The organism is uncultured Brachyspira sp., assembly GCF_944390845.1.
GTDB lineage: Bacteria > Spirochaetota > Brachyspiria > Brachyspirales > Brachyspiraceae > Brachyspira > Brachyspira pulli.
In genome coordinates, this window is sequence record NZ_CALXRM010000020.1 from 1 (window position 1) to 49,803 (window position 49,803).

The 49,803-nt window shown below is 27.4% G+C and carries 41 protein-coding genes, 2 tRNA genes and 1 pseudogene; 23 read left to right on the plus strand and 21 right to left on the minus strand.

Going from position 1 to position 49,803, the window contains the following annotated elements:
- The first annotated feature begins 157 nt into the window (after positions 1–157).
- The 5 genes from Q0K52_RS05745 to Q0K52_RS05765 all read left to right on the plus strand — a co-directional run bounded on the left by Q0K52_RS05745 (position 158) and on the right by Q0K52_RS05765 (position 4,900).
- Positions 158–1,138 (plus strand): WESB_1763 family membrane protein, encoded by a 981-nt coding sequence (locus Q0K52_RS05745; RefSeq protein WP_297297401.1) that lies wholly within the window; start codon positions 158–160, stop codon positions 1,136–1,138.
- A gap of 45 nt (positions 1,139–1,183) precedes the next feature.
- Positions 1,184–1,633 (plus strand): tRNA (adenosine(37)-N6)-threonylcarbamoyltransferase complex ATPase subunit type 1 TsaE, encoded by a 450-nt coding sequence (tsaE, locus tag Q0K52_RS05750; protein ID WP_297297403.1) that lies wholly within the window; start codon positions 1,184–1,186, stop codon positions 1,631–1,633.
- A complete protein-coding gene (locus Q0K52_RS05755; protein ID WP_297297405.1) occupies positions 1,630–2,658 on the plus strand; it encodes a hypothetical protein in 1,029 nt (342 codons plus the stop codon). Before tsaE ends, Q0K52_RS05755 begins: the two co-directional genes overlap by 4 nt.
- A 12-nt stretch (positions 2,659–2,670) precedes the next feature.
- Positions 2,671–4,065, plus strand: a complete 1,395-nt coding sequence (mnmE, locus tag Q0K52_RS05760) for a tRNA uridine-5-carboxymethylaminomethyl(34) synthesis GTPase MnmE (RefSeq protein ID WP_297297408.1) — start codon at positions 2,671–2,673, stop codon at positions 4,063–4,065.
- A 112-nt stretch (positions 4,066–4,177) separates the two neighbouring features.
- The gene (locus Q0K52_RS05765; RefSeq protein WP_297297410.1) at positions 4,178–4,900 is read left to right on the plus strand and encodes a hypothetical protein; all 723 of its coding nucleotides are present in this window, start codon (positions 4,178–4,180) and stop codon (positions 4,898–4,900) included.
- A 12-nt stretch (positions 4,901–4,912) separates the two neighbouring features.
- Here the strand turns inward: Q0K52_RS05765 and Q0K52_RS05770 are convergent, their stop codons facing one another.
- Positions 4,913–6,115: a cyclic nucleotide-binding domain-containing protein gene (locus Q0K52_RS05770; protein ID WP_297297412.1), complete on the minus strand. Its 1,203-nt coding sequence runs from the start codon at positions 6,113–6,115 to the stop codon at positions 4,913–4,915.
- Positions 6,116–6,333: 218 nt separating this feature from the next.
- Positions 6,334–7,626 carry an adenylosuccinate lyase gene (gene purB / locus Q0K52_RS05775; RefSeq protein ID WP_297297414.1) on the minus strand — a complete coding sequence of 431 codons (1,293 nt, stop codon included), beginning with the start codon at positions 7,624–7,626 and terminating at the stop codon, positions 6,334–6,336.
- Between the two features lie 260 nt (positions 7,627–7,886).
- On the opposite strand from purB, the gene Q0K52_RS05780 reads away from it, so the two are divergent.
- A complete protein-coding gene (locus Q0K52_RS05780; protein ID WP_297297416.1) occupies positions 7,887–8,930 on the plus strand; it encodes a low specificity L-threonine aldolase in 1,044 nt (347 codons plus the stop codon).
- Positions 8,931–8,988: 58 nt separating this feature from the next.
- Here the strand turns inward: Q0K52_RS05780 and Q0K52_RS05785 are convergent, their stop codons facing one another.
- The 4 genes from Q0K52_RS05785 to Q0K52_RS05800 form a co-directional block, all read right to left on the minus strand.
- Entirely contained in the window at positions 8,989–10,797 is a 1,809-nt protein-coding gene (locus Q0K52_RS05785) for a methyl-accepting chemotaxis protein (protein WP_297297418.1), read from the minus strand.
- 129 nt (positions 10,798–10,926) lie between these two features.
- Positions 10,927–11,823, minus strand: coding sequence for a class I SAM-dependent methyltransferase (locus Q0K52_RS05790; protein WP_297297420.1), 897 nt, complete (start codon positions 11,821–11,823; stop codon positions 10,927–10,929).
- Positions 11,824–11,834: 11 nt separating this feature from the next.
- On the minus strand, positions 11,835–13,322 hold the full coding sequence (gene nusA, locus Q0K52_RS05795) for a transcription termination factor NusA (protein ID WP_297297422.1): 1,488 nt from the start codon (positions 13,320–13,322) through the stop codon (positions 11,835–11,837).
- 39 nt (positions 13,323–13,361) lie between these two features.
- A complete protein-coding gene (locus tag Q0K52_RS05800; protein ID WP_297297424.1) occupies positions 13,362–13,937 on the minus strand; it encodes a ribosome assembly cofactor RimP in 576 nt (191 codons plus the stop codon).
- 257 nt (positions 13,938–14,194) lie between these two features.
- Here Q0K52_RS05800 and Q0K52_RS05805 point away from each other — a divergent pair, with 257 nt between their 5' ends.
- From Q0K52_RS05805 to Q0K52_RS05815, 3 genes are read left to right on the plus strand one after another with little or no spacing between them, the layout of a single operon-like run.
- Positions 14,195–15,721 (plus strand): phospholipase D-like domain-containing protein, encoded by a 1,527-nt coding sequence (locus Q0K52_RS05805; RefSeq protein WP_297297426.1) that lies wholly within the window; start codon positions 14,195–14,197, stop codon positions 15,719–15,721.
- 33 nt (positions 15,722–15,754) lie between these two features.
- Positions 15,755–16,717: a hypothetical protein gene (locus Q0K52_RS05810; RefSeq protein ID WP_297297429.1), complete on the plus strand. Its 963-nt coding sequence runs from the start codon at positions 15,755–15,757 to the stop codon at positions 16,715–16,717.
- The gene (locus Q0K52_RS05815; RefSeq protein ID WP_297297431.1) at positions 16,707–17,507 is read left to right on the plus strand and encodes a carbon-nitrogen hydrolase family protein; all 801 of its coding nucleotides are present in this window, start codon (positions 16,707–16,709) and stop codon (positions 17,505–17,507) included. The genes Q0K52_RS05810 and Q0K52_RS05815 overlap by 11 nt, the downstream gene beginning before the upstream one ends.
- A gap of 61 nt (positions 17,508–17,568) precedes the next feature.
- Here the strand turns inward: Q0K52_RS05815 and Q0K52_RS05820 are convergent, their stop codons facing one another.
- Positions 17,569–19,422, minus strand: a complete 1,854-nt coding sequence (locus Q0K52_RS05820) for a methyl-accepting chemotaxis protein (protein WP_297297433.1) — start codon at positions 19,420–19,422, stop codon at positions 17,569–17,571.
- 248 nt (positions 19,423–19,670) lie between these two features.
- Between Q0K52_RS05820 and Q0K52_RS05825 the strand changes: the two genes are divergently transcribed.
- From Q0K52_RS05825 to Q0K52_RS05835, 3 genes are all read left to right on the plus strand, one after another.
- Entirely contained in the window at positions 19,671–20,954 is a 1,284-nt protein-coding gene (locus Q0K52_RS05825) for a galactokinase family protein (RefSeq protein ID WP_297297435.1), read from the plus strand.
- A 903-nt stretch (positions 20,955–21,857) separates the two neighbouring features.
- A complete protein-coding gene (locus tag Q0K52_RS05830) occupies positions 21,858–22,421 on the plus strand; it encodes a GNAT family N-acetyltransferase (protein WP_297297437.1) in 564 nt (187 codons plus the stop codon).
- A gap of 262 nt (positions 22,422–22,683) precedes the next feature.
- Entirely contained in the window at positions 22,684–25,056 is a 2,373-nt protein-coding gene (locus Q0K52_RS05835; RefSeq protein WP_297297439.1) for a glycoside hydrolase family 3 C-terminal domain-containing protein, read from the plus strand.
- Positions 25,057–25,220: 164 nt separating this feature from the next.
- On the opposite strand, the gene groL is transcribed toward Q0K52_RS05835, so the two are convergent.
- The 6 genes from groL to Q0K52_RS05865 form a co-directional block, all read right to left on the minus strand.
- Positions 25,221–26,852, minus strand: coding sequence for a chaperonin GroEL (gene groL / locus Q0K52_RS05840; protein WP_297297441.1), 1,632 nt, complete (start codon positions 26,850–26,852; stop codon positions 25,221–25,223).
- Positions 26,853–27,109: 257 nt separating this feature from the next.
- A complete protein-coding gene (gene rpsU, locus Q0K52_RS05845) occupies positions 27,110–27,319 on the minus strand; it encodes a 30S ribosomal protein S21 (protein ID WP_008724792.1) in 210 nt (69 codons plus the stop codon).
- Positions 27,320–27,348: 29 nt separating this feature from the next.
- A tRNA-Met gene (locus Q0K52_RS05850) sits at positions 27,349–27,422 on the minus strand.
- A gap of 30 nt (positions 27,423–27,452) precedes the next feature.
- Positions 27,453–27,525: transfer RNA gene (locus Q0K52_RS05855), tRNA-Met, on the minus strand.
- A 51-nt stretch (positions 27,526–27,576) separates the two neighbouring features.
- A complete protein-coding gene (locus Q0K52_RS05860; protein WP_297297443.1) occupies positions 27,577–28,512 on the minus strand; it encodes a hypothetical protein in 936 nt (311 codons plus the stop codon).
- A 56-nt stretch (positions 28,513–28,568) separates the two neighbouring features.
- Positions 28,569–29,459 (minus strand): hypothetical protein, encoded by an 891-nt coding sequence (locus Q0K52_RS05865; protein ID WP_297297446.1) that lies wholly within the window; start codon positions 29,457–29,459, stop codon positions 28,569–28,571.
- 134 nt (positions 29,460–29,593) lie between these two features.
- Between Q0K52_RS05865 and Q0K52_RS05870 the strand changes: the two genes are divergently transcribed.
- The gene (locus Q0K52_RS05870; RefSeq protein WP_297297448.1) at positions 29,594–30,826 is read left to right on the plus strand and encodes a peptidase U32 family protein; all 1,233 of its coding nucleotides are present in this window, start codon (positions 29,594–29,596) and stop codon (positions 30,824–30,826) included.
- Positions 30,827–30,930: 104 nt separating this feature from the next.
- On the opposite strand, the gene Q0K52_RS05875 is transcribed toward Q0K52_RS05870, so the two are convergent.
- From Q0K52_RS05875 to Q0K52_RS05885, 3 genes are read right to left on the minus strand one after another with little or no spacing between them, the layout of a single operon-like run.
- Positions 30,931–32,421, minus strand: coding sequence for a trehalase family glycosidase (locus Q0K52_RS05875; protein ID WP_297297450.1), 1,491 nt, complete (start codon positions 32,419–32,421; stop codon positions 30,931–30,933).
- On the minus strand, positions 32,390–32,860 hold the full coding sequence (locus tag Q0K52_RS05880) for a hypothetical protein (protein WP_367270975.1): 471 nt from the start codon (positions 32,858–32,860) through the stop codon (positions 32,390–32,392). Before Q0K52_RS05880 ends, Q0K52_RS05875 begins: the two co-directional genes overlap by 32 nt.
- 39 nt (positions 32,861–32,899) lie before the next feature.
- Entirely contained in the window at positions 32,900–33,127 is a 228-nt protein-coding gene (locus tag Q0K52_RS05885) for a hypothetical protein (RefSeq protein ID WP_297297454.1), read from the minus strand.
- Between the two features lie 141 nt (positions 33,128–33,268).
- Between Q0K52_RS05885 and ruvX the strand changes: the two genes are divergently transcribed.
- Together ruvX and Q0K52_RS05895 are read left to right on the plus strand one after the other, a co-directional pair.
- Positions 33,269–33,694 (plus strand): Holliday junction resolvase RuvX, encoded by a 426-nt coding sequence (ruvX, locus tag Q0K52_RS05890; protein WP_297297456.1) that lies wholly within the window; start codon positions 33,269–33,271, stop codon positions 33,692–33,694.
- 103 nt (positions 33,695–33,797) lie between these two features.
- Positions 33,798–34,724 carry a DUF4340 domain-containing protein gene (locus Q0K52_RS05895; protein WP_297297459.1) on the plus strand — a complete coding sequence of 309 codons (927 nt, stop codon included), beginning with the start codon at positions 33,798–33,800 and terminating at the stop codon, positions 34,722–34,724.
- An 82-nt stretch (positions 34,725–34,806) separates the two neighbouring features.
- On the opposite strand, the gene lptB is transcribed toward Q0K52_RS05895, so the two are convergent.
- The 4 genes from lptB to Q0K52_RS05915 all read right to left on the minus strand — a co-directional run bounded on the left by lptB (position 34,807) and on the right by Q0K52_RS05915 (position 39,123).
- Positions 34,807–35,643 (minus strand): LPS export ABC transporter ATP-binding protein, encoded by an 837-nt coding sequence (gene lptB / locus Q0K52_RS05900; protein ID WP_297297461.1) that lies wholly within the window; start codon positions 35,641–35,643, stop codon positions 34,807–34,809.
- Between the two features lie 33 nt (positions 35,644–35,676).
- Positions 35,677–36,219 carry a ferritin gene (locus Q0K52_RS05905; protein WP_297297463.1) on the minus strand — a complete coding sequence of 181 codons (543 nt, stop codon included), beginning with the start codon at positions 36,217–36,219 and terminating at the stop codon, positions 35,677–35,679.
- Between the two features lie 201 nt (positions 36,220–36,420).
- Positions 36,421–36,936, minus strand: coding sequence for a ferritin (locus tag Q0K52_RS05910; RefSeq protein ID WP_297297465.1), 516 nt, complete (start codon positions 36,934–36,936; stop codon positions 36,421–36,423).
- 252 nt (positions 36,937–37,188) lie between these two features.
- On the minus strand, positions 37,189–39,123 hold the full coding sequence (locus Q0K52_RS05915; RefSeq protein WP_297297467.1) for a methyl-accepting chemotaxis protein: 1,935 nt from the start codon (positions 39,121–39,123) through the stop codon (positions 37,189–37,191).
- A 278-nt stretch (positions 39,124–39,401) separates the two neighbouring features.
- On the opposite strand from Q0K52_RS05915, the gene ilvD reads away from it, so the two are divergent.
- The 6 genes from ilvD to tsaD all read left to right on the plus strand — a co-directional run bounded on the left by ilvD (position 39,402) and on the right by tsaD (position 45,694).
- Entirely contained in the window at positions 39,402–41,084 is a 1,683-nt protein-coding gene (gene ilvD / locus Q0K52_RS05920) for a dihydroxy-acid dehydratase (protein ID WP_297297469.1), read from the plus strand.
- Between the two features lie 603 nt (positions 41,085–41,687).
- Positions 41,688–42,026: a hypothetical protein gene (locus tag Q0K52_RS05925; RefSeq protein ID WP_297297471.1), complete on the plus strand. Its 339-nt coding sequence runs from the start codon at positions 41,688–41,690 to the stop codon at positions 42,024–42,026.
- Entirely contained in the window at positions 41,998–42,228 is a 231-nt protein-coding gene (locus tag Q0K52_RS05930) for a hypothetical protein (RefSeq protein WP_297297472.1), read from the plus strand. Before Q0K52_RS05925 ends, Q0K52_RS05930 begins: the two co-directional genes overlap by 29 nt.
- A gap of 134 nt (positions 42,229–42,362) precedes the next feature.
- Complete coding sequence (locus Q0K52_RS05935) at positions 42,363–43,451, plus strand: iron-containing alcohol dehydrogenase family protein (protein WP_297297474.1); 1,089 nt, start codon at positions 42,363–42,365, stop codon at positions 43,449–43,451.
- A gap of 30 nt (positions 43,452–43,481) precedes the next feature.
- On the plus strand, positions 43,482–44,420 hold the full coding sequence (locus Q0K52_RS05940) for a bile acid:sodium symporter family protein (RefSeq protein WP_297297476.1): 939 nt from the start codon (positions 43,482–43,484) through the stop codon (positions 44,418–44,420).
- A gap of 251 nt (positions 44,421–44,671) precedes the next feature.
- Positions 44,672–45,694: a tRNA (adenosine(37)-N6)-threonylcarbamoyltransferase complex transferase subunit TsaD gene (gene tsaD, locus Q0K52_RS05945; RefSeq protein WP_297297478.1), complete on the plus strand. Its 1,023-nt coding sequence runs from the start codon at positions 44,672–44,674 to the stop codon at positions 45,692–45,694.
- 474 nt (positions 45,695–46,168) lie between these two features.
- On the opposite strand, the gene Q0K52_RS05950 is transcribed toward tsaD, so the two are convergent.
- A complete protein-coding gene (locus Q0K52_RS05950; RefSeq protein WP_297297480.1) occupies positions 46,169–47,668 on the minus strand; it encodes a hypothetical protein in 1,500 nt (499 codons plus the stop codon).
- Positions 47,669–47,971: 303 nt separating this feature from the next.
- On the opposite strand from Q0K52_RS05950, the gene Q0K52_RS05955 reads away from it, so the two are divergent.
- Both Q0K52_RS05955 and Q0K52_RS05960 read left to right on the plus strand, forming a co-directional pair.
- Positions 47,972–48,778, plus strand: coding sequence for an MATE family efflux transporter (locus Q0K52_RS05955; RefSeq protein WP_297297482.1), 807 nt, complete (start codon positions 47,972–47,974; stop codon positions 48,776–48,778).
- Between the two features lie 15 nt (positions 48,779–48,793).
- Positions 48,794–49,339, plus strand: a pseudogene (locus tag Q0K52_RS05960) (MATE family efflux transporter); the annotation flags it as partial.
- Positions 49,340–49,803 lie beyond the last annotated feature (464 nt).

The window sequence follows — 49,803 nt, forward strand, 5'->3', positions numbered from 1 at the left end:
TTCTAGTAATTTAAATTATAAGGAATACCTTCTTTTTTTAAACTAAAAGTGTGCAATATCTATGGCTCTTAAACAAACTATATTTTTTAATGTTCTTGCAATTTTTTAATAATAGTATTATTATATACTGTACTATACAATAATCGGATAATAGTTAATGACTAACACAAATAAAAATACATCTTTTGTTATTGCATACAGTTTTTGGTCTTATATATTAATTGCTATTGTATTATTTAACTATATCCTGTTTAGAAGTATAGTGGTTGATAATAATTCTTTTCTATATCTAGTAACATTTATATTTGATTATATAGTACTAATAACATTCTTTCTATTAGTCTTTTATCAATTTTATAATGCTATATTTAATTCAAATATATTATTGTCTTTTATGGGTATATTATTTCTAATATTTGGAACTCTCAAATTATATGTTATGGAAATAAATATACATAATATAATTGAATTCTTATTCTTTGCAGCAACATTAATATTAACTATAAAAATTTTATTTCCTATAATAAAATCAAAAGATACAATAGAATTAGAAAGAGGAATATATGTATTTATATTATTATCATTATTAGCTTCAAATATAAATTATATTATAATATCAGCTAATAAATTAATAGATTCCGACATCTTTCATTATATATCAACACATATTTCTACTTATACAAGCAAATTATCAGCATTTTCTTTTTTAATATTAATAATAGCTTATATATTAATATTCATAAAAGAAATCATTATGAAAAACATTAATAAAGCATTTGTATTTGTAATACTTGCTATTATATTATCAATATTAAGTATATTCCTATTTGGAGCAAATTTTTTATTAATCATAATATCATTCTTTAATGCCTTAGGAATTGTAATGTATTTACCATTCACAATATATATGGTAGTGATGATAATGTTCTTTATAACTTTGTTTTCATCATTTATTACATCAATAGTATCAAAAAACTATTATCCTAAATTAATAATATTCACATTATTAATATTAGCTGGTCTTGATATGAGTAATTTTTCATTAAGATTAATATCAATATTTGCAATTTTAGAAATGTCAAATATACAAAACTCTAAAAAAGAAGATATTTCATATTTGACAAATAATGACCTATGATATATTATTTTCTAAACTAATTATAAAATAAAAAATTAATAAACTATGAAAAAAGAAATATTAAAAGAAGAAGAAAATATAAATATTGACAATATAGAAACTATTGCTTCATTTTTCAAAAGCATATTAAAAAACGGCGACATAGTAATTATGGAAGGAAATTTAGGATTCGGAAAAACAACATTCGTTAGAATCTTATCAAGATTATTAGAGAGTGAAGATATAGTTAGCAGTCCTTCTTTCACATTGATAAATGAATATGATATTATACTTAACGGAAAAGAAAGTATATTAAGACATGTTGATTTATATAGACTAGACAGTAAAGAAGAACTTGATGATATAGGATTTAAAGATAAAATCAGAGAAAATGGAATAACTATTATAGAATGGGGAAATAAATTCAAAGACTATTTTGAACCTCCATACTATTTATTTGAAATAGAAATGAAAGAAAAAAACAGCAGATTATATAGGATAAGTTTAATTTCATGAAAAAATTCATATTACTATTTTTTATATTAATATTTATTTCCTGTTCAAAACCAATAGATAAAAACACTATAATATCATCAAAAACAAGTGTGTCTTCTGTGAATATAATAATAGGAAATATTGTAGAATATGAAGTACGTATAGTATCAAAAAATAATATAGATTACAATTATGAAGATGTTTCATTTGACGAAAGAAACAGTAAATCAAGAATAGTATCCGTTGAAAATAAAACTAGAACTATAGGTGATTATAAAGAAAGAACAATAAAATACCAAATAGGTTTCTATGATGTAGGACAATTTGTTATATATCCATTCAAAATCTCTTACAATTATAACAATGAATATAAAGAGCTTTACGGAGAAGAAATCAATATATTAGTAAATTCATTCTCAGACGGAGAAACATTGCCTCCTATGAAAAACACTATGGGAATACCAATGCCTAAATATGTATGGATATTTGCTGTATTAATAGCCTTTGCTGTTATAGGATTAATAATATTGATATTCTCTATAGTAAAATATATAGAAAAGAAATTCAATGAAAAAATAAATATCAAAGAAGATACTGAAGCATTAAATGCATTAAAAGTTATGGATTGTAATGCTTATTATAATGAAAATAAATATGCTGAATACTATTTTGAATTAACATTTATATTTAAAAGATATCTCACAAAAAGATTCAGATTCAATATAGAAGATATGACAACAACTGAAATAAATGAACTATTTAATAATAATAACTTCAATGAAAATGAATATATAATAAAAATGTTTGAAGAATCAGATTATGTAAAATTTGCAAAACAAGTACCTGAACTTAATAAAATGCAGGCAGATTATAATTTCTGTGTTGATTATATAATCAATAACGGAAACTTGCAAACAGCATTAAAATTGGAAGAAAAAGAAAATAAAAAAATATACAAAGAAGAAAGAAAGAGATTAAAAAGAGAATTAAAAGAACATAAAAAGAATCAGAAAAAAATCGGACAATTAGAAGAAAATAACAATTAAGAGTTTATATATATGAATGAATATGATATAAAAGATACTATTGTAGCATTATCAACACCCTACTCAAAAAGTGCATTAGCATTAATAAGAATGTCTGGAAGCAAAGCATTAGAAATAGCATCAAAAATATGCTTCTATGCTCATAATGAAAATAAAAACATTAAAAACTTTGAACATAGAAAAAGTTATTATACTTTAATAAAAGATGAAAATAACACCCCTATAGATGAACTTATAGTACTTACAACATTATCTCCGAATTCATTTACATCAGAAGACACTGTAGAATTTATTTCACATGGAAGCATTGTAGTAATAGATTCTTTAATTAACCTTCTAATAAGAAACGGAGCAAGAGCGGCTAATAAGGGAGAGTTCACATACAGAGCATATATCAATGGAAGAATTGGTATAAGCGAAGCAGAAGCTATACATGATTTAATAGATTCTAATAATAAACTTATGGCAGAAGCCAGCATATATAAAATGAGAGGAAGGCTCACAAGAGAAATTGACAGATTAAGAGATAGTATAAAAAATTCTCTAATGCTTGTTTATGGTGAATTAGATTTCCCTGAAGATGATACAGAAAGTTTCTCTTATGACAAATTAATAGAAAATTTCTTACAAATAAAAAAAGACATAGAAAATATATTATCAAATTCCAAAAGAGTAGAAAATCTTATTAATGGTATAAAAGTAGCTATACTTGGAAGGGTTAATGCTGGAAAGAGCAGCATATTCAATATGATATTAGACAGAGAAAGAGCAATAGTTTCAAATATAGCAGGAACTACAAGAGATTTTTTAAGCGAAAATATTTATATAGATAATATACCATTTTATTTAATGGATACTGCTGGATTTCACAAAGAAGCTGATAATGATATAGAACTTGAAGGGATTGAAAGGGCTAAAAAATGTGCTGATGAAGCTAATATTATACTTGCGGTTTTTGACAGCAGTGACAATGCCAATGAAGATGATATTAATTTAATAGAATTTCTAAACTCATTGAATAATAAAAATATAATATATATTCTAAATAAAAGCGACAGTGAAAAAAGATTTAATTACAATATAAAAAGTAATAATATAATAGAAATAAGTGCAAAAACTAAAGCAGGTAAAGATACTTTAATACAGGCATTAAAAAACTATGTTGCCGATTCTGATATAGATATATTCAATAAAGAAAGCTATGTTAATAACAGAGAAAGAGGATATTTAGAAAGCGGACTTAAACAGATTGATGTATGTATAGAAAAATCAGAACAGCAATATTCATTAGATGAAGTTGCAGAAGAAATGAATATATTAAATAATATACTTGGAAATGTAAGCGGCAAAATAGATGCTGAAGAAGTAATAAATGAAATATTTGCTAATTTCTGTATAGGCAAATAATAATATTCTAAATTTTATTTTATAAAACACAATAAAATATTATATTTAAAAAGACGATAAATATAATAATATATTATATTCATTTATAAACAAAAGGAGTTTAATTATAATTATGAAAAAATTGCTTATTACTATAGGAGTTTTTATATTTATTAATTTATCTCTTTTTGCCAAAAGCGGTATAGAAGCAATAATCAATGTTCCTATGGGATTGTCAGTTGGTATGCCTATGGGAAAGATCGATAATATTTCAAGAAAACCTGACTTGGGATTTGATATAGGAATTTCCGGATCATTTGGATATATGATAGATTTAAAAAATGGTATGGGTGTTAGCATTTTAGGAGAAGCAGGTTACAGTTATGATACTTATGCCTATTCTGTAAGTGAAGATAAATCAAAAACATCAATAAAATTTCATAACTTCCAAATAGGAATATTGCCTAAATTTAATATAGGAGATTTTTCAATAGGATTAGGTGTAGGTGTAAAAATTCCTTTAGTTGGATATGAATATATAGAAACTAAATCAGAAGAAAATAAAAATCAATCTACAATAAATGTAACTAAATATGATATTGCCTATATAACAGCAGCATACAATTATATAAATGTAATACCTTATATAAAATTAACATTCGATTATTCTATATTCAATACTCATAATATAGCAGCTAATGTTGGTTTATATGCAGGATATGAATTTGGAGTAAGAAAAAAAAGTGAAGATAATAAAATTACTTCAGTTGACAGTATTGATATGGGATTACAATTCGGCTTAAGATTTGCTCCTTCACAATTAGTTGCTATTGATACAAAAGAAAAAGAACAATAAAAATACCAATCATTAATTATAATGATTTTTTAAAGATAGTCTTTTTTTATATATCTCATACTCTTTTATGATTTCATTAATATCTAGTATATGAATATAATCTTCTTCATCTATACTAATAGCGTTAATCTTTTTTAATTCATTTCTAACAGCATCTATTTTATTGCAACCTATTATTGTCACTATATCATGTACTTTATAAAGAAGATCAATATTATTTACTTCTTTGCTAAGAAATAAAATTTCAGTTCTTACTATATAATATATAGTGATCAAAATTTTCATAAAAAGATCATTACTATTAAGAGCCATAACTTTAAAAATATTATTTCTTATTTTTGTACAAATTATTTTAAAATAATAAGGTCTTAAAGAATTCACATTAGCAACTATTGATATAAATTCCTCTTTACTTAATAATTTTATTTTTGAATCCTCTAATACTATAGTTGTAGTTGATAAAGGCTGATAAATAATATCCGGCATATATCCATCTACAAGATTATTGCTTGAATAAATAGCCCTTGTAACTAATTGGGAATTTACAACATTATACACCCCTACTTTACCGGAATTAATAAGATAAAGATAGTTGCTTGCCATAATCTCTGTATATAAACAATATCCTTTTTTACAATAAAAAACATTATCATCTATTTCAACAGGCTCTGGTAAATTGTATTCACTCATAGAATTTATTATATCTTTAATAGATTGAGAATTATCACTTCCAGGAAATAATTTTAAACATTGTTTATACATTTCATAGGCAATAGTAGGAAAACCATTGTCAATATATATTTGAGCCATATTTAAAACATATTCTTCTTTAATATCATATTTTGTAATAGAATTATGATGCGAAAGATTAATATAATATTTACTGAGCCAAATTTCTAAAGAATTTTCCAAGTAATAATGTATTTTTTTAATTATATCTCTATTATATATCTTTATAATTTCATCTACATTTATCTCCAATGCCTCAACATCAGTTTCAGCTCTCATATTGAAAAAATAAGGCTCATTCAAAGCTGAATTTACCAACCCTAATATATCACCTGTAGTATATTCCATCTTACTGTCGAAATAGATACCATAAGACACCGCTTTACCGCTGGTAATTATATAAAAAGAATTTTTAGGACAAGTATCCTCTATAAAGATTAAAGAAGATTTTTTGAAAGAAACAATATTATTATAATTAATCATCATACCACCTCATGTTAATATGATGAATTACATGTTACATTATTAATTATATAAGTCAATATTATAAATTAAAATTTCTCAAAATAAAATCAAAAATTTAAAAGTACAGTATACATATCACTTTATATATATCAATACAGAACAATATAAGAATAAAAAACAAAAAATAGGAGCCTTATAAAAATATAAAGCCCCTATATATTAATTTATTTTAATATAAATTATATTCCAAATCTTTTCATGATTACATCGATATTTCTTAGATAGTAAGCATAATCGAAGCAGTCATCAATTTCCTGAGAACTTAAATATTTTGTAATATCTTCATCTTTATGAACATTCTCTCTGAAGTCTTCGTTATTGAGCCATCTTTTCATAGCATTTCTTTGAACCCATCTGTAAGCATTATCTCTGTCAATGCCTTTATTAACTAAACTTATTAATATTCTTTGACTGAAAATTAAACCGCCTGTCTTTTCAATATTAGCTTTCATAGCTTCTGGATAAATTAAAAGCTTATCTACTATATCAATGAATTTATTAATAGCATAATCAACTGCGATTGTAGAATCTGGAAGTATAACTCTTTCTACTGATGAATGGCTTATATCTCTTTCATGCCAAAGTGTAATATCTTCCATAGAAGCTAAAGCATTACCTCTTACAATTCTAGCTAAACCTGATATTCTTTCGCAAGTGATAGGGTTTCTTTTATGAGGCATAGCTGATGAACCTTTTTGTTTTTCACTGAAATATTCTTCTGCTTCTCTTATATCTGTTCTTTGTAAATTTCTAATCTCTGTAGCAAATTTCTCTAATGAACTAGCAACAATAGCTAAAGTTGTAAGATACTGTGCATGTCTGTCTCTTTGTATTATTTGAGTAGAAACTTTGTCAGCTTCTATGCCTAATTTTTTGCAAACTATTTCTTCTATTCTAGGATCAATATTGCTATAAGTACCAACAGCACCAGAAAGCTTACCAACAGAAACTTGTTTTTTAGCTTCCTCTACTCTTTTAATATTTCTTTCATTCTCATCGTACCATAAAATAAATTTTAAACCTAATGTCATAGGCTCAGCATGTATACCATGAGTACGTCCTATACAAGGAGTATATTTATGCTCTTTAGCTCTTCTTAATAATACTTCTGATAATCTTTTTAAATCATCTAATATAATTTCAGCAGATTTTTTCATCATAACAGCTAATGCAGTATCTTTTACATCGCTTGAAGTTAAGCCTTTATGTATATATTGTCCGCCCTCGCCTACATTTTCCTGAACTGCTGTTACAAATGATATAATATCATGATTAGTTTCTTTTTCTATTTCTGCAATTCTCTCAACTGTGAAAGTAGCTTTTTCTTTAATATTCTTTACTGCCTCTGCAGGAATCTCTCCTATTTCAGCCATAGCCTCACAAGCAGCAATTTCAACATCAAGCATAACTTGAAACTCATTTTGTAAGCTCCAAAGTTCGCCCATTTCTTTTCTAGTGTATCTTTTTATCATAATTTATTATCCTTAAATAATATAATTTATTGCGTTATATTATAGGTAAAATTATAATTTATTTCAATTACATAATATTTTTTTTGATAAATACCATTTTATATGACAATAAATTACAATAAATTTATTTTTTCATTTATCATATACCAATTATAACTGTTTATATAATACACTTGTAATTTATTTTAAAACACATACAATTATTGTGCTTATAAATTATATTATTTTTAGGAAGAATAAAAAATTGGAGTAATGTTAAAATGAAAATCTATGATTTAAGAACCGACACCATAACTAAACCAGATGAAGCAATGCGTAAAGCTATATACGAAGCTGAATGCGGCGATGACGTTTATATGGAAGACCCTACAGTAAATAAGCTTCAAGAAATGGCTGCAGAAATTACAGGAAAAGAAAAATCTATATTTGTTTCAAGCGGTACTATGGGTAATTTAATACCTATGTTAATAAAAGGAACAAGAAGCAAACAAATGCTTTTAGAAGAAGAATCACATATTATGCATTATGAATTGGGAGGAGCTTCTTCTCTTGCTGGAATTATGACTATAACAACAAAAGCAGACAGAGGAATATTAACAAAAAGTATAGTAGAAAAATATTTTGCAGGCCATCAGCCATATTTCGTTTCACCTATAAATATGGTAGAGGTAGAAAACAGTCATAACAGACATGGCGGTTCTGTTTATCCTATAGAAGTACTTAGAGAATTATATCAATTTACACAATCTAAAAACGTTCATCTTCATATGGACGGAGCTAGAGTATTCAATGCATCTATTGCTGCAAAAGTACCTGTAAAAGAAATAGCATCAAATACAGATTCCATTACATTCTGCTTATCTAAAGGTCTTGGTGCACCAATGGGAGCTATGATTTGCGGAGAAGAAGAGTTTATAGAAGAAGCATTCATTATGAGAAAATTAATAGGCGGCGGTATGAGACAAATTGGTTTAATGGCTGCTGCTGGTATATATGCATTACAGCACAATATAGAAGCATTGGAAGAAGATCATATAAAAGCTAAAAAAATAGCCAAAACTATCGTAGAAGCCGGAATTGGTACTCTTGATTTTGAACATGTAGAAACTAATATAGTTATAGCAGATACTGAAAAAACTTCAGAATATATAATTGGTAAATTGGAAGAACTTGGTGTAAGAGCTAGCTCATTTGGAGAATATAAAGTAAGATTCGTTACTCATAGAGATATAAGCTTAAAAGAAGTAGATGAAGCCTGCGAATTAATTAAAAAGTTAAACTATAATAATATAAATATTCATTAATAAAAAAGGAGCAGCTATATAAAATAACTGCTCCTTTTATTTTACTGTTTATTGAGAATTAAGAGTTAAGTTTAAAATACTCAAGTTCAGAATATAAATTATTAGTACCAGCTACAACTTCTTTTCCAAGTATAGAACTTTCATTAACAAGTTCAGCATTTTCCTGAGTGATGCTATTTAATTCATTCATAGCTATATTAATTTGCTTAACACTTTCTTCTTCTTCTGAAGCAGCTTCATATATTTTTACAAGTATATCAGAAACATCTTTAGCAGACTTTTCTATCTCCAAAAGTATATCCAAAGAACGTTTAACAGACTCATCTCCTACCTGTATCTTAGCAACAGTTGTTTCTATAATGTCTGTAATATTTCCTGCTGCCTCATTAACATTCTGTGCCAAAGCTCTAATTTCAGAAGCAACAACAGCAAATCCCCTTCCCTGTTCTCCTGCACGTGCTGCCTCAACTGCTGCATTAAGTGCCAATATGTTAGTTTGAAATGCTATAGACTGTATCAATTTTGTAATATTAGATATTTCCTTACTTGATTCTGATATCTCTATCATATTATTAGATATTTCACCAACAGCAGATACACCATGCTGAGTTGATTCCGTAACTTTAGAACTCATATTCTTAGCTTCATAAGAATTCTTTGATGTATTGGATATTGCTGATAGTAAATTTTCTATAGAACCTGTAATTTCTTCAACAGCTGCTGCCTGAGATGATGTTCTATCAGATAAATCATCTATACCGCCTGATATTTTTTCAGAAGAATTATTAATTACAGATATATTACTTTTCAATTCAGCAACTATATTATGCATTATAAGCTGCATATCATTAATAGAATTAGATAATACGCCAGCTACATCTTTTCTCTTTAAATCATTTTCATCAAATTTACTGTCAAATCTGCCATCTTGTATCAATTTCATTATATCAATAGCATGATATAAATTCTTAGATAAAGGTATAACTATTCTTGCTACTAATAAACATTCCAATATTATAAGAAGTACAATACATAGGAACAAATACAGCATTAAAAATGTAAATTGAGAATAGAAAGGCTTAGCACTTCCTTTAAATACCAATAACCAAGGAGCATTATCAGTTTTTTGAATAGAATACCATTCATCACCAACAATATCTAAATCTCCAATATGAGATGATAAATTATTTTTGAAATCAGCAAATATTTCATAAGTAAATAAATTATTTTTTTCATTTAAGATGTAATCCTCATTATCATGAGTCATAAATATACCATCTTCAGAAACAATATAAACTTCTTCTTTAAAATTTTTCTTTAAACTTTCAGCTATACTATTAATATTGGCAAAATCTATTGCACAAACACCTTTTAAAGCTCCATTAGTATAAACTGATTTACCAAATGTTACTGTAAGTTTCTTAACAGCGAAATCAATATATGGAGCACTAATCATTATGCCATTGGTCGCTACAGAATCTTTATACCAATCTCTGGAGGTTTGATCATAAGTTAAAGGATAAACTTCTAAAGTGTTCATAAAAACACCACCTTGCGGATAAGGAAGGCTTCCTCCAAAATAAACATTTAAATATCCGGAATTTAGCTTTTGTACATTGGTTAAAAAATTACCAAATTCTACCCAACTAGGATTGGATTCCAGATAAGCTCCCATAACATATATTGTATTTTTGAGTTCCTCAACATACCCTTCTGTTCTTGTTTTAGCTTCTAATGTTTTAAGATATCTTTCATTTAAAAACCTATCCCTATATATAGGTCTGTAAACAAAAGATATTACAATAAAAAGTATCATTAGAAGTATTATAAAAGGCGCCAAGAATTTGATCATTAGCATGTTTTTCATAGTAAAACCCCATATATAAAATTAAAATAAAAGAACTTATATTTTAAATAATAAACATTATAAAAATAAAGTCAAAAATAATTATAATTTTTTTTATAAAAATCTATAAAAAGTTATATATCGGTATATTTACATACTAATTTGTGCTATTATTCTGATATTTTCACCGTAAGACCATATATTATTGTTATCATAATACTCTATAAATGTAGATTTCGGCACAATAAATGTTTTAAAACCAAACAGACCAAAAGAAAATAAATTAGAAACACTTGGCAAACTACCCTCTAAAATATTGGCTCTCAAACTTTCATTTTTATTAGATACAGAATAATTACTGTATACACATTCTATAATATTTAATTTTGAAGATTCTACAAACATCTTCAAATTTGACATGTTAAAATTAACGATATGTTCTGTAGATAAATATCTAATTAACATTTCATGACTGCATTGATCAATCATAGGAGAATTCGGAACTTCTATATATATGTATCCATTTTCATTGAGCATACCTTTTATTTTTAATAAAACATTTTTTGCATCTTTAAAATGCTCAATAACATGCGAAAGAATTATAATATCATATTTATTTTTACTTTCTAAGAAGTTAGGCTTCAAATCAATATCATATTTATTTTTAGCATAAGCTCTGGCATTATCATTAAGTTCATATCCATAAACATCGCAATTATTTTTCTTGAATATGCTCAATAATAAACCGTCAAAAGCACCTATTTCACATACTTTTTTATTTTTACAGTCTATATGCTTATTAATAAAATTAAATTGAGATAGGCTTCTAGCATAACGCATTTTGCTTTTAGCCATCTCAAATAATTTATTTTTTATATTATTATGATATTCATTTTTATATAAAAGGTATATTTCTTCATCTGTAGGCAATTCTATAAAATATAATTTACAGTTATTACACTGATAAACTTTTTTATCATTTTGCCATACATTTTTTATGATGCCGACTTCAGTATAATTTTCGCTTCCGCAAACCTCACATTGCATATATAACTCAATTATTCAAAAGAAAGCTCTATTCCGCATTTAGGACATTTAGTCATACCCTCTGTAATGCTTGATCCGCAGTTAGGACATTCATAAACTTCTATTTCTTCAACAACTTCCTCTGAAGTAGTTTCATAATCATCTTCGCCTTCAACTATTTCAACAACATCTTTCATTACAAGCATCAAATTATCAACTGTATCTTTATCAAGGTTAGTTTTTTCCATAATCTCTTCAGATGATAAATTGTATAATTCTTCGATAGAATTAATGTTATTTTCAATAAGAGTTTTAATGATAGATTCTTCAACACCTTGTAAAGAATAAAGGTTGCTTTCAAATACTTCTGCCACTTCTGTTTCTTCTGCTGTAGCTTCTGTTTCTTCTGCTGTATCAGAGAATATTTGATTTAATGGAACTATATCTTTCAACAATTCTGGATTTTCTTTAATATCTGTTTCTGTTTTAATATCAAAATAATATCCTGTAAGCTGTGAAGCAAGTTTAACATTGTATCCGCTCTTACCAAGTGCTAAAGAAAGCTGCTCATCTGGTATTATTATCATAGCTTCTTTCTTTTCCGGATCTGTAATAATAATTCTTATAGGTTTAGCAGGTGTTATAGCCTCAGCAATATATTCCCTAATATCTTTAGACCATTTTACAACGTCTATTTTCTCGCCTTCAATTTCTTTGATTATTGATTGTATACGTATACCTTTTTGACCTATACATGCACCTATAGGATCAACTTCAGGTTTATTTGATACAACAGCCACTTTGATTTTTAATCCCGGCTGTCTTACAACATTTTTTATTTCTATTGTACCGTCAGCTATTTCCGGTATCTCTAATTCAAAAAGTTTTTTAATAAAATCAGCTTTTGTTCTAGTTAATAATATTTTAGTTGGAAGCTCTTTACCTTTATCATCTTTTCCGCCCTGAACTTTATATATATAAGCTCTTATTCTGTCGCCAACTGCATAATGTTCTCTAGGAGATTGGTCTTTTTTCTGTAATTCACCTTCTGTTTTACCTAAATTCACATAAATAGTGCCTTTATGTTCTCTTTGGAAATATCCATTTACTAACTGATTTTCTCTTCTTTTAAATTCATTATATATAAGATTTTTTTCAAGATCTGATATTTTTTGGAAGAATGTAGTTTTAGCTACCATACTTTCTATTCTTCCGAAAGCTTCTACTTGATCTACAAGTATCAAAACTTCATCGCCTAAATTGATATCCTGATCCAATTTTTTAGCTTCTACTAGAGATATTTCTTTATTTTTATCTCTAACTTCTTCTACAACGTTAGCTCCCTTATATACAGTAGGATTATTTTTATTATCAAAATGAATATGAAAATTTATATCATTGCCATATTTCTTTTTTAAAGCCAAAACCATAGTAGATTCTATAACTTCTTTCAAAAGATCTACACTAATATCCTTTTCATCAGAAAGTTGCTGTAAATAAGTTCCAACGTTTTCAAACATTTTAATTCTCCATTTTTTATTTTGTATATATAATAAATATTAACAATTTAATCTTGCTTTTATGATATCATTTTTTAATATTTTGATATTTTTTTCATTAGTAATATTTTCTTCATCAATAACGCTAATTACAATATAATCATCTTTAGCTTCTTTTAATACGGCATAATCAGTAACAAAATCTTCACCATTTCTATATTTTATTTTTATAGGCATATCTTCAAATAATTCATATCTGCTGTCAAATTTCCATCTAAAACCAGCACTTGATACAGTAATAGTATAATCTCCTTCATCATAACCATTGGATTTTATACATTCCTGAATTATTCTTGTAGTTTCTATACAATGAGTATGTGAAACGCTTTCTTTCTTTTTAAATATAACACCATATACTTTTTTATTGTCTGAAATATTTCTTACCTTCAAATCCAATAAATATATGCCTTTATTTTCCAATATATCTTTTATACCATCAAATAACAAGTTTTCATCAATAATATTATCATCTGTCTTTTTATTTAATTTTTCTTTTTTTGGAAATTTCTTTTTTTTAGGCTCTCTGCCGTATTCTTTCTGTTTTTGAGGTTTTATTTTATTATTCTTATTACTCATATAAAAACTGTTATTATTTAATGTATTTTCCTCTATATAAAAAAAGAGTGTCGGTCTCTCTCAAATGAAAGAAAACCAACGCCCTTCATTACAAATATTTTCGGAAGTATAATTATTGTACAGTACTAAGGAAATTTGTCAAGTACTTCAATAAATTTATTATTATGTTAATGTGATTTTCTTGACTTTTATTATTTTCTATATTATCCTTTGAAAGTAAATAGATATTTTAGGGAAATTGTGTATAGATTAGAGATATGCTGTTTTATATATTAACGATTATATTTTTTTTGTATGTTGTATCAATAGCAATAAAAATGCTGCTTGAAAATAGGCCGCCTTATTCTTTTATTGCTTGGCTTACGGTTCTAGTATTCTTGCCTTATGTAGGAGTAATATTTTATATATTTTTAGGAATGGACTGGAAAAAATCTAAAAGGAAAATATCAGCAAAACTTCCTGAAGATATGATCAAGAAACATTTCTCATCGCTTTTAAAAACCCAAATTAAAATACTTGATGATATGAAAGGAAATTATGAAAAAAATATCAATTTAGTAAAGCTTGCAATTAAAAGCGGTTATTCTTTAATTACTGTACAAAATGAAGTTTCCATATTTGATGACGGCGAAGAGCTTTTTAATGCTATGATACAGGATTTAAAATTAGCAGAAAAAACAATACACATGGAATATTTTATATGGAGAAGCGATAAATTAGGTGAAAGAATAAAAGATGTACTCATAAAAAAGGCTGATCAGGGAGTAGAAATAAGATTAATATTTGACGGAGTTGGTTCTTTAAAAAGAATAAGCCATAAATACAAAAAAGAATTAAAAGCACATGGAATAAAATTTTTATATTATCATGATCCTTTCTCTATATTATGGACTAGATTCGTTAATTATAGAAATCACAGAAAAATAGTAGTTGTTGATGGAGTAGTTTCATATATGGGAGGAATGAATCTAGGACAGGAATATATAGACGGAGGAAAACGTTTTGAATCTTGGAAAGATGTTCATATGAGAATAGTTGGGGATTCCTGTAATCTTATACAGAATGTATTTGTATGTGATTGGTATAATGCCGGAGGAAGAGATTTAGACGTATTTGATGCAAAAGAAAACAAACACAGACATTCAAGAAAAATAAAATTTGCCAATAAAGATTTAAACGAGGAAAAACTTTCCATAATAAGGAAAGATTTATTCCCTTTGGCAACAACTGATAAATTCCTTCCTGTTCAAATAATAACTTCAGGCCCTGATTCAAATTGGGACAGCATACAAAAAGTATATTCTAAAATGATAGAAGAAGCAAAAGAAACTATTTATATAGAAAGCCCTTATTTTGTGCCGGATGATGCTTTTTTAATTGCATTAGAGAATGCTGCTTTATCTGAAGTTAATGTCAATTTAATGATTACAGGAAAACCTGATAAATTAGTAGCTTGGTGGGTTGCTCAAACATATTTTGAAACTTTGCTCAAAGCTGGAGTTAATATATATTTATATGAAAAAGGATTCCTACATAGTAAATTCTGTGTTATGGATGGAAGAATAGTGTCTTGCGGTACTTGTAATATGGATATAAGAAGCTTTTATTTACATTATGAGATGAATGCGGTTATATATGATGCAGATACAGCTAAAAAATTTGAGGATATGTTCAAAAAAGATATGATGAACTCTCATAAAATAACATTAGAAGAATATTCTAAACAGCCTGCACTTGTAAGACTTAGAAACTCAGCTTGCAGAATAATAGCACCAGTCCTTTAATCATTATTTAAATAAAATTTTTAGGTAAAAATTATGAGAAATATAAAAATATCTGAATTAGATAATCAAAGTCTCTTTGATTTAGGACTTTCAAAAGAGAGTCTGACTTTATTTGTAGATGATATAGGTATACCAAAAGAAAATATACCAACTCTTAATGAAATATTAAGAACTAGAAGCGATTTCTTCTTAAATATATCATCTGACAGAAATGAATCTTATAAAAATAATGTGATGGGAAATGATTTATTAATGGTTTTGCCGGATATTCAAAATCTAATATATCATGCATCATTAAAAAAACCTTTAAAAAGCGTTAATATATTTGCAAGACTAATAAATTTAAAAAGTCTTCATTTATATGGTGATTTATTGAAAGATATGGAATTAAAACCTCTTGATAATATAGAAAATTTAGAGAGTGTATATATAGAAAATGGATTAACATTAAGACAAGATGTTTATTTGGCAGCAAGACCAACTATAAAGGAAATAGGTGCTGGTACATTCAGAATGGAATCATTTGACAAGAATCCTAATTTGAAAAAAATAGCTATTCTTTCCGGCGTATCGCATGAAGAAGAAATGCCTAAAAAACTTCCTTGTATAGAGGAATTATATATAGAAAAAGGTAAAAATATAAGATCTTTTAACTTTTTATCCAATATGAAAACTCTTAAATCATTAGAACTTAATAATATACCAGCAATGACAGAATTACCTAACTTTGATAATTTAGAAGAATTAGAAAAAGTAAGACTTACCAATTTAAGAAATCTTGAAAATATGGATTCAATATTAAATCATGCTAGAATAAGAAGACTTATATTAGAAAATATAAAATGCTTTAATATTGATATGCTTTCAAAAGAAACTGCTCCTCGATTAAAATATGTTACAGTAATAACTGATGATAAAATGTGGGATAAAAAAATAAAAAAATCATTGGAAGAGCGAGGATATAAAGAGGCTATAGAAACTTCAAATGATAATTAATGCCATTGAATTTGATGTACAAAAAGACAAATATAAAAATTTAGAAATAATAAATAATTTTGTACAAGAAATAAATAATAAATACAAATCCGATTTAATAGTATTGCCTGAATTATCATCTAGTGGATATTTATTTGAAGATAGAGAAGAAGTTAAAAAAATATCTGAAAATATAGAAGATGGTATATTTATAAATAATTTAGTAACAATATCAAAGGAAAATAATACTTCTATAATTGCAGGTTTTCCTGAAAATTTTCAAGATAAAATTTATAATTCAGCCATAATAATAGAAAAAGGTAATATTAAAGGTGTATACAGAAAAATACATTTATCCGATTTTGAAAAAAATTTCTTTGACTCTGGAGATATAAATAACGCTGATTTAATTTTTAATATTAATGGCGTTAATATATCAGTACAAATATGCTTTGATTTATGGTTTACTGAGATATCAAGAAAACAAATATTGAATGGAAGTAATTTAATATGTGTACTTGGTAATTTTGGTTCATCTACAACATTTGAAATAGCAAGAATCAGAGCAATAGAAAATTTAACTCCTATTGTATTATGCAATCGTATAGGAATAGAAAAAAATTCTATTATGGAAGCTGATTTTATAGGAAAAAGTTTTATATGCGATGAAAAAGGAAATTTTTTAAGCGATATAGAAAATGATAATAAAATAAACAAATATATAAGTGCCGATTTAGAAATAAAAACAAAAAGACAAAATATAATATGTTCTGATTTTATGAAAGAAATACAAAGACATTATAAAATTTAAATAAAAAAATAATGAGCCTAATTTATATAATCAAGCTCATTATTCTCTATATTATATAATTTTAGAATTTGAAATAACTTACTGTTTCTATTAATTTTTGAGCTTCACTGCTTAATGTTATGCTGGCCTCTTTTGACTGTTCTACCAAACTGGCATTTTCCTGAGTGCTTGCATCCATTTTTAATACAGCCTGATTAACTTGATCAACTCCGCTTTGCTGTTCTACTGCAGTTTGAGAAATATCTTTCATTATATCAGCAGTATTTTCTATTTTATCTTTTATATCAATAAATATCTCCTGTGATTTTCTTGCAGCTTCTGCAGCAACTCTTATTTTCTCATCAGAATCAGATATTAATGAAGTAATATTTTTAACAGAAGTTTGAGTATTTTGAGCTAAAGTTCTAACTTCAGAAGCAACAACAGAGAATCCCCTTCCCTGCTCTCCAGCACGTGCTGCTTCAACTGATGCATTAAGTGCCAATATATTAGTTTGAAAAGCAATATCTTCTATCAATTTAGTTATATTAGTTATTTTTCTGCTTGCCTCAAAAACTGCTTCCATACTTCTAGTAGTGCTTTCTATTATAAGACCTGCTTCCTCAACTGATTTCTTTGAATCATTCATCATATTATTTCCTATAACTGATTTTTCAGCAGAATTTTTTATAGTAGAAGCCATTTGTTCCATAGAACTGGCAGTTTGTTCCAATGATGAAGATTGAGATTGAGTTCTTAAAGCTAAATCATTATTTCCGCTTGCCAATTCTTTTGAAGTTAATTCTATATTATTAGAAGAATCCATTATATTGCTTACTATATGTTTTAATTTTTCTATAGTATTATTAAAACCATTAGCTATTATTCCAAATTCATGATTTTGATATTTGCTTGATAAAAATTTAGTAGGTGCTGATACAGTCAAATCTCCATTTCCAAGTCTGTTCAAATCGCTTGCTATTCTTGATAAAACCCTAGAAATATTTCTATTAACATACATACCAACTATTAATGAAGTTATGACAAGAAGTATTACACTCAAGACTATAGTTATTTTTATAAGAGTATGTTTATTTGCAAAAAACTCACTGTCAAGCATAGTAACACATAATATCCAATCCATATTATCAAGTCTTGAGAAGGCCATTATTTTTTTTCCTTCATCTTCATAATGCAAAGCACCTTTTCTTTGTGAAGCTGCTGCTGATAATGCATTCTTAGAACCTATTGATATAGTGTTAACTTTATTTACATCTTTATGAGCTACTCTTTTTCCATCTTCATTAACTATATATATGTTGCCAGTTTCACCTATAGTTATTTCAGAAAAATATTTATTTACAAATTCATTCCATCTCAATTCAGCATACAATACACCTGCTATATTATTATTAGCATCGAAAACACCAGCCAAAACTCCTATAACATAGTTTCCTGTTACACTTGATAAATAAATTTCATCTTCAATGGCATACTTGTAATTATTTTCTTTAAGTTCTTTCCATATAGTTTTTTGAGATATAGAATTTAATTGAGTATTAGAAGCAGTATCAAGTACAACATTTCCATTCAAATCAATCAAAGCAAAAGCAGAATAATGAGATTTTAACTCATTCAATAATTCATTGAACTCATCTTTAGCTATATTCAAAGTACCATTATTAGGATTTTGAAAATAATCTAAAAATTCAGATTCCTTTGATATAACAGAAGTTAAATCGGCTTGGTCTTCTATCCGTATAGAAACCAAATCTCTATAACCGTCAGCTGTTTCCATAAAACCGCTAATGGCAGTTCTTTCCATAAAAATAGCAGAAGCAGAAATAACAACTATCATAAGAACTAATAGCATTATTACTACAGCAGATATAATAGCAAAAGGCATTTTAAATTTTAAAGTTTGCATAAATTTCATAAATAACCCCCTAATGTCTTAATCACTATAACAATATTATATTACAAAAATTATAAAAAATCTATATTTATGTAAATAATTTTTACTAAAAATACTAAAAAATAGCTATTTTTTTTACATAAAAGGTAAATATTAAGTAAATTTATGTAATATTTGTAAAATATATTTATTAATTTATTTTATTTTTTTCTTTGACAAAATTAATATTATTGTATATGATGATATATCATAAAAAATAAGGATTAAGTATGTATAATATAGCCCAATTAAAAGAATTACTACAAGATAAAAAAATGGATGAAAAATTTTCCTCAATTTATGGAGGAGATGAAAAAAGCATATCTGAAGCTTATGGAAGATTATCAGACACTATAAAACACTTTGAAAACATTGATAAAAGTCAAGAAGTATATTTATTTAGTGCTTCTGGAAGAACTGAGTTATCAGGAAACCATACTGACCATAATAACGGCTGTGTATTAACTGCCTCTATCAATTTAGATAAATTAGCATTAGTTGCTAAAAGAAATGATAATAAAATAGTAGTTTATACAGATTATTCCAATAATCCTGATGTGATAGATGTAAATAATTTAGAATTAGACAAAGATGAATACGGCAAATCAAATGCTTTAATAAGAGGTGTTTGTGCCGGAATAAAAAATAAAGGTTATCAAGTAGGAGGCTGTACAGTATCATTAAATAATAAAGTTTTAATGGGAAGCGGATTAAGCAGTTCTGCTAGTTTTGAATCTTTAATTGGTGAAATACAAAATGCCTTATACAATGATAATAAACTAAGCCCTGTTGAAATAGCAAAAATAGGTCAATATGCTGAAAATGTTTATTTTGGTAAGCCTTGCGGACTTATGGATCAAATGGGATGTTCTGTAGGCGGAATTATGTCTATAGACTTTAAAGATAACGACAACCCTATTATAGAAAAAGTTGAATATGATTTTGAAAAAGCTGGTTATGCTTTGATGATAGTAGATGCTAAAGGTGACCATAGCGGACTTACAAATGAATATGCTGCTATAAGAGAAGAAATGAATGCTATAGCTAATTACTTCGGTAAAAAAGTGTGCAGAGATATCACTAAAGAACAATTATTAGAAAATGCTTCAAAATTAAGAGCTGAAATCGGAGACAGAGCTGTAATGAGAGCTTATCACTTCTTAGAGGAAAATGAAAGAGTAATAAATCAAATTAACGCTTTAAAAAATAATGATATCAATACATATTTAAAACTTATGAATGAATCAGGACTTTCAAGCTTTATGTATTTACAAAACTGTTTCTCTATTACAAGTTCTAAGAGTATGGGAGTTGCATTAGGTATATGCTTAACAAAAGATTTCTTAAAAGGTGAAGGTGCTTGCCGTGTACATGGAGGCGGTTTTGCTGGAACTATACAAGCTTTAGTACCTGTAAACAGAGTTGATGAATACAAAAAGTTTATGGATTCTATATTCGGAGATGGAAGTGCTGTAAAAATAAGAGTAAGACAATCTCCTGTATGTGAAATCTAATATATATTAAAATACAATAAAATAAAGAGGCAAGGTAAAATTTTACTTTGTCTCTTTTTTATTATAAATATTTTTTGTTTATACCAAAAATTTTTAACTTTGTCAACTGATACACTTTATATAAATGTTATCAACTTTTTGCCGCACAAAAAAAGTTTTTATCCTTCGTATACGCTACGCGAAAAACGCAATTGCTAGAACTTTATATTAAAAACATGCCTATTAAATATATGGTATATCCTATAAAAATGCAGTTCTTTTGGTTCTTTTATACCAATAAAAGAACTGGGGTATGGGGCAAAGCCCCAGATATAAAAACAAAAATATAAATTTATTTTTGACAAAATATAGTTGTTTAGGTATATACTAAAAATTTTTAAGTTTGTCAATTGAGGCACTTTATCTAAATTTTATCTACTTTTTTGTCGCACAAAAAAGTAGCAAAAAAAGCAATTTCTAGAATTTTATATTTGAAAAATACTTATTAAATATAGGATATAACCTAATTTATATTAAAAATGCAGTCTTTCGCGAAGCGTATCCGAGCCTGTCGAGGATATAGGTTCTCGCCGAAGGCGGGCTGTGCCTTATGCCAATACTTACAGTACTTCCTTCGATCGCAAAAGAACTGGGGTTTGGGGCAAAACCCAAAATATAAAACCAAAACATAAATTTATTTTTGACAAAGTATATTTGTTTAGGTATATATTAAAATTTAATAAAATAAAGACAAAATAATATTTTCATTATAATACTTTTTATTTAATCATTTTTTAGTTTAGTATAAAAATATATTAGTACTAAATCATACCAAATAAATATTTATTATTTTTTTCACAATTATATTTGCTATAATTAAAAAATAGTATATAATCGGACTATTCAAAGTATAAGAGGTTTTCTATGATTAAATTAATAGAAATGAAAGATAATTTACAAAATAAAGAATTTTACAGAAATTTATATAATGATGCTTTTCCTCCTGAAGAAAGATGGAATTTTGATATGACATTAGAAAATAAAGATAATCATAATTATAAATTTTATGCTATATTAGATGATGATACTCCAATCGGTTTAACTATGCTTTGGGATTTAGAAGATTTTAATTACGGTGAATATTTAGCTATAGATAAAAATTTAAGAGGCAAAAAATACGGCTCTGAAGTATTAACAAAGATATTGGATATACTAAAAAATAAACTTATAGTTATAGAAGTAGAACCTTATGATTTAGATGAAATAGCAAGAAAACGCATAGAATGGTATAAACGTTTTGGTCTTATATTAGCAGAATATGATTATGATATGCCTTGTATTGATAAAAGCAACAATATATCAACCATGAAAATGAAAATCATGACAAGCAGAGAAATACAAAGCAAAGAAGAACATGATAATATAACATCAATAATATACAAAAAAGTATATAAGCCGAGATTAGATGAACTTGATAAATGGAGATAAAATTCAATAAAAATTACAACTTAACATAATAATATAATAAAAAATTGTTTATTTTATTTACAATAATATTTACACTTATGTTGATTTCCAAAGATATTTATACTATATTGTTATTATACTAAAAACAATATATTTTGTAAAAGTACTATATTTTTTATAATTTTAGCATAACTTTTATTGTATATGCTATCAAAAAATATATATTACACTACATTTAATATATAAAGTTTTAGTATATAATCTTATTTCTTAAGGGTTCATTATGGATAATAAATATACTAAAAAAATCAAAGAATTGATTAATGAAATGACATTAGAAGAAAAAGTATCTTTATTAAGCGGTAAAGACTTCTGGTCAACTAAGTCAATACCAAGACTCAATATAGATTCAATATATTTAACCGATGGACCTCACGGAGTTAGAAAGCAAAGTGTAAATTCCGGTGAATTAAGTTTACAGCAATCTGTTGCAACAACTTGCTTCCCTACTGCTTGCTGCAGTGCTTGTTCATTCGATCCAAATATAATGTATGAAATGGGTGAAGCTATATCAAAAGAAGCTAAAGCCAACAATGTAGCTGTAGTATTAGGACCTGGAATTAATATTAAACGTTCACCTCTTTGCGGACGTAATTTTGAATATTTTTCTGAAGATCCATATTTATCCGGAAAAATGGCAGGCGGTTGGATAAGCGGATTAGAGGATAACGGCATACAATCAAGTTTAAAACATTTTGCTGCAAATAATCAGGAAACTTTAAGACTTATAATAGACAGTATAGTTGATGAAAGAGCTTTAAGAGAAATATATTTATATGCATTTGAAATAGCAATAAAAGAAGCAAAACCATCTACTGTTATGTGTTCGTATAATAGCGTTAATGGAACATTGGCTTCTGAGAATAAATATTTACTTAATGATATTTTAAGAAATGAATGGGGATTTGACGGAATCGTTATTTCTGATTGGGGTGCTGTAAATGAAAGAGTTGATGCATTAAAAGCCGGACTTGATTTACAAATGCCTTCTACTAATGGCCAAGATGATAAAAAAGTTTATGATGCTGTTAAAGAAAATAAACTTGATGAGAAAATTTTAAATAAGGCTGTAGAAAGATTATTATATTTTTCTCTATATTCTATGGATAATATTTATAAAAATTATTCTTATGACAAAGAAGAAAATCATAATATTGCAAGACATATAGCTGAAAATTCTATAGTTTTATTGAAGAATGAAGATAAAATACTTCCAGCAAAAAAAGAAAGCAAAATAGCTATTATAGGAGAATTTGCTCAAAAACCTAGATATCAAGGAAATGGAAGTTCTCTTATAAATGCATACAAAATAGACACTGCAGAAGAATATTTCAAAGAAAATAATTTAGAATTTAATTATGCTAAAGGTTATGATTCAAATTCTTCTGCTATTGATGATGTCTTAATAGAAGAAGCAGTAAATATATCTAAAGACAAAGATTTAGTTATAATATTTGCAGGATTAATTAATTCCTACGAATCTGAAGGCTTTGACAGAAAACATTTAAATTTACCTGAAAATCATAATCATTTAATCGAAGAAATATCAAAAGTTAATAAAAATATAGTTGTAGTATTATCTATAGGTGCTCCTGTACTAATGCCTTGGATTGATAAAGTAAAAGGAGTACTCAATTTATATTTAGCAGGAGAAGCTGCAATCAGTGCCGCATTCAATATAATATTCGGAATAGTAAATCCTAGCGGTAAATTAGCAGAAACATTCCCATTAAATTTAGAAGACACACCTAGCTATAAATATTTCCCAGGAGGAAACAAATCAGTACAATACAGAGAATCAATTTTTGTAGGATACAGATATTATGACAAAGCAGAAAAAGAAGTTTTATTCCCATTTGGTTTTGGATTATCATACACTACATTTGAATTTTCTCATTTGATAGTTTCCGATGCCAATACAATTGCAGGACTTGATAATATACATGTGGTTTTTGATATAAAAAATACCGGTGATGTATTCGGATGTGAGGTAGCTCAATTATATGTAACTGCCCCTGAAAATAATATATTCAAAGCTAGAAAAGAATTAAAAGGATTTATAAAAGTATTCTTAGAACCTAATGAAACAAAAACTATTATACTAAAATTAAATAGAAGAAGTTTCTCTTTCTATAATGCTGAAACAAAAAAATATGAAATAGAAACTGGTATTTATACTATATCAATAGGTAATTCATCAAGAAATATACTATTAAGCAAAAATATGGAAATAAACGCTAATAGTTATTATCAAAAAAGAATACCTAGTTATTTTAACTTTAAAGATATAGATATACCTGATAATGATTTTGAGGAATTAATGGATAAAAAATTAAAACCTATTAATATAAAAGCCTCTAAACCTTATAACCTTAATAATAATTTATTAGATTTGATTCATGAAAATATTGCTAAAGAATTTTATAACAGAATCTTGTCTGGTCTTGATGAGATGTTCAAAGATGATAAAACAGACACAAAAAATATGTTCAAAAGTATGATGCTTGAAACTCCTTTAAGAACATTATCAACTATGACTGGAAATATTGTAACTAGAAAGGATATTGAAAATTTGCTTAATATTTTAAATGAATAATTTAATATATTAAGAAAAATTTTACAGCACTCTTTTTAATTAAAAAGTGTAATATAATTAACAAGCATAACAACAATAATAAAAATAAAGCCCCAGTACAAATACTGAGGCTTTTTATTTATAATTTATTATTTTTATAATAATAAATGTTTATGAGCTAATTATTAATACATACCGCCCATTCCGCCGCCAGGCATTGGAGGCATTGGTTTTTCAGGTTCAGGTATATCAGTAATAATAACTTCTGCAGTTAATACTTGGCTAGCAATAGAAGCAGCATTTTGTAAAGCACTTCTTGAAACTTTAGCAGGATCAATAATACCAGCTTTTAACATATCAACCCATTCATTAGTAAGAGCGTTGAAACCCATATTGCCTTTTTGCTCTTTAGCTTGAATAGCAACAACTGAACCGTCTAAACCAGCATTTGTAGCTATCATTCTTATAGGTTCTTCTATAGCTCTTTTTACTATATTGATACCAACTTGCTCATCAGCATTGTCAGCTTTCAAAGAATCTAATTTATGCTGAGCATGTAAGTAAGTGATACCGCCGCCAGGAATTACACCTTCTTCAACAGCAGCTCTAGTAGCAGATAAAGCATCTTCTACTCTAGCTTTTTTCTCTTTCATTTCTACTTCAGTAGCAGCACCTATATTTATAACAGCAACACCGCCAGAAAGTTTAGCTAATCTTTCTTGTAATTTTTCTCTGTCATAATCGCTGTCAGTTTCTTCTATTTGTTTTTTGATTACAGTAACTCTGTTTTTAACTTCGTCTTTGCTTCCAGCACCTTCAACTATAGTAGTATTTTCTTTATCTACAGTGATTTTTTTAGCTCTACCTAATTGTTCTATAGTAGCATTTTCAAGTTTCATACCTAAATCTTCGCTGATAACTTGACCGCCAGTAAGAATAGCTATATCTTCTAACATAGCTTTTCTTCTGTCACCAAAACCAGGAGCTTTAACAGCACATACGTTTAATACTCCTCTCATTTTGTTTAATACTAAAGTAGCTAAAGCTTCATTTTCAATATCTTCAGCAATGATAATGAAAGGTCTTCCTGTTTGAGCAATTTTCTCAAGTATAGGAAGAAGTTCTTTCATATTAGAGATTTTTTTATCATAAATAAGAAGTAAAGCATCTTCTAATTCAGCAGTCATGCTGTCTCCGTTAGTTACGAAATATGGAGAAATGTAACCTCTGTCAAACTGCATACCTTCAACTAAAGAAAGGCTAGTTTCTAAAGATTTAGCTTCTTCAACAGTGATAACGCCTTCTTTACCAACTTTTTCCATAGCATCGCTGATTAAAGAACCGATTTCTTTATCGTTATTAGCAGAAATAGTAGCAACTTGAGCAATTTCTTCTTTGCCTTTAATTTGTTTAGCTTCAGATTTGATGTATCCAACTATTTCATTAACTGCTTTTTCTATACCTCTTTTGATAAGCATAGGATTAGCACCGCTAGTTACGTTTTTTAAACCTTCTTTTACCATAGCTTGAGCTAAAACTGTAGCAGTAGTAGTACCGTCACCAGCAACATCATTAGTTTTAGTAGCTACTTCTTTAACTATTTGAGCACCCATATTTTCAAATGGATCTTCTAATTCTATTTCTTTAGCGATAGTTACACCATCATTTATTATAGTAGGAGGACCAAATTTTTTGTCTATTACAACATTACGTCCGCGTGGTCCTAAAGTTACCTTAACGGCATTAGCTAAAGCATCTACACCTCTCATAAGGGCACGTCTAGCTTCTTCATCAAATAATAGCTGTTTTGCTGCCATATATTTTCTCCTTTTTTAGTATTATTAAATTAAATTATTAGCATTATTGAACTTTTAAAATTAATCAATTTTAAAATTGTAAAAATTATACATCAAAAAATAAATATTTTCAAGTATATAGTATTAATTAATAAAAAAAGCATTAACTTTTAGAACATTAATATTCAAATAAAAAATTAACAATCATATTTCATAAATACATAAAAAAAGCATTGGTATGCTGGATACCAATGCTTTGAAATAAAAATACAGATAAATTATAGTAAACCTAATCTGCGTTCTTTTTTGATTTTTCTTTTCATTCTTTTAAGAGCTTTTTCTCTTTGAAGTTTTTTCTCAAGAGATGGTTTTTTATAGAATTGTTTTTCTTTTAAATCCTGTAAAATACCTTCGTTTTCACAAGCTCTGCGGAATCTCTTAATAACGCTTTCTACTGGTTCACCTTCATTAGCGAATACACGTACCAATTAACTCACCTGCCTTTTTATAAAAATATTAGCGGCGAAGGGACTTGAACCCCTGACACTGCGGATATGAGCCGCATGCTCTAACCACCTGAGCCACGCCGCCAAAAATAAACAAGCCTTTATTATTGGCTATTAGCGGGGGCAGGACTTGAACCTACGGCCTTTGGGTTATGAGCCCAACGAGCTACCAACTGCTCCACCCCGCGATGTAAGTAATGAAAGTATTATACAATTTTCCAAAAAAATGTCAAGCACTTTCATACAAACTTGCTCAAAAACTCCTCTGGTTTTGTACTTGCTCCTGATTCAAATAGATTTATTATATATTTATTAATAAAGATTTTCTCTTTCTTTACTTTGGTTTCCATAAATAAGCCTTCTTCTCTAAGCTTAGATAATAATCTTGCGGCTTTGTCCCTTTTCCAATCAAACATATCCATTAAATCAACTATACGAATATAAGGTGTTATAAATATAATATAGAATATACTTGAATCTGTTAATTTCTTAAATGTTTTATTAAGAAGTAATTGATTTCTTAATACTATTAAATTCTCATGAACAAAACTAATAGTATCTACAGCATATAAACATATACCTCTTAAAAATTTCAAATATCTTATTATTGATTCTTTATCAGATGAACCATTAATACTAGCTTCAAAAAACTGATAAGGATATAATATAGGAGTATCAAGCAATTTCAATTTGTATGAATAAATATTAAATACAACCCTACATATTATAAAACAGCCTTGATATTCTTTTACATATTCATAAGATATTTTTTGATATACAAGTAATTTTAATATAGGATCCAAATCCAAACTGTCTATATATTCTATATCTTCATCATATTTTTTATCAATAATAATCTCTTTATCTTCAAACAAACTCACTATTTTTGAAAATACTGATGAATCATAATCTCCATTCAATACTTCTTTTAATATACGGAATTCTTTATGTTTGGAATGATATTCTTCCAATATACCATAAGATATCATGGCAATATCTTTATATTCATAATTGTTTGCCGGATTCAATATCAATGATAATATACTTAAAAGATATTCTGAATTTTTCAAAGACAAACATGACATTCTAAAATTATAATATGCATGCCAAGTCTTAGCCAGTTCTTTTAATACGTCAATATCATCAAACATTTTTACATCTATTTTATTACACATAGTAATATATTTTAACATTCAAATGATTATATAGCAATATAAATTTTCAGTATATATTATATTGTATTAAGTTTTTTAATAGCTTCTTCTATGGCTTCCATCTTAGCTTCATATTTATTTATATCTTCTATTCTGTTTATTCCGTCGCATGCCTGCCATAAAGAAACTAAAGCTACATAATCTTCTGCCTTATCTGAAGCATCATAATTATCAAAATGATATGTTATTCCAGATAATACACATTCAAAATCACCAATAATAGCTTCATACATCTTTTCTGCTTTTTCAAAATCTTCTATTTCTTCAAAGCATAAAGCCGTTTTTATCATATCAGGACCAACTAAACCTCTATAATTAGACATAACATTACAAGTAATATAGCTTTTATAATACATAACTTCAGCTCTGGATCTGGCATCACCTGCAATTTCAGAAAAATCAGCTAATACATCAAATATAGCTCTGTATATAGATGATGTTATAACTAAACTAACCCTATTTATAGCAACTGCATTCTTAAAATTTGATACTATATTATGAGATATTTCTGATATAAGCTCGTATATTTTTTTCACTAAAATATTAAGTTCATCTCTATATCCGCCGAAATACAAAGCATAAATAAATCTTACAAAATCCCCATAAAGCAATGCATTATTTGCTGTTAAATCAAAATTAATGTTATCGATTTCATTGATAGTTCTATTATCAATTAATTCTTTTATAACCCTTATAACACTTCCGTCATCTTCATAATGAAGTTTTGAATTTTCTGAAGTGAATAATTCTATAGCATTTAATTTTCTTTTTTCTGTGAACTCTCTTATATATGAATTTAATGTTGATTTTGCTAAAAATGTATTGCCTGTAGATAAAGGCTTTAATATATCTGCATATTCTCCATTAAATAATTCATCTCTTAAATGTTTAATTTCTTTATCTGTCATAATAATCCCCTTTTAATATATTATATAATATATTAAAAAATAATAATATAGTTAATTACCATTAAAAAATATATACTTTTTATTAATTTTAATATAAAATGTCAATTAATAAAAAATTATAGGATATATTAAAAATGGAACTTTTAGCACCTGCTGGAAATAAAGAAAAATTAGAAGTAGCATATCATTATGGAGCAGACGCTGCATATATAGGCGGAGCTTTATTTAATTTAAGACATCAAAGTAAAAACACTACTACTGATGAACTTGCTGAATGTGCTGAACTTGCTAAAAAATTAGATAAGAAAATTTATTTAACTTTAAATGCTTTTTTGCATGAATATGATAAAAATAATTTAAAAGCATATTTAAAAGAAATTCAAAATTTAGATATAGATGCATTTATTATATCTGATTTAGGAGTATTAGCAGTAGTAAAAGAAATAATACCTGAAGCAACTATTCATATAAGCACACAAGCATCAGTTACTAACAGCTATTCATGCAAAATATATGAAAGTCTTGGAGCAAGCAGAATAATATTAGCAAGAGAACTTTCATTAGATGAAATAAAAGAAATTAGAGACAACACCGATTTAGAATTAGAAACATTTGTACATGGGGCAGTATGTATGTCTTATTCCGGAAGATGTTTGCTTTCAAACTTTTTAAATAACAGAGATGCAAACGGAGGAGAATGCTCTCAGGTTTGCAGATGGAATTTCAAAACTTACATAGAAGAAAAAACAAGACCAGGCGAATTTATGGAAATAGAGGAAGGAGAAGATCATTCTACTATATTAAGCAGCAGAGATTTACAAATGGCAGAATATTTGCATTTGCTTCAGAAAGCCGGTATTGATTCCATAAAAATAGAAGGAAGAATGAAAAGCGTTTATTACGTGGCTAATACAGTGAGAGTTTATAGAGTATTATTAGATTTACTTGATAAAATCGGATATGACTCTTATCCTGAAGCTATAAAGAAAGAACCTATTGCAAGTTATTTAAAAGAATTAGATACTATAAGCAGAAGGGAAAGCGACACTGGTTTTTATTTTGGAAGGGATAATATAAAACCAACATTAAAGGGATACCTCAAAGGCAGAAGACTTATGGGTATGATTGCAGATGACAGTGAAGAATATGCTAAAATCACAGTATATAACACAATCAAAAATGGTGATAATTTAGTATACATAGGAAAAGATTTTATAAAGCATAATGATAACAGATTTAAACTATTTATAAAAACAGAAGAAAATGAATTGATAGAAGTTGATAATATTAGAAACATAGATAATGCATATATAAAATCTGGTGCTCATGATTTCAAAAAATATGATATTATTACAATAGAAGATTAAAATAAAATATTTATAAAATAAAGCCTAATTAAAAATAATAAAGTATAAAAAAGGAGAGGATATTATCCCCTCCTTTTTATTTAACTAACTAATTAATAAAAATATTATTTATTAGTACTATTCAAATCATGATGCATTAATATAAGCATTGAAGATGACCAGCTGAAGCCAGGAGCATTTAAAGGTTTTCCTGTTATAGGGCTGTAATTTTCATTAATAGGAACATCATTTAAAAGTCCGTCCAAATTATTAAATATTTTAACTGTAAGTTCATCAGCTTCATCATTATATCCGTAATTTCTAAGACCTTTAATAGCAAAATAACTTTGATCAAGCCATACAGGGCCTCTCCAATATTCCTCATGAGCGAATGAAGGATTATCTTTAGCAACTGTTGGTAAAGGAACATAAGTATTAAATACATTTTCGTCCATTATTAAATCACATACTCTTTTTGCCTGTTCTTCTGTTGCAACGTTAGCCCATAATGGTATATATGTTTCAGCTGCTTTTCCTCTATTAACTAATAATCTAGTTGTATTATTATCATAATCAAACTGTAAATCATAAAAAGCACCTGTTTCTTCATCAAACATATTATTAACTATATAATCTTTTAATACTTCAGCATCTTTCAAGAACTTTTCTTTTTCATCTTTTTTGCCTAATAAATCAGCCATATATGACAAATAAATTTTTTCGGCATAAAGATATGAATTCAAATCAACTGATTCCTGATTAACAGTATGAGCTATTACCTCACCTTTTTCATTTGTAATATCATAAGTTTTTACACCTATATCATCTTTTCCATAACCTGCTCTGTCAAATCTAGGAGCATTATCCATACCGCTATCCCAAGCAGAAGCTAATATCTTTTCATCTTCATTGTTATTCAATGGGTGTACAGTAGCACCATATTCAGCAACACCGTTTTTATTATAATCTCTGTTTCTGTACCACCATTCATGATAAAATTTTATTTTGTCATACATTTCTTCTACGAAAGCTTTATCATTATGTTCTTCATAAATACACCATACTGCCCAAGCTGACAAAGGCGGTTTAGAATTTCTTTCATTCCAGTTTCCGCCGTCTCCTCCTCTATATGTATCTTTATTGAAAAATACAGCATCTATTATCATACCTGCATCCTGAGGTCTTACAGTATCGTTGCTTTGAATTTGCAAATCAAATAAAACTCTCATATTAGCTTTTGCAAGTTCTTCATCAAATAAAGTAGCTGCTGCAACCTGCTTCCAAGAATCCCAAGGCCAAAAACCATTAAACCATTTTACCGCTAATGCTGGAGTTATTCCGTCAGAAGGTATAGAACCTGCTCCGCTTCTCCAATTCACTATTAAAGTTTCAAGTCCTTTAACTGATACTATATTATATTCATTGTCATTAGGTTTTGTTATTTTATTTATATAGTCATTCCATCTAGAATCATTTTGAACAAACAATTTTATAGGTTCTTTAAATGCCTCATTCAAATTATTCATTGCCGTATTTAATTCATCATTATTGAAAGTATGAATCATAGCATAATAAAATACTGCATTAGAAGATGATCCTATTATCAAGTTTTTCATTTGCCTTATTTTCATAACTATTATTATTTATTGTACTTACTGAAGGATAAGAAGTAACAAGAGTAAATTGTTCATTTGTGCTTGTTAAATAAGTCCATACTTCTCTAAGACCTTTAAACTTTACTGCAACACCATTATCAATAGTTTCTAAATAAGAATCATCTTTATAAGAATTTATATCTCCTTTAATATTAATTTGTGCTGAAATATTTTTATCTGTTTTATTTGTAATTTCAACTTTTATTAAAGAAGTTCTATTATTTATAAATATTAATTCCTGACTAATATCCAAATTATCCAAAGAATAATTTTGTAAAAGTCCTCCAGGTATAGAAATAAAAGAAGCTTTGCTTTTTGATAAATCTACTCTTTGATCATCAGCATATAAATCTAATATTGCAAAAGCTTTACTTAAATAAACTCCGTATTCTTCTGCTATATATAGAGGTCCAGTGAATCCTCCCCATACAGTATTATCCTAATAAGTAGGCAAATAATGTGCATGCCAAGCTCCCATATCTACAAAAGGAAAAAACTCATGTTCTGTTTGAGGAAAAGTATTAGTTGGAACTCCTCTCATATTGATAACATTTGAATACTGCATTCTAATATCAGAAATTTTATAATTTTCTTTTTTACTATTTCCGCTGCCGCAGGAATATAAAAATATTAGAATGAAAATAAAAAAGTAATTTAGAAATCTCATAACATACTCCAATATATTTTTTACAAGATTATAGTATAGTAATTTTGTATGATTAGTCAAAAAATATCATACAAATATTACAATTTAATAAAAATTAGTTTATAATATATTAACTTTATTACTTTATAATTTGGATATTAAATGGTACTTGGTGTAGATTTCGGAAGAAAAAAAACAGGCACTGCTTTTATGGATATGGATATAAAAATACCTTTTCCATGCAAACTAATAGAAGAAAGCAATGCCAGAAAAATAAAACGTGCTTTAATGGATATCATTGAAGAGAAAAAAATTGATACTGTTGTTTTCGGACTTCCTTTATCTGATGAAGGAAAGGAAAGCGAATGGTGTGCTGAAATAAGAAGGTTTTCTGAATTTCTATTAAAAAGTGTAAAAGTAAATATTGTATTCGTTGATGAATACGGAACTTCTAAAGAAGCTGATTTCATATTAAGAGGAAAAAAGAAAAATGTCAAAAATAAAGCGAATGATTTAATTGCTGCTACTTTAATATTAGAAAATTATTTAAATGTTCTTGATATGAAAAACAGAAATAAAAATGAATAGCAAAAAAACTTATGATATAGTATAATTATTTACTATTTTTATTCTTAAATAGTTATATATTAGTAAAATTAATAAAATCAATAACATAAGGGTAATAAAAAGAATGAATAATAACATAACAAAAAAATATATAACATTATCATCTATAATAGTAGTTTTAATAATCATATTAATAGCAACAATGTTCCTAAAAAATAGAGGATATTCATTACCTACTCTAAAAGCTATAAATTCAAATATATCTGAAATAATAGTTAATAGAGGATTAAATGAAACTATATCAATAAAATATAAAGATAATAATTGGATTATAAATGATAAATATAATGCTGATTCTTCTTTAATAGATTCTATGACAAATGCATTAAATAAAATACAGCCTGTTGAAATAGTTTCAAGGGGTGATGATGATACTATATCAAAATATAAATTATCTGATGAAGAAGTTTTATCAGTTAAAGCTTTAGACGGTTCTTCAAAGGAAGTAAGAAATATAAAATTTGGTATGAAATCAACATTCGGAAACAGCGTATACGGCAGAATTGATAATGACAAAAACATATATTTGCTTGGAAATACTGCTTCAAATCCTAAAGATATATTCGATAAAACACAAAATGATTTGATAAATAAAACTATTTCAAAAATACGTAATGATGAAATAGACAGCATAACTATTGAATACAATAATAATTCTTATACATTGGAAAGACAAAAAAATGATACAAATGATAATTGGGTTAAAACTTGGAATAATAACACTGTAAAAGGAAACGATGTATATACAAGCATATTTACTTTGGCTAATTTTAATGCTGATGGTATTATAACAAATGAAAGTATAAATAAAAATGCTTCTTTATACAAAATAAATATACAATCAACAAATAACAATATGTTTTATGAGATTTTAAACAAACTTGATGACAATAATTATGAAATAGTAAAAAATAATGATAATAATAGATATTATATGACAGAAACTTCATTTAATACATTTATAGAAGCTATTAATTATATAATTAAATAAGATTATAAATTACAAATGTAAAATAAAGGGGCTTTAATAAGCTCCTTTTTTAATGTTATAAATATAAATTTAGATATAAAATTTACATAGTGAAAGATTCGCCCAAATACACTTTACGTGCTAATGGGTTATTAATTATTTCATCTGGAGTGCCTTTTACTAATATCTGACCATTACCCATTATATATGCCCTGTCTGTGATCCTTAAAGTTTCACGTACATTGTGGTCTGTTATTAATATTCCTAGTCCTTTTTCTTTTAGTGAGGCAATAATATTTTGTATGTCTATAACGGCAATAGGGTCAACACCTGCAAATGGCTCATCTAATAATATAAACTTTGGATTAACTGTTAAAGCCCTTGCTATTTCACATCTTCTTCTTTCACCGCCTGAAAGAGTGTATCCTTTTTGCTTTCTTACATGCGTAATATTAAATTCAGCAAGAAGCATATCAGTAATATCCATTCTATCCTTCGATGATAATGCTTTATTATACTCTAATATAGAAAGTAAATTATCTTCTACTGAAAGTTTACGGAAAATAGAAGCTTCCTGAGGCAAATAACCTATACCTAATGTAGCTCTTTCATGCATGTGAAGCTTTGTAATGTCCAAATCATTTAAATAAACATTACCAGCAGTAGCTGTAACAAATCCAACTGTAATATAGAAACTTGTAGTTTTTCCTGCCCCATTAGGCCCCAACAGTCCTACAACTTCACCTTGTTTTACACTATATGAAATATCGCCTATAATCTTTCTTTTACCATAAAATTTTGTAAGATTAACAGCTCTTATTTCATAAGGATTGGATTTATCATAATTAAAAAAATTCTCTGCTGTTACAGGTTCATTATTAGAGGGTATAATACTTGAATTATCCTTTTTTTTGAAAATATTTAAAAATTTATCAATCATATACCCTCTCTTTATTCTTTAATTATTTATTTTTTATTGTGCACTTATATTAAGTCCGCCTGAATGTTTTTCTGTATTCAAAGTATTCATAGCTTTATCGAATGTATAAAGGTTTCTTCCTTCTAAGTTACCGCCGCCAAGCATTTTTATTTTTTCAATAATATCATTGAATAATTCTTCTTCTTCAAGCTGCTCTTGTATAAACCAGTCTAAGAATCTAGATGTAATATAATCTTTACTTTCCATAGCAGCACCTACAAGTTCATTAATACAAGAAGTAACATATTCTTCATGTTTTAATACTGTTTCAAATAAATCTTCTACTGATTTGAAATCGCTTTGAGGAGCATGCATTTCGCTGATTACTGCTTGTCCGCCTACTTTATTTATAAAATCTCTAAATTTTTCAAAATGTTCTAATTCTTCTTTATAGTGTCCATATAAAAAGCTGCTGCATCCTTTCAAACTTTTCTTATCGCACCAACCAGCCATATTAAAATAAAGGCTAGCTGAATACAATTCTTTATTTAATTGAATGTTTAATAGTTTTATAGTTTCTTCTTTTATGATAGACATAACAAAACTCCTTTATATATTTTATAACCTAGAAAATTATAGTATTATTTCACTTTGTATATATTATAACATATTTTTGATAAAATTCTAAAAATTTATTATTAAAAAATAAAAGCAAAAAGGAATTTGTTATAATTTTGAAATAATAAAGGGTATACTATTATTATAATAATATACCCAAGGATTAAAAGAGTTAATTAATTAAGAATTATGTTCTTTAGAATCTAAATTATCAATAAATTTATCAAATGTATAAAGATTTCTGCCTTTCAAATCTCCTAAAATCTTTATCTTTTTTAGAATATCATTAAATAGTTCTTCTTCTTCAAGCTGTTCTTCAACAAACCACTCTAAAAATTTCAATGTTACATAATCTTTATTATCCATAGCTATGCCGACTAACTTATTAATACAAGAAGTAATATATTCCTCATGCTTAACTATTTTTTCAAATAATTCCTCTACAGAATTAAAACTGCTTTCAGGAGCTCTCATCTCTCCCATAATAGCCTGTCCTCCGGCTTTATTGATAAACTCTCTAAATTTCTCTAAATGAGTATGTTCTTCAGCAGAATGATTATATAAAAATTTACTGCAGCCTTTTAACCCCTCTCTTTCACACCAGCCAGCCATATTGAAATAAAGATTAGCTGAATAATGTTCTTCATTTAAATGAGCATTTAATAGTTTTACTGTTTCTTCGTTTATAATTGACATTTTTAACTCCTTTCTTAGATTAATCTAACATATTTTATATTATACTAACAATTTTAGCAATATGTTTTTTTGATAATTTTTTATTTTAATATTTTATGATTTAAATCAATACACTATTATATATAATAAGAAACTTTATAGTTATTAAAATATTGATATTAAAATTTGAATAAAAAAACAGTAAGATATCATTTTATTAAATGTATACCTTGCTGAAATAGAAATTAATTTATATTTTCACATATCTATAAATCAATATTTTAATTTAAAATATTCTATAGATTTAACTAACTCATTAGCCTCACTCAATAATGACTCAGAAGCAGAAGTAGCCTCAGTAACTAAAGCAGCATTTTTCTGAACTGAAGAATCCATATTATTAATAGCTATATTTATTTGCTCTATACCTTTTTCCTGTTCCTGTGCTGCTATATTAATTCTATCCATTAATGTAGAAGCACTGTCCATTTTTTCAGATATTTCAGCAAATATTTCTTTTGATTCTCTTACACTATCTGCAGCTAAATATATCTTTTCATTACTATCAGTAATTAGAGAAGTAATATTTTTTACTGATTCCTGTGTAGTCTGTGCCAAATTTCTTACTTCACTAGCTACAACCGCAAAACCGCGTCCCTGTTCCCCTGCTCTTGCTGCCTCAACAGAAGCATTCAAAGCAAGTATATTTGTTTGGAAAGCAATATTTTCTATAAGTTTAGTAATATCCATAATCTTATTACTTGATTCATAAACATCATCCATTTTACTTACACTTTCTTCAACTATCTTACCTGCTTTATTCAAATGCTCTTTTGCTTCAGATACCATAGTAGTACTTGTTGCAACATTCTCAGCTGATTCTTTAATAGCACTAGCCATTTGATTCATAGAAGCTGCTGTTTCTTCCAAACTAGAAGCCTGTGATTCTGTTCTTTGAGATAAATCATTGTTTCCAATCAATACTTCATTTGCAGCAGTAGAAACTTGTTCAGCAGAATTTTTAACTGTATTTATTACATTGTTAAAATTCTTCATAGCCTTATCCCAGCCTCTCGCTATATCACCCCATTCATCTCTTCTTTGATCAAAATGTTTAGGTATTTCTCTAGTCAAATCACCTTCAGCCATAGCTAAAATATCTTTTGACAATGCATTGATTATATTGGATACTTTTCTTCCTATGATGTATGGGATAATTAAGAAGAGTATAGCAATTATCAAAATCAAAATTATAAGAAGAACATAGCTCATAGCAATACTATCTTTCAATACTACATTTTTTGCTGAAGCCAATTCCAAACACCAAAAAACTCCTTTAGATATCTCTATTGGTGTAAATGCATATAAAAGCTCTTCCTTAGAAACATCACTATATCCCTCTATCATTAATGATTTACCATTTTTAATATTATCTAAAACATTATAATCTTTATAATGAGGATATGCTTCATAAATATTTTTAGAAATATTAGATTTATTATATGTATCATATATAACAGAACCATTTTGATCATACAATTCAACAGTTGTATCCTCAAAAGGTTTAATATTATTCAATAAAGAAGTAATTGAATCTACAAAAATATCAACATATATAACACCTATAAATTTATTATTAGGAGCTATAGGTATACATAAAGTAAATAATACTGTATCAGCATTAACTGTGGAATTATAAACACCAGATACATATATCTGACCTGTTTTTTTAGGTTCTGTATAATAATCTACATTAAAAGTATCCAAACCTAAATATGCTTCTCCGTTTCTTGATATATAATAATTAAATCTTCCATTAGAAGGTCTATATTCCGTATTAATATAATCTGCATCATTATCTAATGCATTAGGTTCAAAAGCTATTGATAAGCCATTTATATCATCAGGAAGGCTATTAAAAAATACTGAAGTTGATTGTTTATATGTTGCCCTATCTCTTATCCCTTTATTATATATATTTTCTATATTAACTTTAAGTCCCATAACACTATATATATGTTTTTCTATATTAAATTTTATATCATTAGCTTCTTTTAATGAAGTTTCCTGTAATATCTTATACGATAAATTTTTAGTTATTTTACCTACATACAACATAATTACAGTATTTGCTATTATAATAATTATTATAATAGGAACTAATATAATGGCTGTGATTTGAAATTTCAATCCGACTTTTTTAAACATATTTCCTCCAACTTATAAATATATAATGAACAATAATCAACATTATTTATTATAGCAATATTAACAATGCTAAAAATAAATAAACCATATATTCTCAGTTAAATTTGATAATATTAAAAAATACTTATAAAGTAATAATATAATACAAATAAAAAAAAACAATAAAAATATCAAAAATAATTGATAAAAAATACTATAAATAATAAAAAAAGTCTTGATTTTTTATCATTCTACTAATAGAATGTATTAACTTAAATTTATTAAATGGAGAAATAATTATGAGTTTCAGAGAAAATAGTTCTTTAAGAAGCGACAGAGTATTGAAAGGTGATGAAAGAGCACCAAACAGATCATTATTCTACTCTATGGGATATACAGATGAAGAATTAAAAAGACCTCTGATCGGAATTATTTCTGCATATAGTGAAATCGTACCTGGACATATACATCTTGATAAACTTTCTCAGGCTGTTAAAGCTGGCGTATTAATAGGAGGAGGTACTCCAATACTTATACCTTCAATAGGTGTTTGCGACGGAATAGCTATGGGACACTTAGGAATGAAATATTCACTTCCTTCAAGAGAATTAATAGCTGATTCTGTTGAAAGTATGGTTATAGCTCATGGTTTGGACGGAGTTGTACTTGTACCTAACTGCGATAAAATAGTTCCTGGAATGATAATGGGACTTTTAAGAATGAATATACCTGGAATAGTTATAAGCGGAGGAGCTATGCTTCCAGGTGATCATGGAGAGGAAAAAGTAAGTTTATCAAATATATTTGAAGCTGTTGGAGCTAAAAAAGCTAATCTTATAAATGACGCTGAATTGGAAGAATATGCTCAGCATACATGCCCAAGCTGCGGTTCTTGTGCGGGTATGTATACTGCTAATAGTATGAACTGTCTTTCTGAGGCATTAGGTATAGCTTTGCCTGGAAACGGAACAATACCTGCTGTTTATTCTGCTAGAACTTTACTTGCTAAAAAAGCCGGTATGCAGGTTATGGAATTATTGAAAAATAATATAAAACCATTAGATATAATAACTCCTGAATCTTTTAAAAATGCCCTTGCTGTTGATATGGCATTAGGCTGTTCTACAAATAGCGTACTTCACTTGCTTGCTATAGCTAATGAGGCAGGAATAGAATTAGACTTAAAAATCATAAATGAAGTAAGCGACCGTACTCCTAATCTTTGTCATTTAGCCCCTGCCGGACATAATTATATAGAAGATTTATACAAAGCCGGCGGAATACCTGCTGTTATGAAAGAGCTTGAAAAAGGCGGATTTATAAATACTTCTCTTGTAACAGTTACAGGTAAAACTATAGCTGAAAATATAAAAGATGCTGTTAACAAAAATAATAATGTTTTAAGAAATATAGAAAACCCTTATAGTAAAACTGGCGGTATAGCAATACTTTGGGGAAATATAGCAAAAGACGGCTGTGTTGTTAAGCGTTCTGCTGTTGCTGATGAAATGCTTGTACATAAAGGCCCTGCAAGAGTATTCGACTGTGAAGAAGATGCAATATCCGCTATATATGCCGGTAAAATAAATAAAGGTGATGTTGTTGTTATAAGATATGAAGGACCAAAAGGCGGACCTGGTATGCGTGAGATGTTAAACCCTACTTCTGCACTTGCTGGTATGAAATTAGATAAAGATGTTGCTTTAATAACTGACGGAAGATTCTCAGGAGCTTCAAGAGGTGCATCTATAGGTCACGTTTCACCGGAAGCTGCAAGCGGCGGAGAAATAGCATTCATAAAAGAAAATGACATCATAAGTATAGACATTCCTAATCATAAAATCAATTTAGAAATCTCTGATGAAGAAATGGAAAAAAGAAGAAAAGAGATTCCTATTAAACCTTTAGAAGAAATTAGAGGCTGGCTTGGAAGATATAGAAAACTTGTTCAGTCTGCTAATACTGGTGCTGTATTAAAATAATAATTAATAATTAAAAAATAAATTGATGTTATAGATATTATTCTTAAATCTATAACATCAAATAAGCACTATTAATCTAATAATCTAAAAGTCATCATAAAAAATTAATATTACAGACTGCTTGAATATCTATCTTTTAAGCCAGGATAAAAATTGTTTAGTTTATAGCTGATATAAGCTTAAACTAAATTTATTTTAAATAAAATTTTTTAAAGGAGAAAAGTATGATTATTAAAAATTAATTTTATAAAGCAATAGACTTGTCTTAGAACTTTTAAATATATTGGTAATAATTATAGTATTTAAATTTTATAATGGGGCTTTGCCCACCGCGAAGCGTACCCGTAGGGTAACACCCTACTTCTTTTACCGACGCTCTGCGTGCCATAGGCAAGGTACCTTTCGGTATTGGTATAAGGCGAAACCCGCCTGCGGCGAGAAGATATATCCTCAACAGGCTCGGATACGCTTCGCGAAGAACCGCATTTTTAAATACTAAAATATATTAAATATTATTTAATCAATATTAATAAGTTTTGAAACAAATCTAATATAAAAATAATAAAATAAAATTTAAATAATAATAAAAAAGGATAATTAAAAATGAAAACATTAAAACAAATAAGTAATTTCTTCGGTAAATATATGTCAGTTATAGTATTGGTTGTAGCAGCAGTATCTTTATTCTTCCCAAAATCTGTAAGTTTTATAAAAACAACTTATGTTAACTATCTTCTTATGACAGCAATGTTCTGTATGGGTATAACATTAAAAGTTGAAGATTTCAAAGTATTATTCACAAGACCAAAAGATATAGCCAGATGTACTTCCTTTAATATCAGTAGTAGCAGTTGTTGCAATAGTAGCTGCTGTAGTATCTGCAAACTCTCAAAGACTTATGCAGGTTGGTCACTTGGTAGTTATAGTTATAATAATACATAATACTTTAGGTTATATGCTTGGCTATTTCTTAGGAAAGGTATGCAAATTCAATAATGCTAAATGCAAAACTATATCTATAGAAGTTGGTATGCAAAATGCCGGATTAGCTTCCTCACTAGCTTCAACACATTTTGCATATATGGCATTAGCTGCAGTACCTGGTGCTATAGGAGCGTATGGCATTGTATATCAGGTTCAATAGTTGCTAATATAATGGCGGCAAGGACAAAAGAATAAAATTTATTATTAATTGCAGTAAACTTTATTTCTTAATTATCATATTCTAGTTTACCGCTTAAAAAAATAAAAATAAAATATTAATTATAAGGATAAAAAATGAGTAAAGAAAATTTATTTTTAACAAACTTTAGTATAGGAAGCGATGCTTATAAAGATATATATAGTATATGTTCAAATTATGGTAAAAAAGCTGTTATAATATCAGGTAAAAAATCTCTGCAGGCATCAATAGAATTAATATTAAACAATATAAAAGATATAACCATAACAGGAATGTTTCATTACGGCGACAAGTCTACCTTTGAAAATGTAGATTTACTAAAAAATAAACAGGCTGTAATGGAGGCTGATATGATATTCGCTGTTGGAGGAGGAAGATCATTAGATACATCAAAAGTTTTAGCACATACTATAAATAAGCCTATATTTACATTTCCAACATTAGCTTCAAATTGTGCTGCTGTAACTGGTCTTTCTGTTGTTTATCATAGTGACGGAAGCTTTCAAAAAATGTTTGCTGAGAAAAGACCTCCTTTGCATACATTTATAAATACTGATATCATATTAAATTCTCCTGAAAATTATTTCAGAGCCGGTATAGGTAATGCAGTTTCCAAACAGTATGAAGCTTTATTCTCTACAAGAAATGAGAATTTAAATTATCAAAATTTCTTAGGAATAGAAATAATAAAAAACTGTTCCAATGATATATTAAAACATTATTCAGAAGCTATAAACGATTTTAAAAATAAAAAGGTAACTGATGTTTTAAATAGAATAATACTTCATATAATATATACTACAGGTTTAACATCAGTAATGGCTAAAGATGATTATCATGTATCCTTAGCACATGGCATGCATACTGGATTTACAAAAGTAAAAAGAATAAGAGAAAAACTGCTTCATGGTGAATTAGTATCTTATGGAATATTATTGCTTCTTACTATGGACGAACAATATGAAGCAAGAGAAAATATTTTCAGATTCAATAAATCTATATCTCTGCCAACATGTTTAAAAGATATAGGAATAAATAAAGCAAGTTTGGAAGATGAAGAACTTAATCATGCATTGGAAGAAGTTCTTGCAGGAAAAGATTTAAATATAAGTCCGTATAAAGTTGATAAGGAAATGATATTAAAGGCTATAATAGATTTAGAAGATTTCAATAATAAACAATGATAAAAAATAATTTATAAAAAGGATAAAAAAATGAAAACATTAAAACAAATAAGCAATTTCTTTGGCAAGTATATGGCTGTTATAGTATTAATAGTAGCTGCTGTATCATTATTCTTTCCAAATACAGTAAGCTTTATCAAAACAAGTTATGTTAACTATCTATTAATGATAGTAATGTTTGGTATGGGGCTTACATTAAAGCTGGAAGATTTTAAAGTGGTATTTACAAGACCAAAAGATATAATAATAGGAGCTATAGCACAATTTACTATAATGCCTTTACTTGCATTCCTGCTTTCTATTATTTTTAAACTTCCTCCTGAACTTGCTGTAGGAGTTATACTTGTAGGAACTTGTCCCGGCGGAACTTCATCAAATGTTATGACATATTTAGCTAAAGGCGATGTGGCTTTATCTGTGGGTATGACTTCCGTATCAACAATACTTGCACCTTTTGCAACTCCATTACTCACTTTATTATATGCAGGACAAAAGGTTGATGTTAATGCTGTGAGTATGTTCGTATCAATAGTACAGGTTGTTATACTTCCTATAGCTTTGGGTTTTATAATAAATAAATTCTTTTATAAATTTACAAACAGCATAAAAGAAATACTTCCTTTAATATCAGTACTTGCTATTGTAGCAATAGTAGCTGCCGTTGTATCAGCAAACTCACAAAGATTAATGCAGGTTGGTTATTTAGTTATAATAGTAGTTGTACTTCATAATTGTTTAGGATATTTATGCGGCTATTTATTAGGTAAATTATTCAGATTAAACAATGCTAAATGTAAAGCTGTATCAATAGAAGTTGGCATGCAAAACTCAGGACTTGCAACTTCTCTTGCTGCAACTCATTTTGCATCAATGGCACTTGCAACAGTACCGGGAGCTATATTTAGTGTATGGCATAATATATCAGGTTCAATAGTAGCTAATATAATGGCTTCAAAAATAAAAGATTAAATTAATTATAAAAAATAAACAATGGGCTTAGATATAATATTCAAGTCCATTGTTTAATAAAACTATTATTAAAATTTATTCCATTTGAATTAAAATACACATAAAACTCGGTAATCATATTTAATAAAAATATATAACTTTATCAATATAATCAATAAATACATTACTCTATAAAATAAAACTATTTACAAATATCTGAAAAAAATATATATTAATATCAATATAATTATTTTAATAATATTGGAGAAAACATGATAATATTAGGTATAGATACTTCCTGTGATGATACTTCAGTTGCTATAGTAGAAAATGGAAATAATGTTTTATCATCAGTATTAAGTTCATCAATAGATGCTCATAAAGATTTTCAAGGTGTAGTTCCTGAGATAGCAGCTAGAAAACATTTAGAAGCTATACTATATGTTATAGACAAAGCATTAAAAGATGCAAATTTAACTTTGGATAAAATAGATATATTTGCTGTTACTAACAGACCTGGACTTTTAGGTTCATTGCTTGTTGGAGTTGGAAGTGCAAAGGCTTTAGCTTTTTCATTAAATAAACCATTATTGGCATTAGACCATATAGCAGCACATATTTATTCACCTCATCTTACAAATAATATAGAATTTCCGTATATAGCATTAGTTGTATCCGGAGGACATACTATAATAACAGAAGTACATGATTACGGTGAATACAAAGTAGTAGGAACAACTTTAGATGATGCTGTTGGTGAAGCTTATGATAAAGTTTCAAAATTTTTAAATTTAGGATATCCAGGCGGCCCTATAATAGATAAGCTGGCAAAAGAAGGCAACAAAGAAGCTATAAAATATCCTATAGTACTTCTTAATGGAATAGATGAATTCAATTTCTCATACAGCGGATTAAAAACTGCTTGTGTATACTCTACAAAAAAATATTTAAAAGAAGGTTATGAAGCTACTAATGAAAATATAGCGGCTGCTTTTCAAATTAGTGCAATAGAACCTCTCTATATAAAAACTCTTAAGTATATAGAAAAAAGCGGTATTAAAAGAGTTACATTATCTGGCGGAGTAGCATGCAATAGTTATTTACGTGAGAGATTTGGAAACTCTAAGGATTTTGAATGTTATCTTCCTGCTTTAAAATATACTACTGACAATGCTGCTATGGTTGCTGGTCTTGCTTATTATATGAAAGATAAACAGGATTTTGCTGATTATGGTTTGGATTGTTCTTCTAGGGTTCTTAACAAGAAATATAATAAAAACAAAAGTATTAAATAATAAACTTTATCACCGCACGCTTAACAAAATTATAAATATAAATAAAACAATAATTACAATTATTATCTTCTATTATATTAATAATGTTTAACGTGCGGTGAATAATTCTATAAATCTAATCTCCGTTTGGGCGGGCGTGCTTTTTATAATTACGCATAAAAAATAAAAAATATTATATATTCTAATAAAAACATAAAAACAAAAAGGGCGGGACTTAGAATAATTTTCTTTTTTGAATTATTCTAATACCCCCACCCTTTAGGTTTATTAACCTATATCTATAATCACAATATTATTTTTCTTAATTAGCTTTAATAAACAATATAACACCCACCCTAATTTTTTTAAATTTATAAAGTATTTACCGCACGCAGAATGAAATTAAAAATATTGATTAATTTAGAATTCTAATTTATTTTAATATTTAAAATTATGTTAACCGTGCGTTAATTTAACTATATTATTAAATATTTATTATTCAATTAACCATTCATCACCATATTTTTTAACCTCTAAAATTACAAACTCTCCTGCCTCATTACTTATACATAAAGACTTTCCTTCATCGTCATAATTTACTACATTTTTAAGCGTCATTTCATTAGTTATAATATTAAGATAATAATCAATCTCTTGTGTAGCTAAAAACCAGTCTGCTTCCATACCATCAACAGTTCCATCACTTTGTTTATTTTCTTCCAAATTATTTTTTATTTCTTCAAAACTATTTTCTAAATTTTTAATATAATTATCAGAAAAATATCCCGAATTTTTAAATTTAGCTATATAGAGATATACATTCTCCATATTAATCTCATAATATCCGCCGCCCTCAAAATCGAAATCTACTATTTTATTAAAAATATCATTTAATTCACTATAATTTTCAGCATACCATCTGCAAGCATTATAATATGCTTTTTCTTTAGTGCTTTTATCATTAGCATCTATAGCATCCACTATTTCAGGAGCTTTTTTATATACTCCAGTAAATCCATAGCTTCCATTAGGCTCTGTTACTATAATAGTATCAGCATTTATAGGCTGAATAGATATAATATAACCTCCATCCATTCCTACAGTCTCTTCATAATCTAAAGTATGAGAACCTATACCGCAATGAGGTTCAACATACTGATTCTCTTGTAATACCATTTTACTAACATCTGTACTTTGAATATTAGTTACTGTTTGTCCGTTTTCATCTATAGTTATGTTAATAGCATATAAATAGAAAGTTTCATCATTATTTTTCTTTAATTCTATAGAAGAATTATTATTTGAATATATACCGTTAAAATTATAAGTATTAATATTACCTACTTCTTCTGGTTTATACTCTGATTCTGATATTAATATACCTTGCTGTCTTTCATTATACGCTTCAAAGGTTACATCAGCTTTATTTTCATAAGGGAAATTATCAAAATTAGGATTTTCTTTTACTTCTCTATAATAGTAATTAGAATAATAATTTTCTTTTTCCCATTTAACCATTATAGTTTCATTAGGATCGCCTTCATAACCTTGATAATTATCCTCATAAAGAATTCCATTTTTTACTGAAAAGCCTTTATAATTTGTAGCTATATTACTTGGTCCTTTTTCGTACTTATCCTGTATATTATAAGTTTCATAATAATAAGCATTAGTTCCGTCTTTTGAAGATTCAAAGATATAATTTTTATCTTCTCTATAACTTCCGGAATCATATAGATATTCTATATCGCCGTTATCTTTAAAAGTATATTTTGCCATACCGCTTATAATTATTTTATTTTTTACTTTATCTAAAAATGCTGCATCTGCCTGTGATAATATTTTTGTTGCTGGTATAGTTTCATTTGACTGTACTGCCTCATTTGTATTAACAGTATTTGTATTAACATCTGTTTGATTATTAGATGAATTTTTATTACCGCATTGAATTATAATTAAAGACATTATTGTAATGAGTACAAATATTTTCTTCATAGTTTTTCCTTTAATATTATTAAAATAAGTATACTATATAGATGTATTTATTTCAATATACATATATAAAGCAAATAAAATTTATAAAAAATATATAAATTTATTAGTCCAAAATTTGACTTTTTATTATTTATATATTATTATAAATATCGTTCATCGGAGGGTGAAATAACATTTGAAGTTATTAGCTGGATAAGATGACGGGTGGAATCCCCGTTTTCTTATTCAGCTTTTTTTTTGGATTTTATTTTGCCATATACAAAACCAATATTGAACATAAAAATTAATAATAGGAGTTATAAAATGAAAGAACAAACTTTAACGCAAGGAAAAATATTAAAATCATTAATTTCATTTGCTTTTCCAATACTTTTGGCATTATTTCTGCAGGCTATGTACGGAGCTGCAGACTTGATAATAGTAGGACAGTTTGCAGGAACTAATGAACAGTCTGGAGTTGCTTCAGGCAGTCAATTATTCAATATGATAACTATGATAATAACAGGACTTACTATGGGTGTAACTGTATTTGTAGGAGAAGCTATAGGAGCAAATAAAAGCCAAAAAGCAGCACAGGGAATAGGAAGCGGAATTATTATTTTTTCAGTTATCGCTGTTATAATTACTTTCTTTATAGTTCCTTTCAGCGATCAAATTGCAGTATATATGCATGCCCCAAAAGAAGCATTTACACAAACAAGCAATTATATAAAAATATGCGGTATAGGAACAATATTTATAGTAGCATATAATTGTATAGGTGCAGTATTTAGAGGAATTGGAGATTCAAAAACTCCATTAATTACTGTTGCTATTGCCTGTTTTATTAATATAGTAGGAGACATTATATTAGTTGCCGTTTTCGATATGGGAGCTTCTGGTGCTGCCATTGCTACCATTTCTTCTCAGGCTGTAAGTGTAATATTTTCACTTTATTTTATAAGTAAGAAAAAACTTCCTTTTACATTTTCTAGAAAATATATCAAATTAGAAAAAGAATCTGTAAAAAGAATACTGTTTATAGGTTCCCCTATTGCTTTACAGGAAATGCTTGTTCAGTTTTCATTTTTATTCATACAGGTAATAGTTAATGGAATGGGAGTAATGTAATCTGCAGCTGTTGGAGTAGCTGAAAAAGTATGTGTATTTTTAATGCTTGTTGCTTCTGCCTATATGCAGTCAATATCTGCATTTGTAGCACAAAATAATGGTGCAGGATTATATGAACGTTCTAAAAAAGCATTAATTTACGGCATTAGAACGGCTTTTATAGCTGGAATAATTATGGGAATATTTTCTTTCTTTTTCGGATCATTATTATCAAATATATTCTCAAAAGAAAATACTGTTATATTAGCATCGCATAGTTATTTGAAAGCTTATGCTATAGACTGTATGCTTACCGCTATTTTATTCTGTTTTGTAGGATATTTTAACGGATGCGGAAAAACATTGTTTGTTATGATTCAAGGAATAGTAGGGGCATTTTTTGTAAGAATACCTGTTGTATATTTAATGAGTCAGATTGATAATGCTTCGCTTTTTACTATAGGACTTGCTACACCAATATCATCTATGGTGCAGATAATTTTATGTTTAATAGCCTATAATTTACATAAAAAAAGTTTATGTGATTCTCAAAAATTTGAGAAATCATATTCAGCTATTTAATTATATTATGCTTTTATAATAGGAGGGTTTTATATAAAGCCTTCCTATTATATAAATAATAAATTCTAATTATATAAATAATAAATTCTAAAACTAATTTATTTATCTGTTTTGAAATTTAATATATACTGAAAATTTTTAAGTTTGTCAAAAAATACAATTTTAAATTTAGGTTATTTGCGGGGACTACCCCCACCGCTCTGCGTACTTCGTAACACCACCAGTTCTTTTGCGACTGAAAGGGAGTGCCTGTGGCGTGGCACAAAGAACCAAAAAGACTAAATTTTAACCTAAATTTTAGGTATTACCATAAATTTAATACATATTGTAATAATATAAGGTTGTAGTATTTGCGTTTTTTGCAACTTTGACGAAGTCCGCAGAGCGTGTGCGTCAAAAAAGTTGATAATACATCTGCCAAGATATCAAAATTGACAAAATATAGTTGTTTAGGTATATTAAAT

Bases quoted from the DNA above. Each gene is read 5' to 3' on its own strand.
- Q0K52_RS05745 (WP_297297401.1), top strand. From the start codon at position 158: ATGACTAACACAAATAAAAATACATCTTTTGTTATTGCATACAGTTTT.
- tsaE (WP_297297403.1), top strand. From the start codon at position 1,184: ATGAAAAAAGAAATATTAAAAGAAGAAGAAAATATAAATATTGACAAT.
- Q0K52_RS05755 (WP_297297405.1), top strand. From the start codon at position 1,630: ATGAAAAAATTCATATTACTATTTTTTATATTAATATTTATTTCCTGT.
- mnmE (WP_297297408.1), top strand. From the start codon at position 2,671: ATGAATGAATATGATATAAAAGATACTATTGTAGCATTATCAACACCC.
- Q0K52_RS05765 (WP_297297410.1), top strand. From the start codon at position 4,178: ATGAAAAAATTGCTTATTACTATAGGAGTTTTTATATTTATTAATTTA.
- Q0K52_RS05770 (WP_297297412.1), bottom strand. From the start codon at position 6,115: ATGATGATTAATTATAATAATATTGTTTCTTTCAAAAAATCTTCTTTA.
- purB (WP_297297414.1), bottom strand. From the start codon at position 7,626: ATGATAAAAAGATACACTAGAAAAGAAATGGGCGAACTTTGGAGCTTA.
- Q0K52_RS05780 (WP_297297416.1), top strand. From the start codon at position 7,887: ATGAAAATCTATGATTTAAGAACCGACACCATAACTAAACCAGATGAA.
- Q0K52_RS05785 (WP_297297418.1), bottom strand. From the start codon at position 10,797: ATGAAAAACATGCTAATGATCAAATTCTTGGCGCCTTTTATAATACTT.
- Q0K52_RS05790 (WP_297297420.1), bottom strand. From the start codon at position 11,823: ATGCAATGTGAGGTTTGCGGAAGCGAAAATTATACTGAAGTCGGCATC.
- nusA (WP_297297422.1), bottom strand. From the start codon at position 13,322: ATGTTTGAAAACGTTGGAACTTATTTACAGCAACTTTCTGATGAAAAG.
- Q0K52_RS05800 (WP_297297424.1), bottom strand. From the start codon at position 13,937: ATGAGTAATAAGAATAATAAAATAAAACCTCAAAAACAGAAAGAATAC.
- Q0K52_RS05805 (WP_297297426.1), top strand. From the start codon at position 14,195: ATGCTGTTTTATATATTAACGATTATATTTTTTTTGTATGTTGTATCA.
- Q0K52_RS05810 (WP_297297429.1), top strand. From the start codon at position 15,755: ATGAGAAATATAAAAATATCTGAATTAGATAATCAAAGTCTCTTTGAT.
- Q0K52_RS05815 (WP_297297431.1), top strand. From the start codon at position 16,707: ATGATAATTAATGCCATTGAATTTGATGTACAAAAAGACAAATATAAA.
- Q0K52_RS05820 (WP_297297433.1), bottom strand. From the start codon at position 19,422: ATGAAATTTATGCAAACTTTAAAATTTAAAATGCCTTTTGCTATTATA.
- Q0K52_RS05825 (WP_297297435.1), top strand. From the start codon at position 19,671: ATGTATAATATAGCCCAATTAAAAGAATTACTACAAGATAAAAAAATG.
- Q0K52_RS05830 (WP_297297437.1), top strand. From the start codon at position 21,858: ATGATTAAATTAATAGAAATGAAAGATAATTTACAAAATAAAGAATTT.
- Q0K52_RS05835 (WP_297297439.1), top strand. From the start codon at position 22,684: ATGGATAATAAATATACTAAAAAAATCAAAGAATTGATTAATGAAATG.
- groL (WP_297297441.1), bottom strand. From the start codon at position 26,852: ATGGCAGCAAAACAGCTATTATTTGATGAAGAAGCTAGACGTGCCCTT.
- Q0K52_RS05860 (WP_297297443.1), bottom strand. From the start codon at position 28,512: ATGTGTAATAAAATAGATGTAAAAATGTTTGATGATATTGACGTATTA.
- Q0K52_RS05865 (WP_297297446.1), bottom strand. From the start codon at position 29,459: ATGACAGATAAAGAAATTAAACATTTAAGAGATGAATTATTTAATGGA.
- Q0K52_RS05870 (WP_297297448.1), top strand. From the start codon at position 29,594: ATGGAACTTTTAGCACCTGCTGGAAATAAAGAAAAATTAGAAGTAGCA.
- Q0K52_RS05875 (WP_297297450.1), bottom strand. From the start codon at position 32,421: ATGAAAAACTTGATAATAGGATCATCTTCTAATGCAGTATTTTATTAT.
- Q0K52_RS05885 (WP_297297454.1), bottom strand. From the start codon at position 33,127: ATGAGATTTCTAAATTACTTTTTTATTTTCATTCTAATATTTTTATAT.
- ruvX (WP_297297456.1), top strand. From the start codon at position 33,269: ATGGTACTTGGTGTAGATTTCGGAAGAAAAAAAACAGGCACTGCTTTT.
- Q0K52_RS05895 (WP_297297459.1), top strand. From the start codon at position 33,798: ATGAATAATAACATAACAAAAAAATATATAACATTATCATCTATAATA.
- lptB (WP_297297461.1), bottom strand. From the start codon at position 35,643: ATGATTGATAAATTTTTAAATATTTTCAAAAAAAAGGATAATTCAAGT.
- Q0K52_RS05905 (WP_297297463.1), bottom strand. From the start codon at position 36,219: ATGTCTATCATAAAAGAAGAAACTATAAAACTATTAAACATTCAATTA.
- Q0K52_RS05910 (WP_297297465.1), bottom strand. From the start codon at position 36,936: ATGTCAATTATAAACGAAGAAACAGTAAAACTATTAAATGCTCATTTA.
- Q0K52_RS05915 (WP_297297467.1), bottom strand. From the start codon at position 39,123: ATGTTTAAAAAAGTCGGATTGAAATTTCAAATCACAGCCATTATATTA.
- ilvD (WP_297297469.1), top strand. From the start codon at position 39,402: ATGAGTTTCAGAGAAAATAGTTCTTTAAGAAGCGACAGAGTATTGAAA.
- Q0K52_RS05925 (WP_297297471.1), top strand. From the start codon at position 41,688: ATGAAAACATTAAAACAAATAAGTAATTTCTTCGGTAAATATATGTCA.
- Q0K52_RS05935 (WP_297297474.1), top strand. From the start codon at position 42,363: ATGAGTAAAGAAAATTTATTTTTAACAAACTTTAGTATAGGAAGCGAT.
- Q0K52_RS05940 (WP_297297476.1), top strand. From the start codon at position 43,482: ATGAAAACATTAAAACAAATAAGCAATTTCTTTGGCAAGTATATGGCT.
- tsaD (WP_297297478.1), top strand. From the start codon at position 44,672: ATGATAATATTAGGTATAGATACTTCCTGTGATGATACTTCAGTTGCT.
- Q0K52_RS05950 (WP_297297480.1), bottom strand. From the start codon at position 47,668: ATGAAGAAAATATTTGTACTCATTACAATAATGTCTTTAATTATAATT.
- Q0K52_RS05955 (WP_297297482.1), top strand. From the start codon at position 47,972: ATGAAAGAACAAACTTTAACGCAAGGAAAAATATTAAAATCATTAATT.